The organism is Qipengyuania thermophila (assembly GCF_004153605.1).
Taxonomy (GTDB): domain Bacteria; phylum Pseudomonadota; class Alphaproteobacteria; order Sphingomonadales; family Sphingomonadaceae; genus Qipengyuania_B; species Qipengyuania_B thermophila.
The window spans coordinates 392493-449543 of record NZ_SDSI01000001.1; the positions used below are offsets into that span (position 1 = coordinate 392493).

Annotated in this window: 49 protein-coding genes (2 of these 49 running past the window's edge); 25 read left to right on the forward strand and 24 right to left on the reverse strand. The window is 70.0% G+C overall.

Going from position 1 to position 57051, the window contains the following annotated elements:
- On the reverse strand, window positions 1-277 hold the beginning of the coding sequence (gene guaA, locus ETO60_RS01910) for a glutamine-hydrolyzing GMP synthase (protein ID WP_130002229.1). The gene continues 1286 nt to the left of window position 1, outside the view; the window shows 277 of its 1563 coding nt (coding positions 1-277); the start codon lies at window positions 275-277; its stop codon lies beyond the left edge, outside the window.
- Between the two features lie 133 nt (window positions 278-410).
- On the opposite strand from guaA, the gene gyrB reads away from it, so the two are divergent.
- Together gyrB and ETO60_RS01920 are read left to right on the forward strand one after the other, a co-directional pair.
- Window positions 411-2939, forward strand: coding sequence for a DNA topoisomerase (ATP-hydrolyzing) subunit B (gene gyrB, locus ETO60_RS01915; RefSeq protein ID WP_130002230.1), 2529 nt, complete (start codon window positions 411-413; stop codon window positions 2937-2939).
- Between the two features lie 85 nt (window positions 2940-3024).
- Window positions 3025-4170, forward strand: coding sequence for an AI-2E family transporter (locus ETO60_RS01920; RefSeq protein ID WP_130002231.1), 1146 nt, complete (start codon window positions 3025-3027; stop codon window positions 4168-4170).
- Between the two features lie 4 nt (window positions 4171-4174).
- Here the strand turns inward: ETO60_RS01920 and ETO60_RS01925 are convergent, their stop codons facing one another.
- The gene (locus ETO60_RS01925; protein ID WP_130002232.1) at window positions 4175-4816 is read right to left on the reverse strand and encodes an LPXTG cell wall anchor domain-containing protein; all 642 of its coding nucleotides are present in this window, start codon (window positions 4814-4816) and stop codon (window positions 4175-4177) included.
- A gap of 91 nt (window positions 4817-4907) precedes the next feature.
- Here ETO60_RS01925 and ETO60_RS01930 point away from each other — a divergent pair, with 91 nt between their 5' ends.
- Window positions 4908-5687: a 3-hydroxybutyrate dehydrogenase gene (locus ETO60_RS01930; RefSeq protein WP_130002233.1), complete on the forward strand. Its 780-nt coding sequence runs from the start codon at window positions 4908-4910 to the stop codon at window positions 5685-5687.
- Window positions 5688-5700: 13 nt separating this feature from the next.
- On the opposite strand, the gene ETO60_RS01935 is transcribed toward ETO60_RS01930, so the two are convergent.
- From ETO60_RS01935 to lgt, 8 genes are all read right to left on the reverse strand, one after another.
- Window positions 5701-6852 (reverse strand): glycosyltransferase, encoded by a 1152-nt coding sequence (locus tag ETO60_RS01935; protein ID WP_130002234.1) that lies wholly within the window; start codon window positions 6850-6852, stop codon window positions 5701-5703.
- 229 nt (window positions 6853-7081) lie between these two features.
- Window positions 7082-7609 carry an HXXEE domain-containing protein gene (locus ETO60_RS01940; RefSeq protein WP_130002235.1) on the reverse strand — a complete coding sequence of 176 codons (528 nt, stop codon included), beginning with the start codon at window positions 7607-7609 and terminating at the stop codon, window positions 7082-7084.
- On the reverse strand, window positions 7606-9213 hold the full coding sequence (locus ETO60_RS01945) for a carboxyl transferase domain-containing protein (protein ID WP_130002236.1): 1608 nt from the start codon (window positions 9211-9213) through the stop codon (window positions 7606-7608). Before ETO60_RS01945 ends, ETO60_RS01940 begins: the two co-directional genes overlap by 4 nt.
- Before the next feature lie 581 nt (window positions 9214-9794).
- On the reverse strand, window positions 9795-10142 hold the full coding sequence (locus ETO60_RS01950) for a hypothetical protein (RefSeq protein ID WP_130002237.1): 348 nt from the start codon (window positions 10140-10142) through the stop codon (window positions 9795-9797).
- Complete coding sequence (locus ETO60_RS01955) at window positions 10142-11311, reverse strand: isovaleryl-CoA dehydrogenase (RefSeq protein WP_130002239.1); 1170 nt, start codon at window positions 11309-11311, stop codon at window positions 10142-10144. Before ETO60_RS01955 ends, ETO60_RS01950 begins: the two co-directional genes overlap by 1 nt.
- A gap of 101 nt (window positions 11312-11412) precedes the next feature.
- Window positions 11413-11835, reverse strand: a complete 423-nt coding sequence (locus ETO60_RS01960; RefSeq protein WP_130002241.1) for a DUF2147 domain-containing protein — start codon at window positions 11833-11835, stop codon at window positions 11413-11415.
- Window positions 11832-12902 (reverse strand): SAM-dependent methyltransferase, encoded by a 1071-nt coding sequence (locus tag ETO60_RS01965; RefSeq protein ID WP_315850260.1) that lies wholly within the window; start codon window positions 12900-12902, stop codon window positions 11832-11834. The genes ETO60_RS01960 and ETO60_RS01965 overlap by 4 nt, the downstream gene beginning before the upstream one ends.
- A complete protein-coding gene (gene lgt, locus ETO60_RS01970) occupies window positions 12899-13807 on the reverse strand; it encodes a prolipoprotein diacylglyceryl transferase (RefSeq protein WP_199798811.1) in 909 nt (302 codons plus the stop codon). The genes ETO60_RS01965 and lgt overlap by 4 nt, the downstream gene beginning before the upstream one ends.
- 151 nt (window positions 13808-13958) lie before the next feature.
- Between lgt and ETO60_RS01975 the strand changes: the two genes are divergently transcribed.
- From ETO60_RS01975 to ETO60_RS01985, 3 genes are all read left to right on the forward strand, one after another.
- Window positions 13959-15656: a class I adenylate-forming enzyme family protein gene (locus ETO60_RS01975; protein ID WP_130002243.1), complete on the forward strand. Its 1698-nt coding sequence runs from the start codon at window positions 13959-13961 to the stop codon at window positions 15654-15656.
- Complete coding sequence (locus ETO60_RS01980) at window positions 15653-18406, forward strand: [protein-PII] uridylyltransferase (protein WP_130002245.1); 2754 nt, start codon at window positions 15653-15655, stop codon at window positions 18404-18406. Before ETO60_RS01975 ends, ETO60_RS01980 begins: the two co-directional genes overlap by 4 nt.
- A gap of 100 nt (window positions 18407-18506) precedes the next feature.
- Window positions 18507-21278: a TonB-dependent receptor gene (locus ETO60_RS01985; protein ID WP_130002247.1), complete on the forward strand. Its 2772-nt coding sequence runs from the start codon at window positions 18507-18509 to the stop codon at window positions 21276-21278.
- Window positions 21279-21327: 49 nt separating this feature from the next.
- Here ETO60_RS01985 and ETO60_RS01990 read toward each other — a convergent pair whose 3' ends face one another.
- On the reverse strand, window positions 21328-22008 hold the full coding sequence (locus ETO60_RS01990) for an HAD family hydrolase (RefSeq protein ID WP_130002249.1): 681 nt from the start codon (window positions 22006-22008) through the stop codon (window positions 21328-21330).
- Window positions 22001-22666: a YggS family pyridoxal phosphate-dependent enzyme gene (locus tag ETO60_RS01995; protein ID WP_130002251.1), complete on the reverse strand. Its 666-nt coding sequence runs from the start codon at window positions 22664-22666 to the stop codon at window positions 22001-22003. The genes ETO60_RS01990 and ETO60_RS01995 overlap by 8 nt, the downstream gene beginning before the upstream one ends.
- A 22-nt stretch (window positions 22667-22688) precedes the next feature.
- On the opposite strand from ETO60_RS01995, the gene ETO60_RS02000 reads away from it, so the two are divergent.
- The 5 genes from ETO60_RS02000 to ETO60_RS02020 all read left to right on the forward strand — a co-directional run bounded on the left by ETO60_RS02000 (window position 22689) and on the right by ETO60_RS02020 (window position 30265).
- Entirely contained in the window at window positions 22689-23246 is a 558-nt protein-coding gene (locus tag ETO60_RS02000; RefSeq protein WP_234026265.1) for a thiamine phosphate synthase, read from the forward strand.
- Window positions 23247-23311: 65 nt separating this feature from the next.
- Window positions 23312-25666, forward strand: coding sequence for an FtsK/SpoIIIE family DNA translocase (locus ETO60_RS02005; RefSeq protein WP_130002253.1), 2355 nt, complete (start codon window positions 23312-23314; stop codon window positions 25664-25666).
- 21 nt (window positions 25667-25687) lie between these two features.
- Window positions 25688-27250, forward strand: coding sequence for a DUF389 domain-containing protein (locus ETO60_RS02010; protein ID WP_130002255.1), 1563 nt, complete (start codon window positions 25688-25690; stop codon window positions 27248-27250).
- A gap of 80 nt (window positions 27251-27330) precedes the next feature.
- Complete coding sequence (gene ald / locus ETO60_RS02015) at window positions 27331-28446, forward strand: alanine dehydrogenase (protein WP_130002257.1); 1116 nt, start codon at window positions 27331-27333, stop codon at window positions 28444-28446.
- 145 nt (window positions 28447-28591) lie between these two features.
- On the forward strand, window positions 28592-30265 hold the full coding sequence (locus tag ETO60_RS02020) for a GGDEF domain-containing protein (RefSeq protein WP_165362085.1): 1674 nt from the start codon (window positions 28592-28594) through the stop codon (window positions 30263-30265).
- 3 nt (window positions 30266-30268) lie between these two features.
- Here the strand turns inward: ETO60_RS02020 and ETO60_RS02025 are convergent, their stop codons facing one another.
- Window positions 30269-30685: an acyl-CoA thioesterase gene (locus ETO60_RS02025; RefSeq protein WP_130002261.1), complete on the reverse strand. Its 417-nt coding sequence runs from the start codon at window positions 30683-30685 to the stop codon at window positions 30269-30271.
- A gap of 27 nt (window positions 30686-30712) precedes the next feature.
- The gene (locus ETO60_RS02030; RefSeq protein ID WP_390612452.1) at window positions 30713-32884 is read right to left on the reverse strand and encodes a S9 family peptidase; all 2172 of its coding nucleotides are present in this window, start codon (window positions 32882-32884) and stop codon (window positions 30713-30715) included.
- Window positions 32885-33093: 209 nt separating this feature from the next.
- Here ETO60_RS02030 and ETO60_RS02035 point away from each other — a divergent pair, with 209 nt between their 5' ends.
- The 9 genes from ETO60_RS02035 to ribA all read left to right on the forward strand — a co-directional run bounded on the left by ETO60_RS02035 (window position 33094) and on the right by ribA (window position 41859).
- Complete coding sequence (locus ETO60_RS02035; protein ID WP_130002263.1) at window positions 33094-34923, forward strand: aminopeptidase P family protein; 1830 nt, start codon at window positions 33094-33096, stop codon at window positions 34921-34923.
- 190 nt (window positions 34924-35113) lie between these two features.
- Window positions 35114-35599, forward strand: a complete 486-nt coding sequence (locus tag ETO60_RS02040; RefSeq protein ID WP_130002265.1) for an EF-hand domain-containing protein — start codon at window positions 35114-35116, stop codon at window positions 35597-35599.
- A 144-nt stretch (window positions 35600-35743) separates the two neighbouring features.
- Window positions 35744-37579 (forward strand): aminodeoxychorismate synthase component I, encoded by a 1836-nt coding sequence (pabB, locus tag ETO60_RS02045; RefSeq protein WP_130002266.1) that lies wholly within the window; start codon window positions 35744-35746, stop codon window positions 37577-37579.
- Window positions 37576-38241 (forward strand): RluA family pseudouridine synthase, encoded by a 666-nt coding sequence (locus tag ETO60_RS02050; protein ID WP_130002267.1) that lies wholly within the window; start codon window positions 37576-37578, stop codon window positions 38239-38241. The genes pabB and ETO60_RS02050 overlap by 4 nt, the downstream gene beginning before the upstream one ends.
- Window positions 38238-38648 carry an alternative ribosome rescue aminoacyl-tRNA hydrolase ArfB gene (gene arfB / locus ETO60_RS02055; protein WP_130002269.1) on the forward strand — a complete coding sequence of 137 codons (411 nt, stop codon included), beginning with the start codon at window positions 38238-38240 and terminating at the stop codon, window positions 38646-38648. Before ETO60_RS02050 ends, arfB begins: the two co-directional genes overlap by 4 nt.
- 168 nt (window positions 38649-38816) lie before the next feature.
- Entirely contained in the window at window positions 38817-38984 is a 168-nt protein-coding gene (rpmG, locus tag ETO60_RS02060) for a 50S ribosomal protein L33 (RefSeq protein WP_034961594.1), read from the forward strand.
- 83 nt (window positions 38985-39067) lie between these two features.
- Window positions 39068-39727 (forward strand): LolA family protein, encoded by a 660-nt coding sequence (locus ETO60_RS02065; protein ID WP_130003002.1) that lies wholly within the window; start codon window positions 39068-39070, stop codon window positions 39725-39727.
- Window positions 39728-40003: 276 nt separating this feature from the next.
- Complete coding sequence (locus ETO60_RS02070) at window positions 40004-40792, forward strand: exodeoxyribonuclease III (RefSeq protein ID WP_130002270.1); 789 nt, start codon at window positions 40004-40006, stop codon at window positions 40790-40792.
- Window positions 40789-41859: a GTP cyclohydrolase II gene (ribA, locus tag ETO60_RS02075; RefSeq protein ID WP_234026267.1), complete on the forward strand. Its 1071-nt coding sequence runs from the start codon at window positions 40789-40791 to the stop codon at window positions 41857-41859. Before ETO60_RS02070 ends, ribA begins: the two co-directional genes overlap by 4 nt.
- Here ribA and asd read toward each other — a convergent pair.
- Window positions 41819-42715 carry an archaetidylserine decarboxylase gene (gene asd, locus ETO60_RS02080; RefSeq protein ID WP_130002271.1) on the reverse strand — a complete coding sequence of 299 codons (897 nt, stop codon included), beginning with the start codon at window positions 42713-42715 and terminating at the stop codon, window positions 41819-41821. The genes ribA and asd overlap by 41 nt on opposite strands.
- Before the next feature lie 304 nt (window positions 42716-43019).
- Here asd and ETO60_RS02085 point away from each other — a divergent pair, with 304 nt between their 5' ends.
- Together ETO60_RS02085 and ETO60_RS02090 are read left to right on the forward strand one after the other, a co-directional pair.
- On the forward strand, window positions 43020-43361 hold the full coding sequence (locus ETO60_RS02085; RefSeq protein ID WP_130002272.1) for a hypothetical protein: 342 nt from the start codon (window positions 43020-43022) through the stop codon (window positions 43359-43361).
- 6 nt (window positions 43362-43367) lie between these two features.
- Window positions 43368-44243: an FAS1-like dehydratase domain-containing protein gene (locus ETO60_RS02090; RefSeq protein WP_130002273.1), complete on the forward strand. Its 876-nt coding sequence runs from the start codon at window positions 43368-43370 to the stop codon at window positions 44241-44243.
- Here the strand turns inward: ETO60_RS02090 and ppk2 are convergent.
- Window positions 44228-45013: a polyphosphate kinase 2 gene (gene ppk2, locus ETO60_RS02095; RefSeq protein WP_199798812.1), complete on the reverse strand. Its 786-nt coding sequence runs from the start codon at window positions 45011-45013 to the stop codon at window positions 44228-44230. The genes ETO60_RS02090 and ppk2 overlap by 16 nt on opposite strands.
- A 133-nt stretch (window positions 45014-45146) precedes the next feature.
- Here ppk2 and phhA point away from each other — a divergent pair, with 133 nt between their 5' ends.
- A complete protein-coding gene (phhA, locus tag ETO60_RS02100) occupies window positions 45147-46037 on the forward strand; it encodes a phenylalanine 4-monooxygenase (RefSeq protein ID WP_130003008.1) in 891 nt (296 codons plus the stop codon).
- A gap of 103 nt (window positions 46038-46140) precedes the next feature.
- Here phhA and ETO60_RS02105 read toward each other — a convergent pair whose 3' ends face one another.
- The 3 genes from ETO60_RS02105 to ETO60_RS02115 form a co-directional block, all read right to left on the reverse strand.
- Complete coding sequence (locus ETO60_RS02105) at window positions 46141-46419, reverse strand: hypothetical protein (RefSeq protein ID WP_130002274.1); 279 nt, start codon at window positions 46417-46419, stop codon at window positions 46141-46143.
- A 121-nt stretch (window positions 46420-46540) separates the two neighbouring features.
- Window positions 46541-47353: an undecaprenyl-diphosphate phosphatase gene (locus ETO60_RS02110; protein ID WP_130002275.1), complete on the reverse strand. Its 813-nt coding sequence runs from the start codon at window positions 47351-47353 to the stop codon at window positions 46541-46543.
- A 44-nt stretch (window positions 47354-47397) separates the two neighbouring features.
- Window positions 47398-49260, reverse strand: coding sequence for an ABC transporter transmembrane domain-containing protein (locus ETO60_RS02115; RefSeq protein WP_130002276.1), 1863 nt, complete (start codon window positions 49258-49260; stop codon window positions 47398-47400).
- 189 nt (window positions 49261-49449) lie between these two features.
- Here ETO60_RS02115 and ETO60_RS02120 point away from each other — a divergent pair, with 189 nt between their 5' ends.
- Together ETO60_RS02120 and ETO60_RS02125 are read left to right on the forward strand one after the other, a co-directional pair.
- The gene (locus ETO60_RS02120) at window positions 49450-50670 is read left to right on the forward strand and encodes a polyhydroxyalkanoate depolymerase (RefSeq protein WP_130002277.1); all 1221 of its coding nucleotides are present in this window, start codon (window positions 49450-49452) and stop codon (window positions 50668-50670) included.
- A gap of 109 nt (window positions 50671-50779) precedes the next feature.
- Window positions 50780-52147 carry an NAD-dependent succinate-semialdehyde dehydrogenase gene (locus ETO60_RS02125; RefSeq protein WP_130002278.1) on the forward strand — a complete coding sequence of 456 codons (1368 nt, stop codon included), beginning with the start codon at window positions 50780-50782 and terminating at the stop codon, window positions 52145-52147.
- A gap of 135 nt (window positions 52148-52282) precedes the next feature.
- Here the strand turns inward: ETO60_RS02125 and ETO60_RS02130 are convergent, their stop codons facing one another.
- The 5 genes from ETO60_RS02130 to ETO60_RS02150 all read right to left on the reverse strand — a co-directional run.
- Complete coding sequence (locus ETO60_RS02130; RefSeq protein ID WP_130002279.1) at window positions 52283-53464, reverse strand: acetyl-CoA C-acyltransferase; 1182 nt, start codon at window positions 53462-53464, stop codon at window positions 52283-52285.
- A 45-nt stretch (window positions 53465-53509) separates the two neighbouring features.
- Entirely contained in the window at window positions 53510-53944 is a 435-nt protein-coding gene (locus ETO60_RS02135) for a MaoC family dehydratase (RefSeq protein ID WP_390612455.1), read from the reverse strand.
- A 100-nt stretch (window positions 53945-54044) separates the two neighbouring features.
- Entirely contained in the window at window positions 54045-55397 is a 1353-nt protein-coding gene (locus ETO60_RS02140; protein ID WP_130003010.1) for an HD-GYP domain-containing protein, read from the reverse strand.
- 175 nt (window positions 55398-55572) lie between these two features.
- Entirely contained in the window at window positions 55573-56232 is a 660-nt protein-coding gene (locus tag ETO60_RS02145; RefSeq protein ID WP_130002281.1) for an Npun_F0296 family exosortase-dependent surface protein, read from the reverse strand.
- 361 nt (window positions 56233-56593) lie between these two features.
- Window positions 56594-57051, reverse strand: partial view of a uracil-DNA glycosylase gene (locus ETO60_RS02150; protein ID WP_130002282.1) — the 3' portion only. The gene runs 220 nt beyond the window's last position; only the last 458 of its 678 coding nucleotides appear in the window; its start codon lies beyond the right edge, outside the window — the gene reads right to left on this strand; it ends in the stop codon at window positions 56594-56596.

Genomic DNA, 57051 nt, shown 5'->3' on the forward strand with positions numbered 1-57051 from the left:
CCATGGCCTGCTGCCCGTAGCAGATGCCAAGGACCGGCACCCCCGCCTCGAAGAATGCCGCCGGGGCGGACGGCGCATCGTCTTCTGTCACCGATCTGGGGCCGCCGCTGAGGATGATGCCCTTGGGGCCGAGCCGCTCGAACGCCTCGGCCGCCCGCGTGTACGGCGCGATCTCCGAATACACCCCCGCCTCGCGCACGCGGCGGGCGATGAGCTGGGTCACCTGGCTGCCGAAATCGACGATGAGGATGGAGTCGGGGGTGTGTTCGGGCGTCATGGCACGGCGCTTTGACGGGTGCGCGCGCGGCTGTCCAGCGCGGCGCGGCGCGGCGGCCACGGGCCGGGGAAAACCGCCCGCCCGCCGGTCCGAATGAGTTGGGAAGCGGCGCGGTTGCGCCTATATGCCCCCAATGGCAAGCACCCCCGAGAACGCGCCGCGCAACGGCGCCTACGACGCCGACAGCATCAAGGTTCTGAAGGGTCTCGACGCCGTCCGCAAACGGCCGGGCATGTATATTGGCGACACGGACGACGGGTCGGGCCTGCACCACATGGTGTTCGAAGTGTCGGACAACGCCATCGACGAGGCGCTGGCGGGGCACTGCGATCTCGTGCTCGTCGAGCTGAACCCGGACGGCTCCGTCTCGGTCGAGGACAACGGCCGGGGCATTCCCGTCGACATGCACCAGGGCGAAGGCGTGTCGGCGGCCGAGGTCATCATGACCCAGCTTCACGCCGGCGGCAAGTTCGAGAACACCAGCGACGACAACGCCTACAAGGTGTCGGGCGGTCTCCACGGCGTCGGCGTGTCGGTGGTGAACGCCCTGTCCGAATGGCTGGAGCTGACCATCTGGCGCGACGGCAGGGAACACTGGATGCGCTTCGAGCACGGCGATGCCGTGGCGCCGCTCAAGGTGGTGGGCGACGCGCCGCCGGTGGCCTCCAACGGCGACGAGCGCGGCCTCAAGAAAGGCACGCGCGTCACCTTCAAGGCGTCCGAACAGACGTTCAAGAACGTCACCGAGTTCGACTTCGACAAGCTCGAGCACCGGTATCGGGAGCTGGCGTTCCTCAATTCGGGCGTGCGCATCGTCCTGCGGGACCGGCGCCACGAGGAGGTGCTGGAGCATGATTTGTTCTATGAAGGAGGCATCGCCGCCTTCGTCCGCTATCTCGACCGCAACAAGCAGCCGCTGATCCCCGAGCCGATCTCCGTCTCGGCGCAGCGGGACGGGATCGGGATCGACGTGGCGCTGGAATGGAACGACAGCTACTACGAGAACGTTCTCGCCTTCACCAACAACATCCCCCAGCGCGACGGCGGCACGCATCTGGCCGCCTTCCGCGCCGCGCTGACGCGCACGCTGAACGGCTATGCCGCCTCCTCGGGTCTCCTGAAGAAGGAAAAGGTCGCTCTATCGGGCGAGGATATGCGCGAGGGGCTGACGGCGATTGTCAGCGTCAAGCTCCCCGATCCCAAGTTCTCGAGCCAGACCAAGGACAAGCTCGTCTCCTCCGAGGTACGGCAGCCGCTCGAGGCGCTGATGAGCGAGAAGATGAGCGAGTGGCTGGAAGAGAACCCCGCCCATGCAAAGGCCATTGTCCAGAAGGTGATCGACGCCGCCGCCGCCCGCGAAGCCGCGCGCCGCGCGCGCGAGATGAGCCGCAAGGGCGCGATGAGCATTGCCTCCCTGCCCGGCAAGCTGGCCGACTGCCAGGAGCGCGACCCCGCGAAGTCCGAGCTGTTCCTGGTCGAAGGCGACAGCGCGGGCGGCTCGGCCAAGCAGGGCCGTGACCGCAAGACGCAGGCCATCCTGCCGCTGAAGGGCAAGATCCTGAACGTCGAGCGCGCCCGCTTCGACCGGATCATCTCCTCCAAGGAGGTCGGCACGCTCATCCAGGCGATGGGCACGGGCCTGCGCGACGAATTCAACCTCGACAAACTGCGCTATCACAAGATCGTCATCATGACCGACGCCGATGTCGACGGGGCGCACATCCGCACGCTGCTGCTCACCTTCTTCCACCGGCAGATGCCCGAAATCGTCGAGGCCGGGCACCTGTTCATCGCCCAGCCGCCGCTGTTCAAGGTGAGCAAGGGGCGCAGCGAAGTCTATCTCAAGGATCAGGCGGCGCTCGACCGCTATCTCGTCGACGCGGGGCTGGAGGACCGGATGCTCGAGGGCCCGGCGGGCCAGCGCGCCGCCGGCGAGCTGCGCGCGATGGTCGAGCAGGCGCTCCTGATCCGCAACATGCTGGGCTTCGTGCCGCGCCGGTATGACCCGGCCGTGGTCGAGGCGCTGGCGCTCGAAGGGGCGCTGGATCCGGACGCGGCCGACGACCGTCAGGCGGCCGTGTCGCGCGCCGCGCAGCGGTTGCAGATGGGCGATCCCGAGGCCCAGTGGACGGGCACCGTCGGCGAAAGCGAGCTGCGGTTCGACCGGCTGTGGCGCGGCGTCACCGACGTGCACACGGTCGACCTGCGGTTCTTCGACAGCGCCGAGGCACGCAAGCTGCACAGGCTCGCGCAGGACCAGGCGTCCCTGTATGCCGCGCCAGCCCGGCTGAGCCGCGGGGCCGCGGCTGCGGCACAGAGCGCCTCGGAGGCTCCGGCCGAGGACGTGGCGGAGGCGGACGGCGCTGCGGAAAACGCCGCACCCGAGGCGACGATCACCCGTCCCACGCAGCTCCTCGACGCCGTCATGGCGGCGGGGCGCAAGGGGCTTGCGGTGCAGCGCTACAAGGGTCTGGGCGAGATGAACGCCGAGCAGCTGTGGGAGACGACGCTCGATCCCGACAACCGCGCCCTGCTTCAGGTCAAGGTCGAGGATGCGGACGTCACCGACGAGATCTTCACCCGCCTGATGGGCGATGTCGTCGAGCCGCGGCGCGAGTTCATCCAGGACAATGCGCTGAATGTCGTCAATCTCGACACCTGAGCAGACCACAATGCGGGAACAATGCTGCTGCTCGCCGGTCATCGTGCGGGCGGGGCCGGTGGCGGCCTGAGCGGAGAAGGACGGCATGCTGCACACCCGAGATCGCGACGCCACGGAGCGCGGGGCGTTTCTCGTGCTGCTGGCGATTGTCACGCTGGCGCTGATCACGGTGGTGCGGCCGTTCGCGTCGGCCCTGCTGTTCGCGGCGCTGGCGGCGGTGATGTTCCAGCCGCTCTACAACCGCATCCTGCTGCGCCGTCCCGACCAGCGCAACGGCGCCGCCGTGGCGACCCTGCTCATCATCACCTTCGCCGTGGTCATCCCGCTGATGATCATCGGCAGCATCGTGCTGCGCCAGGCGACGCAGATCGTGCTGGCCTTCCGCGACGGTCGCATCGATCCGGCCGCCTGGCTGGTGCAGCTGCGCGAAAGCCTGCCGGCCGGCATCCGCACCCAGATGGCGCAGGCCGGATGGGACAATGTGGAAAATCTCCAGACGCAGGCGCAGGAGTTCCTCAGCGAGAGCGCCGGGGTTCTCGCCACCTATGCCCTGTCGATCGGCGGAAGCGCGCTCGGCTTCGTGCTGTCCTTCGCCGTCGGGCTCTACGTGCTCTACTTCCTGCTGCGCGACGGACGCCGCATCGGGCGGGCGGTCATCGCGGCCCTGCCGCTGGAACGGGACATCGCCGACCTGCTGGCCGAACGGTTCCTCTCGATCGTGCGGGCGACGATCAAGGGCACGGTGATCGTCGGGATGGTCCAGGGCGCGCTGGGTGCCATCACTTTCTGGCTCGTCGGCCTGCCGTCGGCGGTGCTGTTTGGTGTGCTGATGGCGATCATGTCGCTGGTGCCGGCGGTCGGACCGGCGATCGTGTGGCTTCCCGCAGCGATCTGGCTGCTCGCGAGCGGCGACTGGTGGCAGGGGCTGGTGGTCATCGGCTCGGGCGTGGGGGTCATCGGTCTGGCCGACAATCTCCTGCGCCCGGTCCTCGTCGGTCGCGACACGGGCATTCCCGACTGGATCGTGCTGGTCACGACGCTCGGCGGCATCGCCACCATGGGACTGTCGGGCATCGTCGTCGGGCCGCTGATCGCCGGGCTGTTCCTCGCCTGCTGGTCGATCCTGCAGGAGCAGCGGGAGAACGCCCTTGCGGACGATCTCCCCGCCCCTTCACCGGAAGTCCGCGACGTGGCGGTCGGCCCTCAGCCTGCCGTCGGCCCGCGCGGCTGAACGGTCACGGTTCGACTCGGCGGCTGACCGGCATGGTCGGTCCGTCGGCGGGTCGTTCGGCCGGCGGAAGGTCGCGCAGATCGATGTCCCGCGCTCCGTCGCGCGTGTCCTGCGACGCGGGCGCCGCATCGCGCAGCATCTCGTCGACAAGCCCCTCGTAATGGTTCAGCGCCCGGCGCATCTCCTCGGTCGTCGGGTCGCCGCTGAGGGCAATGGTGTGCGCCTCGCGGAACTGGCGGGCAACATCGGCATGGTCCACGGTGAGATCCTCATACAGGCGGTCGAAATCGGCCATCGGGTAGCCGCGGGTGCGCAGCATGTCGGTGACGAGAAGATCGCCCCGCACGACCGCCTCGCGCGGGCTGTCGACGAACATGGTCTTGATCTCCCGCCACTGCTCGCCGAACCGCTGCTGTTCGTCGCGGTGCAGCGGGCGGATGTCGAAGCTGCGCACCCGCTCCTCCCGTTCGCGCAGGGCAGCCTCGGCGCCGCGGCCGCCCTGCTCCTTGGCGATCCGGTCATACTCGTCGCCATAGTGGCTGCGCAGATCGTCGGTGCGCTTCTTGCGGGTCAAGGCCCAGACCACGAGTGCGAGCAGCAGCACGCCCGCGATGATCAGCACGATGGTCAACTGGTCATTTTGCATTGACTTGTTCCCCTGCGGACGCTTCGCCCTGCGGCAACAACGTGAACGCGCCGGTGCGAGTTCCGGCCGGCGCCCGGCAGGAGACGACCGCATGCAGCTGAAAGGCAAGGTGGCGCTGGTGACAGGCGCGGGATCGGGCATCGGTCAGGCCATCGCCCACGCGTTCGCCCGCCAAGGCGCCCGCGTCGGCGTCGCGGACATCGACGCCGACGCCGCCGCGCGCACTGCCGCCGCCATCACATCCGGCGGCGGCGAGGCGATCGCGCTGACGATGGACGTCACCGACGAGAAGGCGGTGGACGAGGGCACAAACAGGCTCGCAGCCCGGTTCGGCGGTCTCGACATCGCCGTCGCCAATGCCGGCATCCAGATCGTGCACCCGGTGGAAGAGTTTCCGCTCGACGAGTTCCGCCGGGTCGTCGACATCCATCTGACTGGCGCCTTTCTCACTACACGGGCGGCCGTCCGGCACATGTACCCGGCCGGGTCTGGCTCGCTCATCTACATGGGATCGGTGCACAGCCACGATGCCTCGCCGCTGAAGTCGGCCTATGTCGCGGCAAAGCACGGCATTCTCGGGCTGGCGCGGGTGATGGCGAAGGAAGGCGCGCCCCACGGGGTGCGCTCGAACGTCATCTGTCCGGGGTTCGTCCGCACCCCCCTCGTCGACAAGCAGATCCCCGAGCAGGCGCGCGATCTCGGCATCTCGGAGGAGCGCGTCGTGAAGGAGGTGATGCTCGGCCGCACGGTGACGGGCGAGTTCACCACCCTTGAGGACGTGGCGGACACGGCCGTGTTTCTCGCCGGCTTCGGCAGCCGGGCACTTACCGGCCAATCCTTGCTGGTCAGTAACGGCTGGGTGATGAAGTAGCGCGCGGCTGCTCTCACCCGTGCCGGGCGCTTCCGGCAAGCACCGCCTCGATGCGGTCGGCCGCGCCCTGGGCGGAGAAGCGGATCGCCGCCCGCCGCGCCCCTTCAGCACCCAGCGCGCCGGCGAGTTCCGCATCGCTCAAGAGTTCGTCGAGGGCGGCGGCCAGGGTTTCCGCATCGGCGCGGACAGGGATCGTGCCGGCGCCAATGATTTCGCGCACCAGTTCCCAGCCTGTCTCGCCGGCGGCTACCACCGGCCTTCCGCTGCCCAGCAGCGTGCCCAGAGGCGCCGATCGCCCGCCCTCTCCCTCGTCACCGGTGCGCAGCAGCAGGTGGACAGCGGCATGGCGGGTCAGCGCCGCGTGCACCGCGGGCGCCACCGCCACCACGCCGTCCTCGGCCGGCTGGCCGCGGCCTTCGTCCTCGCCCGCAACCACCAGCACCACGTCGTCATGGCTGCGGCGAAGCCGGGCGGCCACGCGCACCAGCAGCGTGGCCGCGGCAGCGCCATGGCAGGCGCCGTGGCACAGCACCACCCGTCGACCCGACAGCGCGCTGCCGACGGGCGCGCTCGTCATGGCCGGTTCGGAAGCCGGAGGGCGCAGCACGGTGACCTCCCTCGGGCAGGCCGCGAAGCTGCGCAACGCCGCCGCCGCCGTCGCGGAGCCAGCCGATACGACTGCCGCCGCGGAGAGGATCCGCCTTCCCAGCCGCGCCTCGCCGCGCGCGGCGAGCGCCATTGCGCGCGGCGCGGCGCCGCGGCTTTCCCGGCGCCGCCACGGCCAATGCTGCGGCGCAGGCAGATGGAGCCAGACCGGCGTGCCGGTGAGGCGGGCCAGAAGAACCGGTACGAGCACCTGCACCGGCCCTGCACCGCTCACGATCAGCGCGTCCGGGCGCCGATGCCGCAGCAGCCGCCCCAGCGCGAGGAGGGCCGACACGAGCGCCAGCACCCCGACGAGCCGGCCCTGCAGGGTCGGTTTGCGTGCGCCTTCCTCCCCGTCAGCGGCGGCCAGCCGGGCGGTGCGGTGTCCGCGCCGCTCCAGCTCGGCGAGGATCGCGGCGCTCTGCGGCAGGCCCCCGAAGAGCACCACGTCCCGCGGCTTCAGCGCTGACGATGCCAAGGGCGCCTCGCCGACGCCAAGGGGCGGATTGTTCAGCAGCACACCGTCGTCTCCGTCTGCGCCTGCCGTCCGGCGGGCCTTCGCGACCGCGGCGCACCGGCGCGAACGCCGCGGACGCGATGGTGTCCGCAGCAGGCCGCAGCGACGGGTCGGATGAGCAGGCGCGATGCCCGCGGCAAGAGCCGGTGGTTAACGGGCTTTGGCGCACCGGTTCAACGATTCGTGTGCCGGCCCGAACCGATTTGCGACGAGCCGAAGCGCGCGCAACACCTCATCCCGCAGCGAGGGCAGCAAGCAGTTCGCCAAGCGCCCAGAAACCGAACAGCACCGCCGGCAGCAGCAGCACGCCGGTCACCGCTCCGCCCACAAGGACCGGCCTGCCGACCCAGCGTCGCGAGCCGGCCTGCGCAAGGACGGTTGCGCCCGCAGGCAGGGTCAGCGTGACCGCACTGATCAGGCCGGGCACATAGGCGCCTTGGATCGCCGCCAGAGCGATGTGCGGAACCAGCGCGTTGCTGGCCGTCATCGCGGCGATCATGCAGACCAGAAACGAGAGGCGGACCGTTGGCGCGGCCGCCCATCGCCACAGCACGACGGCAGGAAAGGCGGCGAACCCGACCAGCCCGGCCCGGACCGCAGCGATGCTCGGCAACGGCAGCGGCAGCGGAGAGGCATCCTGCAGCTGGGCCAGGGTGAACGGCATCCGGCCGAGCATCAGCCATTCCTCCGCCGTGTGGACGAGGATGGCGATGCCGAGGATCAGCGCCAGGCGGCGTCGCTCCGCAGTGGCGAGGCTCACATCCTGAAGACGCCGAAGCGCGGCCGGTCGGGGATCGGCGCCTCGAGACAGGCCGACAGGGCCAGCCCCAGCACGTCGCGCGTCTGCGCCGGGTCGATGACCCCGTCGTCCCACAGGCGCGCGGTGGCGTAGTAGGGGTTGCCTTCGTCCTCGTACTTCTGCCGGATGGGGGCCTTGAACGCCTCTGCCTCCTCCGGGGTCCAGCGGTCGGCGTCGCGGTGGACGGTGGCGAGCACGGAGGCCGCTTGTTCCCCGCCCATCACCGAGATGCGGGCATTGGGCCAGGTGAACAGGAAACGCGGGGAATAGGCGCGCCCGCACATGCCGTAGTTGCCGGCACCGAAGCTGCCGCCGATGACCACGGTGATCTTGGGCACCTGCGCCGTCGCCACCGCCGTCACCAGCTTGGCGCCATGCTTGGCAATGCCTTCGGCCTCGTAGCGGCCGCCGACCATGAAGCCGGAGATGTTCTGGAGGAACAGCAGCGGCACGCGTCGCTGGCAGGCCAGCTCGATGAAATGCGCGCCCTTCTGCGCGGATTCGGAGAACAGCACGCCGTTGTTGGCAAGGATCGCCACCGGCATCCCCCAGACGTGAGCGAACCCGCACACCAGCGTGGTCCCGTAATGCTGCTTGAACTCGTGGAACTCGGACGCGTCGACCAGCCGCGCGATCACCTCGCGCACCTCGTAGGGCGCCCGCACGTCCTCGGGGACGAGGGCATAGAGGTCATCGGGGTCGAAGCGGGGCGGGCGCGGGTTTCTCAGCGTGATGTCGGCAGCCGCGCCAGTGTTCGCCCCGAGATGCGAGACGATGTCGCGCACGATCGTCAGCGCGTGCTCGTCGTCTTCCGCCAGATGGTCGACCACGCCCGACTTCCTCGCATGCAGGTCGCCGCCGCCAAGGTCTTCCGCGCTGATCTCCTCTCCGGTGGCGGCCTTTACCAGCGGCGGTCCGGCAAGGAAGATGGTGCCTTGCTCGCGCACGATCACCGTCTCGTCCGACATCGCCGGGACATAGGCGCCGCCCGCGGTGCACGATCCCATGACGCAGGCGATCTGCGGAATGCCGAGCGAGGACATCTGCGCCTGGTTGAAGAAGATGCGCCCGAAATGGTCGCGGTCGGGAAACACCTCGGCCTGGTAGGGAAGGTTCGCACCCCCGCTGTCGACCAGATAGATGCACGGCAGGCGGTTTTCCTGGGCGATCTCCTGCGCCCGCAGGTGCTTCTTGACGGTCATCGGATAGTAGGCGCCGCCCTTCACCGTCGGATCGTTGGCGGCGATCATCACCTGGCGGCCCGACACCCGGCCGATGCCGGCGATCATGGAGGCGCCGCTGACGTCCCCTTCATACATCCCGTAGGCGGCGAGCTGTCCGATCTCGAGGAATGGCGAGCCGGGGTCGAGCAGCCGTTCCACCCGGTCGCGCGGCAGCAGCTTGCCCCGCGCGACATGCCGTTCGCGGTGCTTTTCCGGCCCGCCCAGCGCCGCCTGCGCGACGCGCGCGCGCAGTTCCTCGGCCAGCGCCCGGTTGTGGGCGGAACGCGCCTTCGCTTCGGGGCTGTCGCGGTCGAGTGTCGACGTGAGGGTCGGAGCGGTCATGCTAGAGAAAACCTCTGGTAGATAGCTCCTTGCGGCATGTCATGTTGGCGATTTGTGGACCAATGACAGAGAGCTTTTCGTCACTGTATGCGGAACAGGGTTTAGCAGGCGGCAAAACATCTGCTGCACAGAACGCGCACGTGCTCTCATTTTCATCGATACTACGAGGCGATGCACCGACATTTGCCATCTTTGTGTCACGTCCTGGCAAAAACCAAATCGCTCTTAAAACGTAGCCGAGCGAAAGGAGCAAAACTCCAAGCCCCAAACCTAAATGAGTTATCGCGAGGCTCAGAAGTATACTTTTCGACGTTTCAGCCACGCTTACGAACACAGCCGCTAACGCGCCCCCACCTATCAATATCCAGCCCAGAGATGTGGCTGTCGAACCATCAGGTCTTTCCATAAAAGATCTCCAATCGTGCCTAGTTGTCTTCTTAAAAGTTCCATTCCGGTTATCCGACTTCCCTGTATTCCGAATAAAATCCTCGGAGGCAAGGACAGGACGAAAAGGAAGAATACTTTGGACCGCTAAATACCCAAAACGCTGCCTCAACGTCTCCATGGAACTCCCGCGAATGCTACGCCCCGAGAGTATTATCCCGCGGTCCCTCCGCCCGCTCGAGCAGCTCGTCCACCTGTTCCTCGATCCGTGGCGCGGCGCGCTCCATGCGGTTGATGATCGCGACGTTGCGGCGCGACAGGAGGAAACGGTAGACGCCGAACAGGTTGACCAGCAGGAGGATGCCGTTCTGCACCGCCAGCGGCAGGCCGTCGGGCGCGGTGAGGCCGGCATACACCCACAGCACGGCCACGATCGAGAACAGCACGAAGCCCGCGCCCGTCACCTTGCGCCCGAGATCGGACGCCACCATCGCGGCGGCGATGATTGTGCCGATCGCCGCCGTCCATTCGAGCGGCCCGTCCATCAACCCGCCGCGCCGATGAGTTCGCGGCCGATCAGCATTCGGCGGATCTCGTTGGTGCCGGCGCCGATGTCGAGCAGCTTGGCATCGCGCAGATAGCGTTCAACCGGCCAGTCGGTCGTGTACCCGGCCCCGCCCAATGCCTGCACCGCCTCGCCCGAGACGCGGAAGGCATTCTCGCTGGCGAGCAGGATGGCCCCTGCCGCATCGAAGCGGGTCGTCTGGTCGGCATCGCACGCCCGCGCGACGGCGTAGGTGTAGGACCGCGCCGACTGGAGCGCGACATACATGTCGGCGACCTTGGCCTGCATGAGCTGGAACGAGCCGATCGGCTTGCCGAACTGCTGCCGCTCGCGCAGATAGGGGATCACCGTGTCGAGACACGCCTGCATGATGCCAAGCTGAAGGCCCGCAAGGACGACACGTTCATAGTCGAGCCCGCTCATCAGCACGCCGACGCCGCCGTTTTCCGGCCCCATGACGTTTGCGTCCGGCACGCGGCAGTCCTCGAACACGAGTTCGGATGTCGGGCTGCCGCGCATGCCCATCTTCTCGATGTGCTGTCCGATGGAGAAGCCCGGCATGCCGCGCTCGATGAGGAAGGTGGTGATGCCGCGGCTGTTCGCCTGCGGATCGGTCTTGGCGTAGACCACCAGCACGTCGGCGTGGGCACCGTTGGTGATCCAGAACTTGGTGCCGTTCAGCACCCAGCCGCCATCGGTCCGCTCGGCCCGCAGCTTCATCGACACGACGTCGGACCCGGCGCCCGCCTCCGACATCGCCAGCGCGCCGACATGCTCGCCGCTGATGAGCCGGGGGAGGTATTTCGCCTTCTGTTCGGCGCTGCCCCAGCGGGCGATCTGGTTGACGCACAGGTTGGAGTGAGCGCCGTAGCTCAGCCCCACCGAGGCGGAGGCGCGGCTGATCTCCTCCACCGCGATCACATGTTCCAGATAGCCGAGACCAAGACCGCCGTCCGCCTCGGGCACGGTGATCCCGTGCAGGCCCAGCGCACCCATCTGCGTCCACAGCTCCGCACGGGGAAAGCGATCATCGCGGTCCACCGCCGCGGCCAGCGGCGCTACCTGCTCGTCGGCGAAGCGGGCGGCGCTGTCGCGGATCATCTCCGCCGTCTCGCCAAGCTGGAAATCGAACCGGGGGGTCGCGCGCATCGCTCACTCCTGCGGACCCGCGGTTCGTGCGGGTCATCCGAGCGGCGGCGATAGCGAAGCCCCGGTGCCGAAGCAATCGTGCCCCGCCGGCTGCGGCCGCCTCAGCGTGCCTGCCGCCACAGCTGTGTCTGGCAGATCGGCCCGATGCAGCCTTTCACCTCCAGCGTGCGGGCATCCCGCCGGCGCAGCACCGAGCGATAGCTGCGGCCCGTCTTGGGATCGTAGATGCGCCCCCGCCAGACGTTCGCGTCCGCCACGAAGCCGGTGAGGACCGGCATGCCGAGCAGGCGCCGCCCGCGCAGCCTGGGATCGGGGTTGTTGACGTCGCGCTGGTCCGTCCCGCCGGGCGGAGCGACGAGGAAGCGCACGATCGTCCCGCACAGGGCCGGCCCGCACGGCGCGACCTCGACGATCCCGTCGCCGTCCTGCGTCACCCAGCGGCCGGTGATCGGCTCGGCGGCGGATGCGGGTGAGGCCGCGAGCAGGGCGGCGGCTGCAGCGGCACGGGCGACGAGACGGTTCATGCGGCAAGCTCCTCCTGAAAACCGGCCGGCACCGGCCAACCGGGCGCGACCAGCGCCATCACCTTGAACAGCGTTCCCATGGCCTCGGGATGGGCGAGGCGCCGGCGGTCGGCGGCGATCGCCTCGGCGCGCGCGGGCGCCGCCGCCGACAACGCGCGCGCGCGTGCCCCGATGCCGAGACTTTCAAGGAACACTCCCTGTGTCGTTGCATGGACGGCGCCGATCCCGAGCCGGCGGGCAAGCTGCGCCAGGGCCGCGAAGTCGACATGGGCGGTGAGGTCGGCCGCGCCGGGATGGGCGAGCGGGTCGACGCGCCGGTGCGCCCGGACGGCCTGAAGCGTCGATCCGGTTCGCGCATCAAGGTGGCCGTAGTCGACAAGCAGCGCCGCGCCCCCGCTCCGGCACAGGCCCTGCGCCACCTCGGCGATGAGCGCCGCGGCCGCCGGACAGGTCTCGATCACCGTGCCGACCGGCGCATCCGCGCGCTCGGCCGGCAGGGCCGCGTCCATCGGCTGCGCCCCGGCCGCGAAGGTGAAATCCTGCCTGTCGTCCAGCGTCACGACGACCTCGCGCCACCCCTCGGCCGTGCGGACCAGCTGCCGCACCGGCAGGGCGTCGAGGAACTCGTTGGCGACCAGCAGCATCGGGGCCGACCCGTCGAGATCGGCAAGGTGGCCATGCACGCGCGCCTGCGGCACGGCCTGCCGCTGAAGGGCAGCCAGGGCGGGCGAGCCTTCGACGAAGTGCACCTCCGGCACGAGGCCGTGGCGCGCCATCGCCCTCAGCGCATCCGCGGCCAGCGTGCCGCGCCCCGGCCCCAGCTCCACATAGCGGATCGGCACCGGAGAGCCGGCCCGCCTCCACAGGTCCGTGCACCACAAGCCGACCAGCTCGCCGAACATCTGGCTGATCTCGGGCGCCGTGACGAAGTCGCCCGGCGCGCCCAGCGGATCGCGGCTCGCATAGTACAGCGCGTTGCTCTCGCCCATCCAGCGCGCGACCGGAACGGGGCCGGTGTCCCGGATGAGGCGGCGGAACCGCTCCGCGGGATCCGTTTGCGGCGTCACGGCCGGAGGGGCGCATTCTCCCGCGGGAGCACGCCGGGCGACTGGCCGCTGGCCTCGGGGGGGCGCCGCAGGGCGCGCGCGATCAGCACCGCGCCGCCGAGGATCAGCGGCACTGACAGCCACTGCCCCATCGACAGGCCGGTCAGGCGGGTGAACTCGGCCAGCTGCGAGTCCGGCTCGCGGAAGAACTCGTTGACGAACCGCGCCGCCGCGATCCCCACGGTGAACACCCCGACCAGAAGGCCGGGACGGTAGCGGGCGCGGGTGCGCCAGAACAGCCACAGCATGACCACGATCATCAGCGCGCCTTCCAAGCCCGCCTGGTAAAGCTGGGACGGATGGCGGCCGACCTGCAGCGGATCGGTCGGAAACACCATCGCCCACGGCACGTCGGTCTGGCGGCCGTACAGCTCGCCATTGATGAAGTTCGCCAGCCGGCCGAGCAGCATGCCGAAGGGCACGTTGACTGCGATGTAGTCGCACACCCGCCAGAAGGACAGCCCGCCGCGATGACAGACCCAGGCAATCGCCGCCAGCACGCCGATCACGCCGCCATGGAAGCTCATGCCGCCCTCCCACAGCTTCAGCAGCTCGAGCGGCTGGCTCCACAGGCTGGGGATGCCGGTCGCACCGCCGGTGTAGAACGTCGCGTAGCCAAGCCGTCCGCCGGCGATGATGCCCACCGTGCACCAGAAGAACAGGTCGTCGGCGTGCGCCTGCGCCATGGGCGCGCCCGGCGCCTTGATCATGCGGCTCAGGTGCCAGTAGCCCAGCAGAATGCCGACGAGGTAGGCCAGCGAGTAGTACCGCAGGGTGAAGATCCCGAGGTCGATGCCGGGCCGCAGGCCGAGGTCGGACCACTGGATCGGTGCGGCGGCCGCGGCGTCGGCCAGTAGTGACAGCAAGGGGCTTTTTCCTTAGGCTTGGCGACAAACAACGCCCCCAAGGGGCATTTTCCGGCCAGTCTTGGCATAGCCGCGGCTGCGAAGGAAGCCCGCTCGACCGGGTGCGGGGACGTCATGGCCCGCGCCGCACAGCAATTGGAGAGAGACGCCGATGCCCACCGAACTCGACCAGCAGCTCAAGCAGATCATGGCGGGACTGACCGCGCCCGGCGGCATGTTCGAGACAGTCCCGTTCGAGGCGTTCGGCACCACGGTCCCCGCGCTCAAGAACGCTCCGCCGAGCCTTGCGCACTATCTCGGCCACTTCTGCCAGCAGCACAAGGATGTGCCGTTCATGGTCGACGGGGAAGTGCGCCTGACCTTCGGCGAAGCTTACGCTGCTGCCCGCGCGGTCGCGACCGGCCTCGTTGCGAGGCACGGGGTGGCCAAGGGTGACAGGGTCGGGATCGCCGCGCGCAATTCGGCCAACTGGGCCGTGGCCTATATGGGCGTGCTGCTCGCCGGGGGCTGCGCCACCCTGCTCAACGGGTTCTGGAGCGGCGAGGAGCTGGCCGAGGGGATCGATCTTGCCGAATGCGCGCTCGTCCTCGTCGACGAGGCGCGCGAGAAGCGGCTGGAGGGCCGCGCCCATCGGGCCAGGCTGCTCCGGTTCGAACACGGGGTTCCGCCGCAAGAGGGATTTGCATCGCTGTGGCCCGATGCCGGCGAAGCGGAGCTGCCGCAGCTTGGACCGGACGATCTTGCCACCATCCTCTTCACTTCCGGCTCCACCGGTCAGTCGAAGGGCGCCTACTCCAACCATCGCGGCGTCGTGCACGGCACCATGAGCTACGTCGCCCAGACGGTGATGAGCCTTCACGCGCTGACCATGCGCGGCATGGCGCCGCCGGCCGGACAGCAGCCCTGCGCGCTGGTGGCGGTGCCGCTGTTCCACGTCACGGGCGAAGTGCCGCTGTTCCTCCAGTCCTTCGCCATCGGCCGCAAGCTGGTGTTCATGCCGCGCTGGGACGCGCGCGAGGCGATGCGGCTGATGGAGGCCGAAAAGGTGACTTACTTCGTCGGAGTGCCGCTGATGAGCTACGAGATCGCCACCCATCCCGAGCGTGACCGCTTCGACCTGTCGGCGTGCAAGAGCTTTGCCGCCGGCGGCGCGCCGCGGCCGGTCGATCATGTCACCAAGATCAAGGACGCCTTTCCGGAAGGCTTCCCCCTGCTGGGCTACGGTCTGACCGAGACGAACGCCGTGGGCTGCGGCAACTTCAACGAGAACTACATGGCCAAGCCCGGCAGCACCGGCCGCGCCTCGGAGCCGCTCGTCGATCTGGCCATCCTCGACGACGAGGGCAGGCCGGTGCCGCAGGGGGAACGCGGCGAGGTCTGCATCCGCTCGGTCGCGAACTTCCTCGGCTACTGGAAGAACGAGGAGGCGACCCGCGCGGCCTTCACCGCCGACGGCTACTTCCGCACCGGCGATCTCGGCTATCTCGACGAGGACGAGTATCTGTTCATCGTCGACCGCAAGAAGGACATCATCATCCGCGGCGGCGAGAACATCGCCTGTCCCGAGGTCGAGCAGGCGATCTACGCCCATCCCGACGTCGCCGAATGCTCCGTCTTCGGCCTGGCCGACGACCGGTATGGCGAGATCTGCGCCGCGGTGTACTACCCGCGCGACGGCGCGACGCTGACCCCCGACGAGCTCAAGGCCTTTCTCGGAGAGCACATCGCCGCTTTCAAGATTCCCGAACGGCTGTGGCGGGCGGACGCGCCGCTGCCGCGCCTCGGCACGGAGAAGATCGACAAGGTGACGCTGCGCCGCACCTACGCGCAGGAGGTCGAAGCCGCTTGAACCGGGGCCACGTTCTCCGGCCACGCGACATCATCGATCACGACCAGCTGGCCGCGTCCCTTGCTGAAGCGGCCGCCGGACCCTCGCCACGGGCGGGGGTCACGACGCTGCTGCGCGCGGCGCTGCGACACGGGCGGGCCGAACTGGCCAGCCGCCTGCTGGCGCAGCCGCTGTCGGGCCACGAGATCACCCGGAGTTACACTCACCTGATCGACCGGCTGGTGCAGGCGATCGTCACCCACACGGTCGCCCGCACCTTCCCTCTCCACAACCCGACCTCGGCCGAGCGGCTGGCGGTTGTGGCCGTGGGCGGATACGGGCGGGCGGAGATGGCGCCGCATTCGGACGTGGATGTCGCCTTCATCACCCCGACGCGCCGCACGCCGTGGTGCGAGCAGGTGATCGAGACGGTGCTCCACCACCTGTGGGACCTGGGACTGAAGGTCGGCCATGCAAGCCGCTCGGTCAGCGAGACCGTGCACATCGCGCGCCAGGATCTCACCGTGCGGACGGCGCTGCTCGAAAGCCGGCTGGTGTGCGGCGACGACGATGTGTTCGCCCAGGTGGAGGAAAGGCTGCGCCGCGAGGTCATGGACGGCACCGCGGCTGAATTTGTCGCCGCCAAACTTGCGGAACGCGAGGCGCGTCATCAACGGCTCGGCAACAGCCGCTACGTCGTGGAGCCCAACGTCAAGGACGGCAAGGGCGGGCTGCGCGACCTCCAGGCGCTGTACTGGATCGGCAAGTACTGCCACCGCGTCAACTCGGCGTTCGAACTGGTGGCGGCGGGGCTGTTCACGCCGGGCGAATACCGGAGCTTCCGGCGCGCGGAGTCGTTCCTGCTGGCGGTCCGCTGCCACCTGCACGATCTCGCCGGACGCGCTGAGGAGCGAGTCGGCTTCGCCGCGCAGCGCCAGATCGCCGCCAGGATGGGCTTCGCCGACCGGCCGGGGCGCAGCGCGACCGAACTGTTCATGCAGACCTATTTCCGCCACGCGCGGCGGGTCGGCAGCCTGACGGGGGTGTTTCTGGCTCATCTCGACGAGGAGATGAACCGCTCGCGCCGCCGGACCGGACTTCTGGCGGCGTTCCGGGCCCGGCCACGCCCGCTCGGCGGCTACCGCGTCTTTGGCGGGCGCATCGCCGCTCCGGCCGACGACTGGTTCCGCAAGGATCCGCGACGGTTGGTGGAGATCTTCCACCTGGCGGAACGCAATCGGCTGGAGATCCACCCGCACACGCTTCGTCTGCTGACCCGCGACGCGGTGCTGATCCGCAGCGCGCTGCGGCATGACCCGCGTGCCAACGCCCTGTTCCTGGAGTTGCTGACGGGACGGAACGATCCCGAGACCACGCTGCGCTGGATGAACGACACCGGCGTGCTGGGGCGGTTCCTGCCGGATTTCGGCCGCATCACCGCGCAGATGCAGTTCGACATGTATCATCACTACACCGTGGACGAGCACACCATCCGCGCCATCGGCCTGCTGTCCCGGCTGGAGAAGGGCGAGCTTGCCGCCGACCACCCGCACGAGACACGGCTGTTCGGGGAGGTGACGCAGCGCCGCGTCACCTATGTCGCGGTGTTGCTGCACGACATCGCCAAGGGCCGCGGCGGCGATCATTCGATCCTGGGCGCCGAGGTGGCGGAACGGCTGTGTCCGCGCCTCGGCCTGTCGACGGGCGAAACCGCGCAGGTCGCCTGGCTCGTGCGCCACCATCTCCTGCTCAGCCACACCGCGTTCCGGCGGGACACGAGCGACCCCCAGACGGTGGAGGACTTCGCCGGCCGGGTCGCCAGCCTCGAACGTCTGCGGCATCTTGCCGTCCTCACCGCGGTGGACATCCACGCCGTCGGCCCCGCACGGTGGAACAGCTGGAAGGCGCAGCTCCTCGCCAGCCTCTACGAGGCGACGGAGGAACGCCTGCGGCTTGGCCATCTGCGCCATTCCCGGGCGGAGCGGATCGCCGCGCGCCGGCGCGCCACCCGCGAGTGTCTCGGCGATGACGCGGTTCTCGTCGACCGCTTCGGCGAAGAGCTTGGCGACGCCTTCTGGATCGCGGAGGCGCCGGAGGTCATCGCCGCCAATCTGCGGCTGCTCGACCGGGCGCAGCGTAGCCCGGACCCGGCCGCCATCGCCTGCCGGGTCGATGCCGAACGCGGCGCCACGCTGGTGACGGTGGTGGCGCGCGACGCGCCGGGCCTGTTCTACCGCATCGCCGGCGCCATCCACCTCGCCGGCGGCAACGTCATCGATGCGCGCATCCACACCACGGCCGCCGGCTGGGCCATCGACAACTTCCTCGTCCAGTCGCCGCACGGCGCGCTTCTCGACGAGCCGCGGCAGCTCGAGCGCCTGTCCCGCACCATCACCCATGCGCTGTCCGACCGGCTGCCCCTTGCCGAACTGCTCGCCGCCCGGCCGCTGCCCGACCGGCGGATGAGCGCCTTCCCCGTCGCCCCCAACGTCCTGTTCGACAACGCCGCCTCGCGCCGCTTCACGGTGGTGGAGGTGATCGCGCGTGACAGCCCTGCCCTGCTCTACCGGCTGGCGCGCGGGCTGTTCGATGCGGACCTGCGGGTGCATTCGGCGCACATCACCGCCTATGGCGAACGGGTGGCCGACACCTTCTACGTCACCGATGCCCAAGGCGCGAAGGTCACGTCCGCGTCCCGTCTGCGCGGGATCGAGGCGCGGCTGCTGGCGGCGGCGGGTGATGCAAGCACAACACGGCTGAGCGCCGCATGAGGTTCACGCGCACAAGCGGCATTGCGTCTGCCGCCGTTAACGATATCAACTGGTCCATCACCAGCGGGCGAAAAGCCTGCGGCACATCGGGGGAAGAAGCATGAAGCTGGCTGCGGTATCCTTTCGCGCATTCGCTCTGGCGGGAGCGGGCATCGGCCTGATCGCGGCGCCTGCCGCGGCGCAGGACACCCGGACCGACACCGCGCAGCGGCAGCAGACCACGCCGGGCAGCACGACGCCCTCCCCTCTGGAGAGCGGCTCGGTGGATCAGGACAACACCAACGTCATCATCGTCACGGCGCAGGGTCGCGCCCAGGCGCTGGCTGACGTGCCGGTCGCCGTCTCGGCCATCACCGCCTCGACGCTGCAGAACTCGGGCACGACCGACATCCGCGAGCTGAACCAGGTCGCGCCATCGCTGCTGGTCTCCTCCACCAGCAACGAGGCGAACGGGTCGGCCCGCATCCGCGGGATCGGCACGGTGGGTGACAATCCGGGTCTGGAAAGCTCGGTTGCGGTCTTCATCGACGGTGTCTACCGGTCCCGTTCGGGCAGCGCGCTGTCGGAACTCGGCCCGCTCGACCGGATCGAGATCCTGCGCGGGCCGCAGGGCACGCTGGGCGGACGCAACTCCTCGGCGGGTCTGATCAGCATCTACACCGCGCCGCCGACCTTCGACTTCAACGGCTACGGCGCCTTCACCTACGGCAATTTTGACGCCATCCGCGTCGAGGCGGGCGTGAACGCCCCGTTCGGGGAAACGGTTGCCGCGCGCGTCGACGGCGTCTACTTCAAGCGCGACGGGTTCTACACCGACCTCGTCAACAACACCGACATCAACAACCGTGACCGCATCTTCGTGCGGGGCCAGCTGCTGTTCGAACCGACGGACGACGTCCGGTTCCGGCTGATTGGCGACTATGCCAAGCGGAACGAGGCCTGCTGCGCGGCGACCTTCGTGCAGCCGGAATTCGCGCCGCTCGCGCGGGTGGCGCCGGGGCTGAACAGCTTCGTGCGGCCGGAAGGCGGCGCGCCGCTGACGAGCACGTCGAACCCGATCATCCCGGTGCTGCTGGCGCTGGGGCAGGACCGCCGGGCGCTGACGCAGTCGACCTTCAACCGCAACCTGTACCTCACGCCGGGCCGCTCCTACGAGGGGGAGACCAAGGATTATGGCGTCTCGGGTGAACTGACCTGGAGCTTCGGCGGCGCCACGCTGACCTCCATCACCGGCTATCGCGAGTACGACAACTTCCAGGGATCGGACACCGACTACACGACGGTGGATCTGCTCTACCGCGCCCCCAACCGCTTCGGCGGCGCGCGGCAGTTCAAGACCTTCACACAGGAGCTGCGGCTGTCGGGTTCGCTGTTTGACGACCGGCTCGACTGGCTCGTGGGCGGCTATTACGCCAACGAACGCCTCCAGGTGCGCGACAACCTGCGCTTCGGGCGGCAGTACGGCACCTTCGCCTCTTGCCGGATCGCGCTCGCCATCAACCCCGCGCTCGTGAACCCGGCGGCGCCCAACTGCCTCGGCGCCAACGTCGCCGCGCTCACCGCCGCGAACGGGGGTGCCGGCGCCTTCGGACCGGCCACGCCGCTGATCATCGCCGGGATCAACAATCTGGCTCAGGTCAACGACCGCGGGTCCAATGGCGACATCTACAACCAGCGCTCGGAAAACTTCGCGCTGTTCACCCACAACATCTTCTCGATCACCGACACGGTCGATCTGACGCTCGGCCTGCGCTACACCAACGAGACGAAGACGCTCGACGCGCTGATCACCAACGACAACACCTTCTGCCCCGCCAACCGGGCGCTGCTGGGATCGCTGCTGACCAACCCGGCGCTCGGCGCGCTGACGCAGGGGATCGTCGGCCTGACCTGTCAGGGCAATTCCACCTCCGAGCTGAACAACCGGACGCTGGCCGACCGGCGGAGCGAGGACGAGTTCACCGGCACCGCCATCCTGTCGTGGAAACCGACGCCGGACCTGCTGACCTACGCATCCTATTCGCGCGGCTACAAGGCGGGCGGGTTCAACCTCGACCGCTCGGCGCTGGCCAACCCGCCCTTCTTCAATCCGGCGGCGATCAATGTCGCGGCGCTCCAGTTCGACCAGGAAACGGTCAACGCCTACGAGATCGGCCTCAAATACGCGACGCGGCCGCTCAGCATCAGCCTGGCGGCGTTCCGGCAGGAATTCTCCAACTTCCAGCTGAACACCTTCAACGGCTCGGTGTTCGTGGTGCAGAACGTCAACGCCTGCGGCACCGCGCTGGGCGGCGCCGACCGGGACGCCAGCGCGACGACCGGCGCCTGTTCGCCGGACGACGTGCGCGCAGGGGTCATCGCCCAGGGCGTCGAGGCGGAGATCGCTCTCAACCCCGTGCGCGATCTGGCGGTGTCGCTGGGCTTCACCTATTCGGACACGAAGTACCGCAACGACCTGATCGGCAACGCCACCGGCGCGCCGCTCGATCCGGCGCTCCGGCTGCTGCCGGGCGACAACCTGTCCAATGCGCCGGAGATCACCGCCACCTCGTCGATCACCTTCACGCCGGAAATCGTGCCCGGCGGCGCACGCGGGCTGTTCTTCCTCAACGCGCGCATGACCAGCGACTACAACACCGGTTCCGACCTGCTGTTCGGCAAGGAGCAGGACGGCTTCGTCGTGGTGAACGGCCGCGTCGGCATCACCAACATCGCCGGCCGCTTCGCGATCGAGGGCTGGGTGCAGAATCTGTTCAACACGGACTACACTCAGGTCGCGTTCAACACGCCGTTCGTGGCGCCGCAGCAGACGTTCTCCGCCTTCCTCGCCGAACCGCGGACTTACGGCATCACCGTGCGCGCCGAGTTCTGAGACGCCGAGCAGTCAGGCTGCGGTCCGGACGTTGCGCCCGGACCGCGGCTCAGCTCTGTGCCGGGCGCAGCTGCGCCGCCACCGCGTGAAGGTCGGGCGCAATGAGGGTGCACAGGGCGCGGATGTCGGCCGCGGGTTCCAGCAGGTCCGGGACCATCACGGTCACCGCTCCCGCCGCAGCGGCCGATCGGACCCCGTTGTGCGAATCTTCCAGGGCCAGGCACTGCTGCGGCTGTGCCCCCAGACGGGCGGCGGCCTCGAGGTAGGGTGCCGGATGCGGCTTGCCTGAGGCGGTGTCGCCATGCGCCACGACCGCCGCGAACCGGCCGGCGAGGCCGAACGCGGCGAGGTTGCGCTCCACACAGCGGTGGGCGGACGAGGTGACGAGGCCGCACGCCAGCCCCAGGCGCGCGGCGGAATCGAGCAGCTCGGTGGCGCCGGCCTTCAGCCGCAGGCCTGTCTCGACAAGGCCATCCATGTGCACATGGCACCGGTCGTGGAAGGCTTCCGGATCGACCGCGGAGCCGAACTCGTCGCGAATGAGCTGCCAGTTCGTCTCGCGCGGGTTGCCGAGCAGGCGGACATAGAAGTCGCGGGTGACGCGCAGCCCCCGTTCCTTGCCCGCGGCCTCCATGGCGCGGAAGAACAGGCGTTCGGTGTCGAACAGCAGCCCGTCCATGTCGAACAGCACCGCCGCGACGGTGCGGCCGGCAAACCGCGCCTCAGCCATCCCGCTCGCCGAACAGCGCGGTGCCCACACGGACATGCGTCGCCCCGAGCAGGATCGCGGTGTCGAAGTCGCCACTCATCCCCATCGACCGCCCCGGCAGGCCGATGTCGGCAGCCAGCTTGTCCAGCAGGGCGAAAAAGGGCGCCGGCTCGACGCCGAGGGGCGGCAGGCACATCAACCCGGCGAGCGGAAGGTCAGCGCGGCGGGACTCCTCCACAAGAGCAGGCAGCGCCGCCAGCGGGCAGCCGCCCTTCTGCGCCTCCCCGGCGATGTTCACCTGCACGAAGCACGGCACCCGGCGGCCCGTGCGGTCGGAGGCGCGTGCGAGGGCGGCAACGAGGCTCGGCCGGTCGAGCGAATGGATGGTGTCGAACAGACGCACGGCGTCCTCGGCCTTGTTCGACTGAAGCTGGCCGACGAGGTGGAGCCGCACATCGGGACACTCGTCCCGCAGAGCCGGCCACTTGGCGGCTGCCTCGCTCACCCGGTTCTCGCCGAAATCGCGCTGCCCCGCCCGCAGCAGCGGCCGGATGGCGTCGGCAGGCCGGGTCTTGCTGACCGCGATCAGCGTCACCTCCGCCGGGTCGCGCGAGGCGATGCGGCAGGCGCGGGCGATCCGGTCCTGTATGGTGGCGAGCGCCTGGCTTGGGTCGGGCATCACGCGCCGCTATAGCGTTGCCGTGCCTGACGACCAGCCCCTTCCCCGTGTCTGGCTGCTGACCGATGCGCGGAACGACGCGGTGCTGGACCAGGCGATCAGCGCCCTGCCGCCCGGCAGCGGAGTGGTTTTCCGCCATTACCACCTCTCCGGCCACGAACGGCAGGACCGCTTCGCCGGGATCGCCGCAGCCGCACGCGCGGCGGGTCATCGCGTGGTCCTGTCCGCCTCCGCCGACGAGGCAGCGGCATGGGGTGCGGATGGCGCCTACGGCCCGCTGGAGAGACTGGCGCCGTCCGCCGGCCTGCTTCGGCTTGCCGCCGCCCACGACAGGCGCGAGTTGCTCGCGGCGGCCGCGGCCCGTGTCGACGGGATCTTCCTTTCGCCCGTGTTCCCCACCCGGTCGCACCCCGGTGCTCCTGCGCTCGGGCCGGACGGCTTCAAGGAGCTGGCGTCGCTCACCCGGGTGCCGGTGATCGCGCTTGGCGGCATGACGGCCGCGAGGGCGCGGGCGATGGGCTGGCCGCGCTGGGGCGCCATTGACGGGCTTGCCGCGAAGGTGCGGTCGCGAAGCGGTTGACGCGGCGGCGCGGCCCGCCGCATGATGCGGGCCGGATCCCACAGAGCGGGCAGGGGCAGCATCACATGGCATCGCGGGCGCAGACACGGGTCGCACCTGGCTGGCGCGTCGCGGTCCGCAGCTCGGCCGCCCGCGCGGGGCGGATCCTGGGCGCGGCGGTCCTGCTGCTGCTCGGCGCATCCCTGCTGCTGGCGCTGCTCACCTACACGCAGACCGATCCCAGCCCCTCCACCGCCGCCAGCGGCACGGACATCGGCAACTGGCTGGGCCGGCCCGGGGCGTGGTGGGCGGACCGGTTGTATCTCATTCTGGGCTGGACGGCGCTCGTCGTGCCGCTGATCCTGTTTCAGGGCGCGGCGGCGCTCTGGCACGAGCGGGACCGCGAGCGCGGCTCGTGGCGGCAGCAGATCGCCCGCGCGGCGCTGCTGCTGCTCGCGGGCGCCGTGTGCCTTGGCACGGCGCTGACGCTGCTGCTGGGCAGCGGCGTGCAGGGACTGCCGGCAGGAGCGGGAGGTCTTGGCGGACTGCTCGGTGCGCAGGTGGTGCAGGCTCTCGCCGCCACAGCCGGCCCGGCGTCGGGAGGCTGGCTGACGGTGCTGATCGCGCTGGCGGCGCTGGCGGGGGGTGGCGCCGTGCTGGCGCGGCTGATGGGGGTTGGCAGGGAGCATGCGGTGCGTCTCGCGCGGGCCTTGCCGCTGCCGCCGGGCCGTGCCGCGCCGGGCGAGGCGGCGGCCGCCGCGGACAGCGCCGCCGTCCCCGCAGCGGATCCGGCGCCGCCCGTTCCGGAAGGCGACACGCCTGCACCGGCGCCGGCCGAAGCGGCGCCGCGCCGCACGCCGACGATTGCCGACCCGCATGCCGCCGTGCGTCCAGCCCCGCCCCGGCCCCAGCAGGGCGACATGTTCACCGACTTCGCCCTGCCGCCGCTCGACCTGCTCGCCGCGCCCACGGACGAGAAGGTGCAGCCGCTCGACAAGCTGGCGCTCGAACGCAACGCCCGTCTGCTCGAGACGGTGCTGGACGACTTCAACGTCAAGGGCGAAATCACCGCGGTCCGCACGGGGCCGGTGGTGACCATGTACGAGCTGGAACCGGCGCCCGGCATCAAGGCGAGCCGGGTTGTCGGCCTGGCCGAGGACATCGCCCGCAACATGAGCGCCATTTCCGCGCGCGTGTCGACCATTCCGGGCAAGACGGTGATGGGCATCGAACTGCCCAATGCGCAGCGGCAGACGATCTCCTACCGCGAGCTGGTCGCTTCCGCGAGCTTTGCCGAGGCCAAGGGTGCCCTGCCGATCATCCTCGGCAAGGACATCGCCGGCGAGCCGATCGTCGCAGATCTCGCCGCCATGCCGCACCTGCTGGTGGCCGGCACGACCGGATCGGGCAAGTCGGTGGGGCTGAACGCGATCCTGCTGTCGCTCCTTTACCGCTTCTCCCCCGCCGAATGCCGGCTGATCCTCGTCGATCCCAAAGTGCTCGAGCTCAAGGTGTATGACGACATCCCGCACCTCCTGTCGCCGGTGGTGACAGAGCCGGCAAAATCCGTTCGGGCGCTCAAATGGGCGGTCGAGGAGATGGAGCGGCGCTACCGCATGATGTCCTCCGTCAACTCGCGCAACATCGGCGGCTTCAACGAAAAGGTGCGGGCTGCCGCGGCGCGGGGCAAGCCGCTGGGGCGGCGGGTGCAGACCGGCTTCGACCCGGAAACGGGCGAGGAGCTGTTCGAGGAAGAGCAGCTCGACTACCAGCCGCTGCCCCTCATCGTCCTGATCGTCGACGAGCTTGCCGATCTCATGGTGACGGTCGGCAAGGAGATCGAGGTGCTGATCCAGCGCCTGTCGCAGAAGTCGCGCGCGGCTGGCATCCACCTCATCATGGCGACGCAGCGCCCCTCCGTCGACGTCATCACCGGCGTCATCAAGGCCAACCTCCCGACCCGCATCTCCTTCAAGGTGACCAGCCGCATCGACAGCCGCACGATCCTGGGCGAGCAGGGCGCGGAACAGCTGCTGGGCAAGGGCGACATGCTCTACAAGCCCAACACCGGGGCGACGCTGCGCGTCCACGGCCCGTTCGTCAGCGACGAGGAGGTGGAGCGGGTCGCCGACCACTGGCGCGCGCAGGGCAAGCCGGCCTATGTCGACGCCGTCACCGAGGAGCCCGAGGACGGCGGCTTCGCCTTCGGCGACGATGTCACCGCGTCGGACGATCCCGAGGAGCGCAAGTACCGGCAGGCCTGCCAGATCGTGTTCGAGGCGCAGAAAGCTTCCGGCTCCTGGCTGCAGCGCCAGATGGGCGTCGGATACAACACGGCGGCCAAGTGGATCGAGCGGATGGAGAGCGAAGGGCTGGTGAGCGCGGCCGACCATGTCGGGCGGCGCGAGGTGTTCCGCGACCGCGACGGCAATGCTCTGTGACGCGGTGAGGCACGCAGGATCATGAACATCGCCGGCGCGGCGAGCGCCTCCGCCACCCCGGAGCGGGCGGAGCAGCGGCGCGCGCGCCACCCGCGCCGGTGGCAGTTCGGCCCGGTCGGACGCGCGCTGGCCAGACTTCGGCGGCACTGGCGCGACCACGGGCTCAAGGATCTCGATCATTCGGGCGTGGTTCTGAAGATCAAGGGCGAGGCGGCGCTGACGTGGCGGTATGCTTTCATGACCGCCATGTCGGCCGGCATCGCCATTCTCGGAATGCTGCTGTCCTCGCCCGCCGTGGTGATCGGCGCCATGCTGCTGTCCCCGCTGATGGGACCGATGCTCGGCGCGGGCTTTGCCCTTGCCATCGGCAACCAGCCGTGGCTGCGGCGCAGTGTCACGGCCCTCGTGGCGGGGATGCTGGTCGCCATCGCCTTTTCCGCCCTGCTCGTGTTCGCCTCGCCGCTGCAGACGGTGACGAGCGAGATCGCCGCCCGCACCCGGCCGAACCTGTTCGACCTGCTCGTCGCCCTGTTTTCCGCCCTCGCCGGCAGCTACGCGATGATCCGCGGGCGCGAGGGCGCCATCGTCGGCGTGGCGATTGCCGTGGCGGTGATGCCTCCGCTCGGCGCGGTCGGCTTCGGGCTCGCAACGATGAACTGGACGGTGTTCAGCGGCGCGCTGCTGCTGTTCTTCACCAACGCGATGACCATCACCCTGACGGCCGCGATCATGGCCCGCATCTACGGCTTCGGCTCGCACCTGTCGGGACGGTCGAGCACCCTTCAGAACATTTTCATCGCCCTCGCCTTTCTCGCGCTCGCTGTGCCGCTGGGGCTGACCCTCAGACAGATCGCCTTCGAGGCCAACAGCCAGCGGATCATCCAGAACGCCATCGCCGACCAGTTCGACAGCCCCGCCCGGATCAACGCGCTGGAGGTGGAGTGGGACAGCCAGCCGCTGACCGTGCGGGCGGTCGTGCTGACACCTGAATACCGCGCCCGTGTGGAGCAGGCGGTGCGGGCGCGGCTCGAACAGCTGTTCGACCGCCCCGTTCGCGTCTCGATCGAGCAGCTGCGCGTCGGCACCGGCAGCACAGCCGTCGAACCCGCCGCGCCCGGGGCCGCGAACCGCGCTGCCGCGGCCGAGCGCGAGGTGGCCCGGCTGACGGAGCAGATCGCCCTCATCGCCGGCGCGCCGCGCGCGGAGGTCATGCTCGATCGCGTCGGCCAGCGTGCCTTCGTTCCCGGACGGGCGCTGGCCGGTGTCGACCTCAGGGGGTGGCGGCAGCTCGAGCGCCGGGCGCAGGACGCCTGGCCCGACTGGGAGATCACCGTCCGCCCGCCGCCCGCCCAGCTGCCGGCGCTGTCCGGCGCCGACGGAGGAGACGCCGACACGAATGCCGAGGCGCTGGCGGTGATCGCGTGGGGCGCCCGGCGCACCGGGCTGGCGGTGGTGCTCACCGGGCGGGGAGCGGCCCTCGCCGCGGCGGCGGAGCGCCTGCGGGACGAGGGCGTGGCGGTCTCCGAACGGACCGGCAGCGAGGCGGACCGGATCGTGGCCGAGTGGGAGGTGCCCGAAGGCTGAGCCGGAGCACGAGGCCGCTTGCTCCACGACTGGGCGCGCTGTAGGGCGCCTGCCAGTCGTCAAAGGATTGCTCCTTCGCCATGCGCATCGGTTGCCCCAGGGAAATCAAGAACCACGAGTACCGGGTCGGCCTGACCCCGGAGAGCGTGCACGAACTGGCCGATCGCGGGCACGAAGTGTGGGTGGAGACCGGCGCGGGGCTGGGCATCGGGGCCAGCGACGCCGCCTACCGTGACGCCGGCGCGCGCGTGGTGGACGGGCCGGAGCCGATCTTCGCCGAGTGCGAGATGGTGGTGAAGGTCAAGGAGCCGCAGCCCGAGGAGCGGGCGCGCCTGCGTCGCGGGCAGGTGCTCTACACCTACCTCCATCTTGCTCCCGACCCGGAGCAGACGGACGATCTCATCCGCTCGGGCGTCACCGCCATCGCCTACGAAACCGTGACCGGACCGAACCGGACCCTGCCGCTGCTCAAGCCGATGAGCCAGGTGGCCGGCCGGATGAGCGTTCAGGCGGGTGCCACCGCACTGGAAAAGGCGCAGGGCGGGCGCGGCGTGCTGCTGGGCGGGGTGCCCGGTGTTCTTCCCGGCAAGGTGTGCGTCATCGGCGGCGGGGTGGTGGGCTTCAACGCGGCGCAGATGGCCGTGGGCCTCGGCGCGGATGTCACCATTCTCGACCGCGATCCCGAAGTGCTGGAGCGGCTTGGCATCCATTTCGAGAGCCGGGCCAAGACACGCTTCTCGTCCAAGGCGAATCTCGAGGACGAGGTGGTGCAGGCCGATCTCGTGATCGGCGCGGTGCTGATCCCCGGCGCCGCGGCGCCCAAGCTCATCACCCGCGACATGCTGGGCCGGATGAAGCAGGGCGCGGTGCTGGTCGATGTGGCCATCGATCAGGGTGGCTGCTTCGAGACAAGCCGCCCCACGACTCACGCCGAGCCGACCTATGTCGTGGACGGGGTGGTGCATTACTGCGTCGCCAACATGCCGGGCGCCGTGGCGCGCACGAGCACCTACGCCCTCAACAACGTCACCTTGCCCCATGCGCTGCGGATCGCGGAGCTTGGATGGAAGCGGGCGCTTGCCGAGAACCCGCATCTCGCCGCGGGCCTCAACGTGCATGACGGGCACGTGACCTACGAGGCGGTGGCGCAGGAACTCGGCCACGCCTACCGCCCCGTGGACGAGGTGCTTGGCTGAGGAACCGGACGCAGGCGGCACCGTCGCCGCCTGGCATGCCGGTTGTTTTACCTTCTCCTAACCGGCGCCTGTCTATGGCTCCCCGATGGTCCGGTTGTTCCTGTGCATCGCGGCGGCGCTTGCCGTTCTGACGGGCTCTGCGGCCATGGCTGCACCCCAGGGCAAGAACAGCGTGGCGGCGTGCTGGACCAGCCTGCCACCCGCGCCCGCTCTGGCGGAGGCGCTCGCGTCGGCCAAATGGTCGTGCCGGAGGCGGATCTCGCATCTGACCGGGGAGCGGATCGCGGTGCGCTTCCCCCCCGCCACCGAGACAGGCGCACCGATCCGCCACTTCCGCGCCGGTCTGGGAAGTTTCGACCGCATCACCCTTGTCGGCGAGGACGCCGACGGCACCCTGCTCACGAGCGCGCACAGCTTCGATTCGGTTCAGCCGCTGTCGGGGCAGCCGCTCTTTGCCCTTCCCTTCCCGCAGCCCGCCGAAGCGGCCGCGTTCTACGCGGTGATCGAACGGCCGCGCACCGGGCACATCCTCCACGCCATCGGCGCCACCGCCAACCCGCCCGGCAGCGAACGGGGTGAGCGCCTTGCGGTCACCGCGCTGGCGCTGCTGCTGGGCATGCTGCTGGTGCCGCCGCTCCTCGACGTGGCGGTGTTCCGGGTGCTGCGCCGCGGCGTGTTCCTGCAGCACGCTCTCGTCACGCTGTGCGTGGCCGGTCTGCTGTTCGTCTGGTCCGGACTGGTGTTCGAGATCGTCGATCTCAGCATGGCCGGCTGGTACCGGCTGCTGATGGTGATGCTCGGCCTGTGCGGGGTCAGCGCATGCCTGTTCAAGCGCTCCTTTGCCCTTGCCTCGCGCACGAACCGCCGGGTGCCCGTCGCCTTGGCCGCCGGCGCCATCTACGCGGCGGTGATGACGGCGCTGTTCGCGGCGGGCGCGCTCGACACCCTCCTGCCCACCGGCACCTTCGGCTACACGCTGCTGCCCGTCCTGCTGCTGCTCGGCACCGTCATGGGCATCGAGTTCCGCAAGGGCACCGGCACGGCGCGGATGCAGGTCGCCGGCTGGGCCCCGCTGCTGCTCTTCTTCGCCGTCCAGATGATCGCCGACCTGTTCTCGTACCGTCTTCCGGCCGACGGCCTCGTGTTCCTCGGCATGGGCGTCTTCATCGAGACGGTCATGTCGACCATCGCCATCAGCCTCCTGTTCCTTGCCATCCGGCGCGAGCGCGACGTGGCGCAGGCCCGCGCGCAGGTCATGGGCAATCTGGCCGAGCGGGACCATCTCACCGGCCTGCTCAACCGCCGCGCCATCGACACCCGCTTCACCGGCCTGCGCAGCTGCGGCTACGACACGCTGGCGCTCATCGACATCGACCATTTCAAGGCCATCAACGATGTCAGCGGCCATTCGGTCGGCGATCAGGTGCTGGAGATCACCGCCCGCGTGCTGGCCAGCGACCCTGACAACATCGCCGTGCGCATGGGCGGGGAGGAGTTCCTGCTGCTGCTGCGCGGAGAGGATGCCGCCGCCCGGGCGGAGAAGCTCAGGCGGATGCTCTCGGTCCGGGTTGCGCGCGAGGTGGACGGGCTGGAACAGATCGTCACCGCGAGCATGGGGCTTCTGGTCCTGCCGTCCGACGCGCACGAACCCCTGTCGTTCTCGTCGGCCTATTCCCGCGCCGACCTGCTGCTCTATCAAGCCAAGCGCGAAGGCCGGAACCGCACCGTGACGGCGGTGTGGCGCCTGCTCGACCAGCGGCAGGACGGCTACGGCGAGCTTCCGGAACAGGACGGAACCGCTCCGGCCGCGGCCGCCTGAGGATCAGCTCCCGCCGCCGCCGTTGCCGGAACCCGGACCGGTTGCGGCGCGAAACGGCGCGGCAACGTCGTCACGCACACGCATCGGCCGGCCGCTGCTGCGCTCGATCAGGGCCCAGGTGCTGCGCGCTGCGACAAGCACCGGTCCGCCCGGCCGCCGGAACTCGACGCAGCGGTCGAACCGCGCCCCCCGCGGCGGGTCGGGGATGAAGGTGCGCGCCTCCACCGTCTCCCCTGTGCCGATGTTGCCGCGATAGTCGATCTCGTGCCGCGTCACGACCCACAGGAGGTCGCGCACATGCTCGGGCGCGGCGACCGCCTGCCAGTGGGCGGTGGCGATCTCCTGCACCCAGAGCAGCCAGACGGTGTTGTTGACATGCCCGAGCTCGTCGATGTCCGCGGCGGCGGCGGTGAACGTCATCGCGAAGGCGGGCCGATCCCGGTCCACCTACGGTGCCAGACCCAGCTGCCAGAGGATGAACGCGTATTCCTCCGCCGTTTCGCGCAGGGCGGTGAACCGGCCCGACTTGCCGCCGTGTCCGGCGCCCATGTTGGTCTTGAGCAGCAGGATGTTGTCGTCGGTCTTGGTCGCACGCAGCCGCGCCGCCCACTTCGCCGGCTCCCAGTAGGTCACCCGCGGGTCGTTGAGCCCCGCCGTGATGAGGAGCGGCGGGTAGTCCTGCGCCCGGACGTTGTCGTAGGGGGAATAGGCGCGGAGCGTTTCGAACGCGGCCCGGTCGGTGATCGGGTCGCCCCATTCGGGCCACTCTCCGGGAGTGAGCGGCAAGGTGCCGTCCAGCATGGTGTTCAGGACGTCGACGAACGGCACATGGGCCACCACCGCGCCCCACAGGTCGGGATCGGAATTGATCACCGCTCCCATCACCGTGCCCCCGGCCGAACCGCCCGAGGCGCTGATCCGCCCCGGCGTGGTATAGCCGGCGGCGATCAGCCCGCGCGCGGCGTCGACGAAGTCGGTGAAGGTGTTGGTGCGCTGTGCAAGCTTGCCGGCAAGGTACCAGTTGCGTCCCAGATCATCGCCGCCCCGCACATGGGCGATGGCAAAGGCCATGCCCCGGTCGAGCAGGCTGAGCCGGCTGGTGGAAAAGCCCGGCGGCACGGCGATGCCGTAGGAGCCGTACGCATACAGGTGCAGCGGCCCGCCCGGACCGCCGTTCAGCGCATCGCGGTCGCGCCGGTAGACGATCGACACCGGCACCCGTGTTCCGTCGCGGGCGGTGATGTCCACCCGCTCCGTGGCGTAAAGCGCCGGATCATACCCGCTCGGAATCTCCTGCCGCTTCAGCAGTTCCAGCCGCCCGTCCGCGACATGGTAGTCGAACACCGACCCCGGAGTGACCATCGACTGGTAGGACAGCCGCAGCCGGTCGGTGGCGTATTCGGGATTGCTGGACAGGCCGGCGACGAAGCTCGCCTCGGGGAAGGCGATGGGAGTCGCCGCGGCCGGATCGGAGTAGGACCGCACCTCGATCTGGTCGAGACCCTGCCGCCGCCCTTCCGTGACGAAGAAGTCGCGGAACAGCGACACTTCGGTGAGATAGAAGCTGTCCGAGCCGGGGATCAGCGTTTGCCACGCGCCCGGCTGCGCGAGCGGCGCCGTGGCGAGGCGGAAGTTCACATGCTCGTCATTCGTGAGGACGAAGACGGTGCCCTCGCGAACATCGACGCTGTACTCCACCCCCTTCTGCCGCGGCCGCACCAGCACCTGCGGCCCGGTCGGATCGTCGGCGCGCACAAGCCGCACCTCGCTCGTCTCGTTGTCGCCCGTGCTGATGATCAGCCAGTCTTCCTGCGCCGACAGGTCGCTGTCGACCCGGAACCCCTCGTCGGCTTCCTTGTACAGCTCGATGTCCGCGTCGACCGGCGTGCCGAGCCGGTGCAGCCGGGCATTGTCGACCCGCCATTCGGGCGTCGCCAGCCCGTATACCAGCGCCGTGTCGTTCGCCACCCACACCGGTCCGGTCAGCGTTCCGGGAATGGCATCCGGGAGGAGCTCGCCCGTTTCCAGATCCTTGATCCGGATGGTGAACCGCTCCGACCCGTCGTCGTCATAGGAGTAGGCGAGATAACGGCCGTTGCGGCTGACCGTCGCCGCGCCGAGGCGGAAATACTCCTTGCCTTCGGCGAGCTGGTTCTCGTCCAGGATGAGCGTGGCGCGCGCCTCCGCCCCGGCCGCACCAGCAGGCCGGCGGTAATGCTTGCGGTACTGCGCGCCCGTGTCGAAGGCCGACCAGTACACCCAGTCGCCGTCCTTCTGCGGCACGGTGCTGTCGTCCTCCTTGATGCGCCCGCGCATCTCGGCAAACAGCGTCTCCACCAGCGTTTCCCGCGGCGCCATGACCGCCTCGAAATAGGCGTTCTCCGCCTCGAGATAGGCGAGCACGTCGGCGTCGTCGATGGTCGGGTAGGACTGGTCGCGCAACCAGTGATACGGATCGTCCAGGGTTTCCCCATGCACGGTGACACGGTGCGGCCGCCGTTCGGCGACCGGCGGCGTGGGCCTGGCCGCCGCGGCCCATCTGGGCTGGGGGTCCGCAGCGGGGTTCGGGCTGGCGTTGGCGGCCGCAGCTTCGGCCAGAGCGTCAGGGGTGTCGGACACGCGGACTTCCTGTGATTGCGGGATATGGGCGCAGGCGCCAAGCATGGCGGCGCCACATGCGGCGAGAAGGGGGATCAGACCTCGTGACCGCACGCGGCGTTCTCCTGCTGGTGGCGCGGTGGCGCGGGTGGAAAGACGGGCAGCGTCGTCCTATGGTGCCCGCGGACCGCCGGCAAGCCCGTCCGTCCGCAGCGCAAGGAACCCGCCTCATGCTCCAGCATACCCTCGAAGCCCGCCTGAGCGCCCTGCGCGAGGAACTCGTCGCGCGCGGCCTCGACGGATTCGTGGTGCCGATCAGCGACGAACACATGAGCGAGTATGTGGGCGACTACGCGCAGAGGCTGGCCTGGCTGACGGGCTTTGGCGGCTCGGCCGGCAGCGCGGTGGTGCTCTCGCGCGGCTACGAGGGGCGCGGGGCGGCCGTGTTCGTCGACGGCCGTTACACGCTGCAGGTCCGCGATCAGGTTCCCGCCGCCCTCTACGAACATGTCGGGGTGCCTCAGTCCTCTGTGGCGCAGTGGCTGGCAGACCACGCGCCGGACGGGGCGCGGATCGGCTACGACCCGTGGCTGCACACCGCCGCGTTCGTGCGCACGCTGACGGATGCGCTGCGCGGCAGGGGCGGCGTCGCCGTCGCGGTCGACGACAATCCCGTCGATGCGATCTGGCCCGACCAGCCCCTGCGGTCCGCCGCTCCGGTCATGCTGCACGCCCATGCCGACGCGGGCGAGGACAGCGCGTCCAAGCGCGCCCGGATTGCCGACGCGCTGAGCACGGCGGGGGAAGATTCGGCGGTCATCGCGGCGCTGGACAGCGTCGCCTGGCTCTTCAACATCCGCGGCACGGACGTCGCGCACTCTCCGCTGGCCCTGGCCTTCGCGCTGGCGCACGCGGACGGCACGGCCGACCTGTTCCTTGCGGCCGAAAAGCAGACCCCCGACCTCGCGGCCCATCTCGGCAATGCCGTCCGCCTTCACGATCGCGACGCCTTCGTGCCGGCGCTGGGGGCACTCGGCGGGAAGCGTGTGCGGGTGGATCCGGAACGCTCGGTCGCCGCGATCACCCAGGCGCTGGAGAGCGCCGGAGCGACCGTTGTGGCCGCGACCGACCCGACCGTGCTGCCAAAGGCGATCAAGAACCGGGTGGAGCAGGACGGCCATCGCGCCGCACAGGTCCGCGACGGCGCGGCGGTGGCGCGCTTCCTGCACTGGCTCAGTGTCACCGCGCCCCGCGGCGAGGTCGACGAGCTGTCCGCGGCGGCACGGCTGCACGCCTTCCGCGAAGACACCGGACTGCTGGTCGACACCTCCTTCGACACGATATCGGGCGCGGGGCCGAACGGCGCGGTGGTGCATTACCGCGCGACGGAGGAGACAAACCGCCTGCTCGAGCCGGGGAGCCTCTATCTGGTCGATTCCGGCGGTCAGTATCGCGACGGCACCACCGACATCACCCGCACGGTGTGGATCGACACGCTGGAAGGGACGGCACCCACGGCCGAGATGCGCGACCGCTTCACCCGCGTGCTCAAGGGGCACATCGCCCTTGCCGCCGCCGTCTTCCCCGAAGGGACGAGCGGCGGGCAGCTCGACGTGCTCGCGCGCCAGCACCTGTGGGCCGCGGGCCTCGACTACGCGCACGGCACCGGCCACGGCGTCGGCAGCTTCCTGTGCGTGCACGAGGGTCCGGCGCGGATCGCCAAGCCGCAAGGAGGCCAGGCCGGCACGGCGCATCCGCTGCATGCGGGCATGATCCTGTCGAACGAACCGGGCTTCTACAAGGAAGGCGCATGGGGCATCCGGATCGAGAACCTCGTGCTGGTGGAGCCGCGTGCCCTGCCGGGTGCGGAAACGGGATTCCTGGGCTTCGAGACGCTGACCTTCGCCCCCATCGACCGGCGGCTCGTCGAGCCCGGCCTGCTCAGCGAGGCCGAACGGACCTGGCTCGACGACTATCACGCACAGGTGCTCCGCCGCATTGGGCCGCAGCTCGACGGGGACGTGCTGGCCTGGCTCGAGGAGCAGTGCGCGCCGCTCTGAAAGCGACGGCGGTCGGGGGAGAACGGCCCGCCGGCACGGGCTTGCGGCCGGCTGTCGATGCGGTTCAGCGACTCGCAAGGCGCGGGCGTCCAGATTGACCTTTCGCGGGCGCAGCGGCCCACGGCCGGCCAGGCGCCCATCCGTTCTCAGTCCGCGGCGCCCGTGCGTCCGGCGAAACAGGATAACCCCTATGCACCGCTTCACCTTCTTCCTTGCCGCTGGCTCACTTGCCGCCGCCGCCAGCACCGTCGCCGCCGCACAGCCGGCCGAGCGCGCGCCGCAGACCCGGGAGGCCGCGATTGCGCAGGCCGAGCGTGCGTTCGCCGCACTGGATGCGAATGGCGATGGCGTTGTCGATGCCCGCGACATGGAGACGCGCCGGCAGCAGATGTTCGCGCGTCTCGACACCAACGGGGACGGCGTCGTCAGCCGGGCCGAATGGGATGCCGCTGCCGCGCAGCGTGCGCAGCGCGGCGGCGACCGGCGCGCCGGCGCCGGTCCGCGCGGCCGCTGGGCGCAGCGCGAGGGCGCGACGGGCCTGACCCGCGAACAGTTCGTGGCCGCGGCCACCGCCCGCTTCGACCGCGCCGACGCAAACCGCGACGGCACGGTGAGCGCGGACGAGCGCCGCGCCGTCCGCGAGGCGTTCCGCACGGAGCGGCGCAGCGGCAACTGAACGGGCCGGTAGGGCGCAGGCGCGGCGCGTGCCTTCGCCCGCGCTCCGACGGCCGCGCCCCCTGGTTCCCGTCTGCCGCGAACGCGCCCGCACGCCGGGCGCGATCCGGCTCCGCACCCTCTTCCAAATTCCCCGCCCCGCTTTATGGCGGGAGCCGTGGCCGAGACAGCTCCCTTCGTCCTGCTCGACGACGCGCGCGATGATCCGGCGGCGGAGGCACGGCTCTATGAGCATCCGGCGGAGGTCTTCGTCGCCCGGCGCCCCGCGGATGTCGGCCCCGTTCTCGCCGCGGCTCAGGACGCCCTGCAGTCGCGGGGCGGAACGCTGGCGGGCTGTCTTGCCTATGAAGCCGGGCTGGCGCTGGAGCCGCGGCTGGCCCCTCTCGTCGCCGGGCGCAGCGGGAGTGCCGGGCCGCTCGTCTGGCTGGCCCGTTTCGACCGGTGCGAAACCATCAAGGGCGCGGATGTTGCCGCGCGTCTCGCCGCCCGCAGCGACGCAGCGGTGCGGGCACCCGGCATCGGTCCGCTGGACCCGGCGGTCGGCCCCGGCACCTACGCCGCACAGGTGGCGCGCCTCCAGCGGGCGATCGCCGACGGCGACATCTACCAGGCGAACCTCACCTTCGCGCTCGAAGGCGGGTACGAGGGCGATCCGGTGGCGCTGTACGCGGCCTTGCGCCCGCTTGCCGGAGCAGGGCACGGCGCGCTGATCCACGACGGCGGCCACTGGCTGCTGTCCTTCTCGCCGGAACTGTTCGTGGCGCTCACATCCGGCACGCTGACGGCGCGGCCGATGAAGGGCACGCGGCCACGCGGCGCCGACGCGGCGCACGACCGGGCGCTGCGCGAGGCGCTCGCCGGCTCGGCCAAGGACCGGGCCGAGAACCTGATGATCGTCGATCTGATGCGCAACGATCTGGCGCGCATCGCGCAGCCGGGCAGCGTGCAGGTGGCCGAGCCGTTCCGCATCGAGAGTTTCCCCACCGTTCACCAGATGGTGACGGAGGTGACGGCGATGCTTGCCGACGGCGTCACGGGGCTGGACGTGCTGAAAGCGCTGTTCCCGTCCGGCTCGATCACCGGCGCGCCGAAGATGCGGGCCATCGAACTCCTCGCCGATGTCGAGAGCGCGCCCCGCGGTCCCTATTGCGGGGCGATCGGCCGCTGGGAGGCCGGTGGCGACATGGCGTGGAACGTGGCCATCCGGACGCTGCGCCTCACGCCGGTCGAGAACGCGCGCGGCACGGCCGTGCTCGGCGTCGGCTCCGCCATCGTCGCTGACAGCGACCCGATGACCGAATGGCGCGAATGCCTGACCAAGGGCGCCTTCGTGCGCGCCGGCGGCCCTGAAACGGGCGTGGCCCGCTTCGATCTTCTGGAGACGATGCGCGCCGACGGGACGGGCCGCATCGAGCTGCTCGCGCTGCACCTGCAGCGGCTCGAGGCGAGCGCCCGGGAACTGGGCGCCGCCATCGACCTGCACGAGATCCGCAACCTCGTGCAGGCGGCGTGCTTCCGCATCGAGCGCCCATCCGTGGTGCGCCTTCGCCTTTCGCGCAGCGGCAAGGTGGCGGTCGAGACGCGCCCCCTGCCCGCCGCATGGCCGGAGCCGGCCGGCTGCATCCTGCTGCCGCTTCCGGTCGATCCGGGCGACTGGCGCCTGCGCCACAAGACGAGCGACCGCCACTTCTACGACGAGGCAAGCGCGGCCGCAGCGTCGGCCGGGGCGCAGGAGGCTCTGCTCGTCGCACCCGGCGGCGAAGTGACGGAAGGCGCGATCACCAGCGTGTTCGTGCCCGACGGCGCGGGACGGCTCGTCACCCCGCCGCTGGCGCTCGGCCTGCTGCCGGGCGTGCTGCGCCGTTCGCTGCTCGACAGCGGCAAGGCTCGCGAAGGCGTGGTCCGGCCGGCCGATCTGGCGAACGGGTTCTTTGTCGGCAATGCGGTCCGCGGCCTTGTGCCGGCGCGGCTTCAGCCGTGACCCCGCATCCGCCGATCCTGTTCGAGGATGCCGAGGCGCTGGTCATCGACAAACCCGGCGGCTTGCCGATCGAACGGCCGCGCCGGGGCGGCGCCGCCCTTGAAGACCATTACGATGCCCTTCGGCTCGGCTTCGCGCGCGCGCCCGTCCCCGTGCACCGGCTGGACACCGACACGTCCGGATGCCTGCTGCTCGCACGTCATCCGCGGGCGCTCGCCCGGTTTGCCCGCGCCTTCGCGGAGCGACGGGTGGACAAGACCTATGTGGGCATCCTTGCAGGCACGCTTGCCGGTGAGGAGGGGACGATCGCACTCGCTCTCGCCAAGATCAGCAGCGCCGGCAAGGGCTGGCGCATGATCGCGGCCCGCAGGGGCAAGCCGGCGCTCACCCACTGGGAGCGGCTGGCGACGGCCGGCGGCCTGTCGCTGGTGCGCTTTCGGCCGGTGACCGGACGCACGCACCAGATCCGGGTCCACGCGGCGGAAGGGCTCGGCCTGCCCCTGCTGGGCGATCCGGTCTACGGCGCGCCCGATCCGCGCACCGGACGGACGATGCTTCACGCCGAACAGCTGGCGCTGCCGAGGGCGGGCAAGCCCGGGATCGAGGCGAAGGCTCCATGGCCGCCCGACTTCGCCCGGTTCGGCTTTGCCGAGTCCGGATGAGCGACGATGCCCTGATCGCCCGCGCCCTCAGGCTGGCGGAGGAGGTGTTCCTGGCCGGATCGGGGCCCGGCGGGCAGAACGCCAACAAGGTCGCGACCAGCGTGCAGTTGCGGGTCAGCGCCTACGATCTCCGGCTCGCGCCGCCCGTCTTCGCCCGGCTGCGGGCGATTGCCGGCCACCGGATGACCGGCAGCGGAGACATCCTCGTGACCGCGAGCGCCCACCGCACGCAGGAGGCGAACCGGACAGAGGCGCGCGCCAAGCTGGCGGCTCTCCTCGAGGAAGCGCAGCGCCGGCCCACCCGGCGTGCCAAATCGCGCCTCAACCGGGTGGGCAAGACGAAACGGCTGGCCGGCAAGAAGGCCCGCGGTGCGGTGAAGGCAGGGCGGGGGAAGGTCGAGTGGTGACACTTGGGCCCCGCCCCGGCTGCGCCGCTCCCGGCCCCGTGTCGCCCGTGTGGCCCGCCGCTCCCTTGACTCCCCGCCCCAAATGCACCAAAGCGCGCGCCAATCCGGCGGCGCGGTTTGCGTCGCCTGTTCGTCTGGGCCACGCGCCCCAGCCTTCAGGATAGAGCCATGGCGAAGCCCGCAACCGTCAAGATCCGTCTCGTCTCCACGGCCGACACCGGATTCTTCTACGTCACCAAGAAGAACCCGCGCAACATCACCGAGAAGATGACCTTCCGCAAATACGATCCGGTCGTGCGCAAGCACGTCGAGTTCAAGGAAGCCAAGATCAAGTGACATCGTGCGGGCGCGGGCTGAACGCGGGCGTGCGTCCGGGTTCACTCGCTGTTCAATGCCCCCGCCCTAGTCATCGGCGCATGATGACGACGCACTTCCTGAACACGTCGCGGGTTCTGCCGCTGGCCGCCGCTCTCGCGGTCGCTGTTCCGGCGGCGCATGTGCTGCTGCCCGCACCGGCCACCGCCCAGACGGCGAACCCGGTGAACGAGGCCGCGGCGGCGCTGCGGGCCATCTCGACCATGCGCGCCGACTTCACGCAGACGGACCGCAGCGGCCAGACGCTGCGCGGCGTGCTGTCGCTCAAGCGGCCGGGCAAGATCCGCTTCGAGTACGCACCCGGCACGAACATGCTCGTGGTGTCGAATGGCCAGTCGCTCTACATGGTCGACTATGATGTCGCGCAGGTGCAGCGCTGGCCGATCAGCAATTCGCCGCTGGGCGCGCTGCTCGATCCCAGCCGCGACGTGTCGCGCTATGGACGGGCGGTGGACACCGGCAACCCCAATGTCCTGTCGATCGAGGTGCGCGACCCGCGCCGGCCCGAATTCGGCGTCATCACCCTCATCTTCGTGCGCGATGCGGCAGCGCCGGGTGGACTGCGTTTGACTCACTGGGTCGCGCTCGACGCGCAGAACAACCGCACGACGGTGCGGCTGTCGAACCAGCGCTTCGGCATGGCGATTGCCGACAGCACCTTCACCTTCCGCGACCCGAGGCGAGGCGCCGCGCGCGGCTCGTAAGCTCCACGCCTCGGCCCGTCGCAAATGCGCGGAAATCTGCCGGTATTCAGTTGTCAGCAAGGGTTTCTGGAGTAGTCGGAAAGCCGGCGAGACGGTCGCAGTTGACGGGTTCCCCCCTGTTGCCCCGACTGCAGCAGCACCGTCTCGCTGCAAGCGTGACGAACGCTGAACATGGACCCCCGTCCCACCGCCCCCGGGACGGGGGTCCATAACGTGTCGGGCCGGGAAAACCGCGATCGCCTTGCCGCGCTGCGCAGCCCCGCCTAGAGCCGGGCGATGCTGTCGGTCGCCACCTGGAACATCAATTCCGTGCGTCTCCGTCTGCCGCTGGTGGAGCGTTTCCTGCGCGAACAGGCGCCCGACATCCTGTGCCTGCAGGAGATCAAGTGCCAGGCGCACCAGTTCCCGTACGAGGCGCTGGCGGCGCTCGGCTACCCCCATGCCGTCGTCCACGGCCAGAAAGGCTACCATGGCGTCGCCACGATCAGCCGCCATCCCCTGCGCGAGGTGTCGCGCCACGACTGGCAGGACAATGGCGAGGCACGCCATGTCGGCGTGGAGGTCGCGCCGTCCGGGCTGGTGGTGGAGAATGTCTACGTTCCGGCAGGCGGCGATCTGCCGGACCGCGCGCGCAATCCCAAGTTCGGCCAGAAGCTCGACTTCCTCGACCGCATGGCGCGCTGGGCCGACCGGATCGACCGGCCGACGCTGATCGTCGGCGACTTCAACGTCGCCCCGCTGGAGTGCGACGTGTGGAGCCACAAGCAGTTGCTCGGCGTCGTGAGCCACACCCCGGTCGAGGTGGAGGCGCTGACCAGATTCATGGACGCGCATGGCTGGGCCGATCTCGGCCGCCAGCACGTGCCCGCGCCTGAGCGCTACTACAGCTGGTGGAGCTACCGGGCGCTCGACTGGCGCAGGAGCGACCGGGGCCGCCGGCTCGACCACATGTGGGCCAGTCCGCAGCTCGCAGCGCAGGCGACGGGCCACCGTGTCCTCGAGGAGGCGCGGGACTGGCCGCAGCCTTCCGACCATGTGCCGTTGATCACGGCGTTCGCGCTGTGACCGGGCCGGGCGCGCCTTCCGCACGGCGCGCGGCGCAGGCGATCGACGCCGTGCGCCACGGCTGGCCGGTGCGGCTCGGGGGCGGACCGCAGCTGCTGCCGGTGGAAACAGCCTCCGCTCCCGCAGTCAAGGCGCCGACCCTGCTCCTGTCCGCCGGCCGCGCCGTGACCCTGAAGCTTGCCAACCAGAAGGAGGCGGCCGATCCGCGCCAGCCGGTGCTGATCCGGGGGGCTGAGCCGTTTGACCTCGCCAGCGCGCGCAGCGTCGCCGATCCCGCGCGCGACCTGCTCGATCCGCTGCGCGGCCCGTTCCGGGCCATGCCGCTCGACTGGCCGGACGAGGCCGTTGCCGCGCTCGAGCTTGCCCGCCGGGCCGGCGTGCTGCCCGCCTTTCTGGTCGCACCCGAACCGGGTGACGAGCCGGTGTGCGCCAGCCTTGCCGATCTGGACGCCTGGTCCGATCCGCAGCGGCTGCTGATCGCCACCCGCGCCCGCCTGCCGCTGGCCCGCGCCGCCGAGGCCGAGTTGCTCGTCTTCCGCAAGCCGGACGACCTGCGCGAGCATGCCGCGCTGATCGTGGGGCGGCAGTCGGCCGACACGGTGCCGCTCGTCCGGCTCCACTCGGAGTGCCTGACCGGCGACGTGTTCGGCTCGCTGAAATGCGACTGCGGACCCCAGCTCGATCACGCGCTCGACCGGATGGCGGCGGAGGCGGACGAAGGGCGCTGGGGCATTCTGCTCTACCTGCGGCAGGAAGGACGCGGCATCGGTCTCGTCAACAAGCTGCGCGCCTACCGCCTTCAGGATCAGGGCTTCGACACCGTGGATGCCAACGAGCGACTCGGCCTGCCGGACGAATCACGCGATTTCGCCACCGCGGCGGCCATGCTGCGCCTGATGGAGGTGCGCGCGGTCCGCCTCCTGACCAACAATCCGGCCAAGGTCGCGGCGCTGACGGAGGCCGGCATCACCGTCGAGGAACGCGTTCCGCACCAGACGGGCAGCAACGCGCACAACCTGCGCTACCTCAGGACGAAGCGCGACCGGGCGGGTCATCTGCTGGGCTGACGGCGGCGTCGAGCCGTTCGCCGATCGCCTCGCCCATCCTGAGCACCGACAGTTCGCCAAGTTCGTCCCGCCAGCGGATCCGTCCCGGCTCGAACAGGAGCACGACGGTCGAGCCAAGGAGGAAACGTCCCATTTCCGCCCCCGCCTCCAGCCGGACGCTGTCGGGGCCCAATGCGGGATAATGCCGCGTCAGCGGCTTGCCATCGCCCCCGCGCGCCAGCCCGCCCCACACCGTCTTGATGCTGGCGACGATCATGGCGCCGACCATGACCACCGCCACGCTGCCCAGGTCGGTGTCGAACACGCAGACGAGCCGCTCGTTGCGCGCGAACAGGCCGCGCACGCCCCGCGCGGTCGCCGTGTTCACGGAAAACAGCCGCCCCGGCACGTGCCGGGTCCAGCGCAGGGTTCCGCTCACCGGCATGTGCACGCGGTGGTAGTCGCGCGGGCTGAGATAGATGGTGGCGAACTCCCCGCCGGCGAAGCGGCGCGCAGCGTCCGCATCGCCGCCGAGCAGTTCGGCGGCGGTGAACTCCCGTCCTTTCGCCTGAAGGATGCGGCCCCCGGTGATGCGGCCAAGCTGGCTCACCGCCCCGTCGGCCGGGCTGAGCACGAACCGCGCCGGGTCCGCCAGCGGGCGGGCGCCCGGCTTCAGCGCGCGCGTGAAGAAGTCGTTGAAGGACCGGTAATCCTCCATGCCCCGCTCCGCCTCCTCCATGTCGACGTCGTAGGCGCGGATGAAGCGGCGGATGAGCTGATGGCGCACACGCGCGTTGCTGCTGGCGGCGAAGCGGCCGGCGATGCGGGTGAGTGCGCGCTGCGGCGCGACGTGCTGGAGCCAGACGAACAGCGACATCAGCCCCTCGTCCCGCCCGGCGGCGGCGGGTCGCAGGCGCAGGAGCCGCGGCCGCTCGCCGCCTGCAGCCCGACACCGGAGCGCAGCGCGCCGCATTGCGGGCAGAAGCGCCGTGCCCGTCCCGGCGCCGCCCTGCCCGCGACCTGCCGTCTCGTGGGGCGGCCGGGACCGGACACGGATTGGTCTGCCCTCATGGGGATGTTCAAGACAGCAAGGCGCCGCCGGGTCAAGCGCCAAGGAGACCACCCGATTGCGCGGCCGGCGGCCAGCGTCTATCTGCGCAGCGTTCAACGGAGATCACGCGATGCAGCCTCGCCATGCCCTGCTTGCCCTCGCGCCGCTGGCGCTGACCCTTGCTGCCTGCGGCGAGTTCGAGAACGCGTCCGCCGAAGCGCAGGCGGACACGGTGGAGATCCCGGCCGACGAGCCGCTCGCCAACGTGGCGGAGGAACCGGTGGCCGATCCGGCCGCCGGCACCGATGTTCCGGCCGCCGACGTCATCGCCAGCGATGCCGAAGGAGGCGCGGGCACGCTCGGCCCGGACATCGCCGACCAGGCGCCGCCCGCCACCCCCGGCGCGTCGCCAGCGGCCCCGGCCGGCGCCGCCGCGACGCCCTCGCCCGCCGCACCCGCCACGCCGCGCTGATCCTGCGTGACGGCGTCACGCTGGCGCAACTGGATCGGGCCGGTTCAGCGATCCTCGGACCAGGCCACGGAATCGCTGCTGGCGCGGTGGCTCGCCACGTTCGACCGTCCGCCCGTTGCCGGTTCATGGCTGCCGCAGGGGCTGCATTTCTGCCTGTGCCCTCCGGATGCACCCACACGCGAGCTGGGCGAGGACGGGCATCCGGACCGCAGCCGCGAGGGCGGCAGTTTCCTGCCGCCGGTGCCGCTGGAGCGGCGCATGTGGGCGGGCAGTCGGATCACCTTTCACGCGCCGCTGGAACGCGAAGCGGCCGTCACCCGCACCAGCCGCATCCTCAACATCACCGAAAAGAGCGGGCGCAGCGGCCTGCTCGTCTTCGCCGAGATCGAGCATGTGACCGAGTCCGGCGCAGCCGTGCGCGTGCACGAAGTGCAGACGCTGGTCTTTCGCCCGGCCGCGCCAAGGGACGCGCCGCTCGCTCCGCCGCCGCCCCCGACGGCGGAGCCGTTCGCGCCGGAAGGCTGGACGCGCCACCGCACGCTGGTCCCCGACGAGCGGCTGCTGTTCCGCTACTCGGCCCTCACCTTCAACACCCACCGCATCCACTATGACGCGCCCTACGCGCGCGAGGTGGAGCGCTATCGCGGGCTGGTCGTGCACGGGCCGCTGCTCGCCTCGCTGCTGCTCCAGCTGGCGGCGGACCATTGCGGCGACAACGCGCTGAGCGAGTTCACCTTCCAGGCGCGCAGTCCCGCCATCTGCGGCGATGCGCTCCACCTCGCGCTTGCGGACGAAGGCGCGATCCTGACGCTGAGGGCGGTGGCGCAGGACGGGCGCGTCGTGGTGGACGCCTCCGCCCGCCGGGCTCAGGGCAAAGGGTAGCCGGGCAGCGGCTTCACCACGCCGAACGTTTCGCGCTGCGGCGGCTCCTCAAGGGGCGGCAGGACGATGTCCTCCTCGGCGACCCGGGTGTCCGGAAGCCGGTCGAGCAGATCGCGGATCAGCGTGAGCCGCCCGCGTCGCTGGTCGTTGAAATCGACCAGCGTCCACGGCGCGTGCGGAGTGTGCGTGGCGCGCAGCATCGCCTCGCGGGCCTCGGTGTAGGCATGGTACAGGCGCCGCGCGGCGAGATCGACCGGCGACAGCTTCCAGCGCTTGAGCGGGTCGGCCAGCCGTTCCGCCAGCCGCTGCTCCTGTTGCCGCTGATCGGTGGTGAGCCAGTACTTGAACAGCAGCATTCCGTCATCGACCAGCATCTTCTCGAACACGGGTGCCGCGGCAAGGAACTCCTCGACCTCCTGCGGCGCGGCATACCCCATCACCCGCTCCACCCCGGCCCGGTTGTACCACGACCGGTCGAACAGGACGATTTCGCCCCGGGCGGGAAGATGCGGCACGTAACGCTGGAAGGACCATTGGCCCCGCTCGCGCTCGGTCGGCGCCGGCAGGGCGACCACGTGGCACTGGCGCGGATTGAGGCGGCGGCTGATCGCGCCGATGGCACCTCCCTTGCCGGCCGCGTCGCGCCCTTCGAACAGGATGCAGACGCGCTGCCCGGTCGCCTTGACCCAGCGCGCCATGGCGACAAGCTCCTGCTCCAGCGGAGCAAGATGCGTCTCGTAGTCGCGGCGTTTCAGTTGCGGTTCTTCCACTTGCCCCCCGCGCGGTGCTACACTCCGGGCGACCCGCAGAACAGCACGCGGCCCCGCCGCCGCGCAAGAGAGGACAGCGCCGATGGCCACGCTTCAGCAGGAACGACCGCAGGATTTCTCGCGCCTGCCCGACATGGACGGGACGGTGTTCACCGCGCCGCTGCAACGGCCCGCGCATGTCGGCGAGGACTGGCTGGAGCCTGAGCAGACCCGCTATTCCGCCGAGGATCACGCCATCTGGGACGACCTTTTCGCCCGGCAGATGGACGTGCTGCCCGGGCGGGCGGCGTCGGCCTTCCTGCGCGGGCTGGAGAAGCTGGACCTTGGCCGCGGCGGCGTGCCGGACTTCCGCCAGCTGAGCGAGGAACTGGGGGCGCTCACCGGCTGGTCGGTGGTGCCGGTGCCGATGCTGATCCCCGACCACGTGTTCTTCTGGCACCTCGCGAACCGGCGCTTCCCAGCCGGAAACTTCATCCGCACCCGCGAGACGTTCGACTACATCCAGGAGCCGGACGTCTTCCACGACGTGTTCGGCCATGTGCCGCTGCTCACCGACCCGGTGTTTGCGGACTACATGCAGGAATACGGGCGCGCCGGGTGGAAGGCGATGCGGCACAACCGGCTCAAGGCTTTGGGCGCGCTCTACTGGTACACGGTCGAGTTCGGCCTCATCCAGGAGCCGGACGGGATCAAGGCCTACGGGGCCGGCATCCTGTCGGGACCGACGGAGGTGGTGTTCGCGGTGGAAGGGCAGAGCCCGAACCGGATCATGCTGAATGTCGACCGGGTGATGCGGACCGATTACGTCATCAGCGACCTTCAGCCGACCTACTTCGTCATCGAAAGCTTCGAGGATCTGTTCCGGCAGACGGTCGAGCGCGACTTCGAACGGCTGTACCAGTCGCTGCCTCCCGCCTTCACCTACGCCAATTCGGCCGTGCTCGACCTCGACAACGTGGTGCATCGCGGCACGCAGGAGTATCTGCTGCGCGGCGGCCGCGGCAGCGGCGCCCAGCCGGTCTGAGACCCGCGCGCGTCCGTCGCGCCCGCAGCCACACCGGGAAGCCGATGGGCAGAAAAATGGCGGCGCCCGCTCAGGAGCGCCGCCATCATACGCGTCTCCGCGCTCAGCGGACCGTGGTCGTGGTGGTCGTCCCGGCGGCCTGATCCATGGCTTCGCCCTGCGCTTCCATGGCGTCGGCGCGGTCTTCCGCACGATCCGTGATCGCGTCTTCCTGCGCGTCGGTGATCGCGCCCTGCGCCTCGAGCTGTTCGGCGCGTTCGTTCACGATCTCGGCCTGCTGCTCGCCCTGCGCTTCCATGGCGTTCTCGTTCGGCCCTTCGCAGGCCGCCAGCGCCACGGACGCCGTCGCGGCCAGCACGGCCGACTTGATCATGGTCTTCATGTCGTTTTTCCCCTCTGGTGGAGAGACGGGCCTAGCAACAAAGCTGCTGCTCAGGAACAGAATTGTTGCTCGCCCGGCCGCGCGCCGACCGGCGGGTGGGCTGCGCGCCGGGTCCGCTTGCTCAGCGGGCGAGCAGCCAGAGGAGCGCGACGCTTCCGAGCACGATGCGGTAATAGGCGAACGGGCTGAACCCGTGCCGGGTGATGTAGGCCACGAAGGCGCGGATCACGATCAGCGCCACGACGAAGCTGGTCACGAAGCCGATCGCGATCTCTTCCCAGCCGATCAGCGTATTGCCGCTGAGCAGTCCCTCGGGCTCCGACACGATCTTCACCACGGCCGCGCCGAGCATCGTCGGAACGGCGAGGAAGAAGGAGAATTCGGCCGCGGTCTTGCGCCCCACCCCGAGCGTCAGGGCACCGAGGATGCTGGCCGCCGACCGGCTGGTGCCGGGGATCATCGCCAGGCACTGCATGAAGCCGATGCCGATCGCGACCGTCCACGGGAGATCGGCGACGCCGGTCTCGTAGCTCGGCTTGATCAGACGCTCGACCAGCAGGATCGCCACTCCGCCGACGATCAGCGCGACCGCCACGACGAGGGGCGTCTCCAGCATGTAGTCGATGGCGTCCTTGACGACGAGCCCGATCACCGCCGCTGGCAGGAAGCCCAGCACGATGTTGCGGGCAAAGCGCCACGCCGTCGCGTCGCGGCGGAGGAGGCCGGCGCCCATCGACCAGAAGGTGCTGCGGTAGGCGACCACGACCGCCAGGATGGCGCCAAGCTGGATGACGATGTTGAACTGTGCCCACTGCGCCGGGTCGTAGCCGAAGAATTCGGTCGCCAGGATGAGGTGCCCTGTCGAGGAGACCGGCAGAAACTCGGTCAGCCCTTCGAGAATGCCGAGGAGGAAGGCGGTGAGGGTGGTATCCATGTCCCGCGTGGCCAAGCCAGCCGCGCCTCGCGAAGTCAAACGGTTTAGGCGGCCTGCTGTCCGAACTGCAGCGCGGCGAGGTGGGCGTAGAGGCCGCCCTGGCGGCTCAGTTCGTCGTGCGTGCCGCGTTCGACGATGCGGCCGTTCTCCATCACCACGATCCGGTCGGCCGCCCTCACGGTGGACAGCCGGTGCGCAATGACCAGTGTCGTGCGCCCCTTCATCAGCCGGTCGAGCGCCTGCTGCACCAGCCGCTCCGATTCGGCGTCGAGCGCGCTGGTCGCCTCGTCCAGCAGCAGGATGGGCGCATCGCGCAGGATGGCCCGTGCGATGGCGATGCGCTGCTGCTGGCCGCCGGACAGGCGGGTGCCGTCCTCACCGAGATAGGTGTCGAGCCCTTCGGGCAGATCCCGCAGGAACCCCTCGGCGTTGGCCGCCTGCGCCGCCGCCCAGATCTCCTCGTCGCTGGCGCTCCAGCGGCCATAGCGCAGGTTGTCGCGGGCGTTGGCCGAGAACAGCACGCCCTCCTGCGGGACCAGAGCCATGCGCTGGCGGATCGCCGCAGGGTCGGCCTGCGTCAGCGGAACGCCGTCGAGCCGGATGGTCCCGCTCTGCGGATCGTAGAACCGCTCGGCCAGCTGGAAGATGGTGGACTTGCCCGCGCCCGACGGGCCGACGATGGCGACCGTCTCGCCCGGTTCGATCTCGAGGCTGAAGTCGCTGATCGCCGGCAGGTCCGGCCGGGTCGGGTAGCGGAACGTGACCTGCCGGAACGACAGGCTGCCCCGCGGCGGTTCGGGCAGGCGCTGCGGACGGGTGGGCGGGGCGATGGCGGGCCGCTCCGCCAGCAGCTCGCTCAGCCGGGCGGCGGCGCCCGCTCCGCGCAGCAGGTCGCCGAACACCTCCGTCAGCGCGCTGAAGGCGCCGGCCACCAGCCCTCCGGTGATGACGAAGGCGGCGATGGTGCCACCGGTGACCTCGCCCCCGGCGACCGCGAGCGCACCGCGCCACATCACAAGGGTGATCGCCCCGAACACGGCCACGATGATGAGCGCGGTCATTGCCGCGCGGATGGCAATCCTGCGCCGCGCCACGGCGAAGGTGTCCTCCACCGCGTCCCGGAAACGGCGGGCCTCGCGCGCCTCCTGGTTGAAGGCCTGCACGACCTTCATCGCCGCGAGCGTCTCGGACACGAGCGCCCCGACCGTGGCCACGCGGTCTTGGCTGGAGCGCGAGACGTTGCGCAGGCGCCGCCCGGCGACAACCACCAGCGGCAGCAGCACCGCCAGCCCGAACAGCAGGGCAAGCGTGAGCCGCGGCATCAGGTAGAACAGGTACACCGTGCCGCCCACGCCCATCAGCGCGTTGCGCAGCGCGACCGAGATGGTGGTGCCGACCACCTGTTCGATGATGGCCGTGTCGGCGGTCATCCGGCTGGCGATCTCGCGCGGGCTGTTCTCCTCGTAGAAGGACGGGGCGAGGCGCAGCAGGTTGGCCTGCACCTTGAGGCGGACGTCCGCGACCACCCGCTCGCCCAGCCAGCTGACGAAGTAGAAGCGCATGGCCGTGCCGATGCCGAGCACCACGACGATGCCGAGGAGATAGCGGAACCAGCGGCCGATGTCCGCCGGATCGCCCCCGGCCGCGAAGCCGCGGTCGATGATGAGCTTGAACCCGGCCGGGATGGCGAGCGTCGCCCCGGCGGTGATCACGAGCGCGGTCAGCGCCAGCGCCACCTTGTCCGGGTAGCGCCGGGCGGCATCCCAGATCATCCGCAGCGGGCCGAGCGAGCGGACCGGCGGCGCGGCTGCAACGGGCGTGTCGGGGGCGTCGGGAGCAGACTGCGGCGCAGCGTCCTCATCCACCGGGAAGGCAGCGGCGCCGCGGGCGGGATCGTGCGCGGTCATGGTCCGCCCATAGCCGGGCCGGCGCCGCTTTGCCATCAGCAAGGCATCGTCCCGCACAGCCGCGGCGCCCCGCTGCCCGCGGGAAAAATCCCGCATTGCAACCGACCGCCCCCGCCGCCATCTTGCAGCATCTGCACTGCTGCGGCCCCGGCGGGGCGGCGCGCGAAAACGACAACACGGGGAGCGGCCATGCTTTACGACGCTTACGAACTCCAGCGGACCTGGCTCGACAGCGCGAGCGCCTGGGCAAGCATCGGCGCCGAGATGCTGTCGAACCCCGCCAACCCGCTGGGCTACACCGGCATCGGCCCTGTTGCCGCGTCCGCGCTGCAGGTGTTCGCCCACGCCGCCGCGCCGCGCGGCAAGCCCGCCTTCGGCATCCGGAGCGTCGAGGTCGCGGGACAGGCGCACGACGTGCACGAGGCGGTCGTGACGGAGCGCCCGTTTGGCTCGCTGCGCGCCTTTCGCCGCGACGGTCTGCCCGAGGATGCGCCGCGCCTGCTGATCGTCGCGCCGATGAGCGGGCATTTCGCCACCCTGCTGCGCGGAACGGTCGAGCGCATGGTGCACAGCACCCATGTGTTCATCACCGACTGGGCGGACGCGCGCACGGTGCCGCTTGGCGCCGGGCGGTTCGACCTCGACGACTACATCGACTATCTGATCGACTTTCTCGGCGTGGTGGGACCGGGCGCGCACATGATGGCGGTGTGCCAGCCGTCCGTGCCGGCGCTCGCGGCGACCGCCATCATGAACCGGGCGCAGCATCCCGCGACGCCGCGGACGCTCACCATGATGGGCGGGCCGATCGACACCCGCCGCTCGCCGACATCGGTCAACACCCTTGCGATGGAGCGCCCGATCAGCTGGTTCCGGCAGAACGTCATCGCCACGGTTCCGGCGCGCTATCCCGGTGCGGGCCGGCGCGTCTATCCCGGCTTCCTGCAACTCGCCGGGTTCATGAGCATGAATCTGGGCAACCACCTGATGAGCCACTACGAGATGTTCAAGCATCTCACCGTCGGCGACCACGCCAGCGCCCAGGCGACCAAGGACTTCTACGAAGAATACCGCAGCGTCTGCGACATGACGGCCGAGTTCTACCTCCAGACCGTCGAGGAGGTGTTCCAGAAGCACTCTCTGCCGCGCGGCGTCTTCACCCATCGCGGCGAGGTCGTCGACCCGGCCGCGATCACGCAGACGGCGCTGCTCGCGATCGAGGGGGAGCGCGACGACATTTCCGGTCTGGGCCAGACGCGCGCCGCGCTCGATCTCGCCACCTCCCTGCCCGTCGCCTCCAAGCGGTACTTCATGGCGGAAGGCGCGGGCCACTACGGCATCTTCAACGGCAGCCGCTGGCGCACCCGCATCGCGCCCGTTGTCGAGGAGTGGATCGCCGCCCACAGCTGAAGAACAGCATCCGCCGCAGCCGCCGGCGATGCCGCCCACACGCCTTCTTCATCCCGCCCGCCCCTTTCGCTAGTGTCGGGACCGGACACCGCCACGGGAGCCTGCGCCGATGATCGTCACCGTCAACCCCGCCACGGGCGAGGAACTCCATCGCTACGACGAGCTTGACGAGGCGGGGATCGACCGCGCGCTGGACCGGGCGGCGGACGCCTTCGGACGCTGGCGCCGCAGCCCGCTGGAGGAGCGCACGGCCCTGCTGGCCCGTCTCGCGGGCGTGTACGAGGGGAACATCGACCGGCTCGCGCGGCAGGCCTCGCTGGAAATGGGCAAGACCTTCGCCTCCGCAAAGGCCGAGGTCGCGAAATGCGCCGCGCTTTTCCGCCACCTCGCCGAGAACGGCCCGGCCATGCTGGAGCCGGAGGTCTGGTCGTTGCCAGATGGCGCGCGGGCGGAGGGGCACTGGCTGCCGCTCGGCCCGGTGCTGGCGGTGATGCCGTGGAACTTCCCCTACTGGCAGGTGGTCCGCTTCCTTGCTCCCACGATCCTCGCCGGCAATGTCGGCCTGCTGAAGCACGCCAGCAGCGTGCAGGGCGTCGCCGCGTTGCTGGAGGAGATGATGGGCGAGGCGGGCGCGCCCGAGGGGCTGTTCCAGAACCTGCCGATCCGCGCCCGCGCGGTCGAGGGCATCATTGCCGACGACCGCGTCGTGGCGGCGACCCTGACCGGGAGCGAAGGCGCAGGCGCGGCGGTGGCCGAGGCCGCCGGGCGTCACCTCAAGAAGGTGGTGCTGGAACTCGGCGGGTCCGACCCGTTCATCGTCATGCCATCCGCCGACCTCGACGACGCGGTCAGGAACGCGGTCAGGGCACGCATCCAGAACACCGGCCAGTCTTGCATCTGCGGCAAGCGGATGATCGTCCATGGCGAGATCTACGACGCCTTCCTCGAACGGTTCGTCGATGCGATGGCGCAGGTGCGGGCGGGAGATCCGTTCGACGAGGCGAGCGACATGGGGCCGCTCTCCAGCGCGGAGCAGCGCGACACGGTGCTGAAACAGGTCGCCACGGCCCGCGAGGAAGGCGCGACAGTGGTCCTCGAACCGCGCGCACCGGATGGTCCGGGCGCCTACCTCACCGCCGGCGTGCTAACGGACGTGCCACCGGACAGCGCGACGGCGCGCGACGAGATCTTCGGTCCCGTGGCGCAGGTCTGCCGCGCCGCCGACATCGACGAGGCCATCGCCCGCGCCAATGACATTCCGTTCGGTCTCGGCTCCTCCGTCTGGACGCAGGACAGTGGCGAGCAGGATCGCTTCATCCGCGAGATCGAGGCCGGGATGACGGCGGTGAACCAGGTGCTCGCCAGCGACGTGCGCGCGCCGTTCGGGGGAACCAAGAAATCAGGGCACGGGCGCGAGCTGTCGGAGCACGGGCTGCGCGAATTCATGAACCTGAAAACGGTGATGCTGCCGCGCTGACGGGCGCGCCGGCCCACGGACAGTCCCGGCGCGCTGCGGCAGCCAGCAGCCGGTCCCGACGCCCAGCCCGGCGAAGGAAGGCCCGCGCGGCCGGCAGCGGCATGCTTGCCGCCCCGGCGCAGCGCGGCGCCCGCGTCAGAACACCTCGAACAGCCCCGCCGCGCCCATGCCGCCGCCCACGCACATGGTCACGACGACGTGGCGGGCGCCGCGCCGCTTGCCTTCGATCAAGGCGTGGCCGGTGCAGCGCGCGCCGGTCATGCCGTAGGGGTGACCGATGGAGATCGATCCGCCGGAGACGTTCAGCAGCTCATCGGGGATGCCAAGCTTGTCACGGCAGTACAGGACCTGCACCGCGAACGCCTCGTTCAGCTCCCACAGACCGATGTCGTCCATCTTGAGCCCGAAGCGGTCCAGCAGCGCCGGGATCGCATAGACCGGCCCGATGCCCATCTCGTCCGGCTCGGTGCCGGCGACGGCCATCCCGACATAGCGGCCCAGCGGCTGCAACCCGCGCTGCTCGGCCACTTTGGCCTCCATCAGCACGCAGGCCGAGGCGCCGTCGGACAGTTGCGAGGCGTTGCCGGCGGTGATCGTCGTGCCCTCGCCCATGACAGGCTTGAGGCTCTGCAGGCCTTCGAGCGTGGTGTCGGGACGGTTCCCCTCGTCCTTGGCGAGGGTTACCTCGCGGTCGGACACCTCGCCCGTCGCCTTGTCCTGCACCTTCATGGTGGTGGTGACGGGCACGATCTCGTCGTCGAAGCGCCCCTGCGCCTGCGCCTCGGCGGTGCGCCGCTGCGACTGAAGCGCGTATTCGTCCTGCGCCTCGCGCGAGATGCCGTAACGCTGCGCGACCGTCTCGGCGGTCTGCAGCATGGGCATGTAGATCGCCTTGTGCATGGCGATGAGCGACGGGTCGGGCTGGACCCGCATCTCGGCCGTCTGCACCAGGCTGATCGATTCCTGCCCGCCGGCCGCGACCACGTCCATGCGGTCAACCACGATCTGCTTGGCGGCGGTGGCGATCGCCATCAGCCCGCTGGCGCATTGCCGGTCGAGGCTCATGCCCGACACCGACACCGGCGCCCCCGCGCGCAGCGCCACCTGCCGGGCGATGTTGCCGGCCTGCGTCCCCTGCTGGAGCGCGCTGCCCCAGACCACGTCCTGCAGCTCGCCCGCCTCGATACCTGCCCGCTCGATGGCCGGCGCAAGGGCGTAGCTCCCGAGGGTCGGTCCCAGGGTGGCGTTGAACCCGCCCCGATAGGCGCGTCCGATGGCGGTGCGGGCGGTGGAGACGATGACGGCGTCACGGGACATGGGATCAGTTCCTCTGGCTGGTGGAAGGTAAGGCGACGGGAGTTGTCAGACGAACAGCTGCGTGATCCACTCGCAGACCAGCGCGGGCTTGTCCTCGCCTTCGATCTCGATGGTGATCTCCACCGTCTGCTGCCACTGGCCGGGCCGCTTCTCGGTCATTTCGAGGAGTTTCCAGTGGCCGCGGATGCGCTTGCCCGCGCGGACGGGGTTGATGAAGCGGGTCTTGTTGCCGCCGTAGTTCAGCCCCATCCGGACACCCTCGGGCCGGGGAAGATCGGAATTCTGCGACAGGTAGGGAATCATCGACAGGGTGAGGAAGCCGTGCGCGATGGTGCCGCCGAACGGCGTCATCTTCGCCATTTCCTCGTTGACGTGGATGAACTGGTGATCGCCCGTCGCGTCGGCGAACTGGTTGATCCGCTCCTGCGTGATCTCCACCCACTCGCTCGAGCCGAGCGACTGCCCGACCTTGGTGCTCATCTCCTGCGGCGTCATAGGGTCGCTCTCCGATCGGCTGAAACCTCGCCGATGCCATGCCGCGCGCGGCGGGGCAACGCAAGCACGGCGCGCCGGGCGACCGTCAGCCGCTTTCCAGCACCTCCGTCAGAGCGGCAAAGCAGGCGGGATCGACCGCGCGCCCAACCTCCGCAGCCATGACCTCCAGCGCCCGCTGGCGCGGCATGGCGGCGCGGTAGGGCCGGTCCGCGGTCAGCGCGTCATAGAAATCGCAGGTGGTGATGATGCGCGTCTCGACGCGGATCTGTTCGCCGCGCAGGCCAAGCGGATAGCCGGTGCCGTCAAGCCGCTCGTGATGGGCGGCGGCAAGATCGGCCATGTCCGACAGGACGCCGATGCGCCCGAGGATCCGGTTCGTGTGCGCGGCATGCTCGCGCATCTCCACCCACTCCGCTTCGGTGAGCGTGCCCGGCTTGTCCAGAACGGCGCTCGACACCCCGAGCTTGCCGATGTCGTGCAACGCCGCGGCCCGGCGCAGAGGCCGGATGCGATCTGCGGGCACGCCCATCTGCCGGGCGAGATCTTCGGCGTAGCGGGCCACGCGGCCCGAATGGCCCGCGGTGTAGGGGCTCTTGGCGTCGATGACCTGACCGAAGGCAAGGGTGATCGCGTCGAGCCAGTCGTCGTCCACGGGCGCATCCTCGACCGGAGCGCGGGCCGCGACAAGCGCATCGATCAGCGGCGACTCGAGATCGCGCCAGAACGCCTCATCCTCCGCCAGCGACGCAAAGGCGCGCGCGGCTTCGGGATCGAGCCATGTGCCCGCTCGGCGCGCAACCTCGTCCTGCGCCGCGACGCGGCCACCGGTCTGATGAAACACGTCCGCCACTTGCGCCAGCAGCGCGAGACGAGCGCCGAGCGGGATCGCCTGTCCGGTCAGCCCGTCCGGGCGGCCCGTGCCGTTCCAGTGCTCGTCCAGATGGTAGATGCCCTGCGCCACGGCCTCGTCGCGTCGCAGACTGCGGGCAATCTCTGCCCCGCGGGTGCAGCGCGCGAGGATCATGTCCTGCGCGATCTCGTCGCCGTGGCGCAGGATGTTCGCCACCGCGCCGATCCGCCGCGTCCAGGACGCGGACGCTCCGGTTTCGCGGAACACGAACCGCAAGGTCGATGGCAGCCCCGGCGGCACCGTCTTCCACCTGCGCTTGAAGGTGCGGTCGTCGGCGAGATAGAGTTCGGCAATCCGCGCGGCGTTGCTGGAGCAGCCCAGATCCTTCAGCAGCGCCGTATAATGGACGTGGGCCGTCTGCGCCGGGTCCGCGCCCAGCCGTTCCGCCACCCGCCCGGCAATGTAGCAGCACCGGACCGCGTGCCCGGCCGGCTGCCCCTCCGTCAGATCGAGAGCATAGCTGAACGCGCCGGCAACATCGCCGAAGCTGATCGTGCCCGATGCGGCACAAAGAGCGGCATGCTGCATCCTCGGCATTCTGCGCCGCCATCATGAGGAAACGGTGAGCAATGCTCCTTAACAGGGGTTTGGATCAGGGCTCCGCATGCCTGCGGGAGGGGACGTCATGCGGCCTCGCAGGGACAAAAAAGGGCCGGTCGCATGCACGACCGGCCCCGCTTTGCGTGAGGAAGGGACCCGCGCGTCAGAGCGCGTAGCGCACCCGCACTTCGCGGGTCTTGCGAGCCCGCATCGACGCACCGATGAAGCCGAAGCCCAGCAGCATCAACGCCCAAGTACCCGGCTCCGGCACGGCCGCCTGGATGGCGATGTTGTCCACCTCGAAGGCGTTCCGGCTCGACGACAGGCGCAGGGCCCCGATGTTGAACTGGTCCGCGCCGGTGATGGTCAGGTACGCCAGCGGGTTGGTGATGGGCGAGGACTGGTTGCCGTTGGGGTTCACCGCCGCGTCGAACCCGGTGAAGCTCGCCAGGACGGTGGTCAGGTCACGGCCCAGCACTTCCAGCGTGTTGAAGTCGTCCACCGATCCCCAGATGAAGGAGATCTGGCCGATCGACGCGAAGGCGGACAGGTTGAGAATGCCCGGCGAGCCATCGGACGGGCCGACGGTCCAGTATCCGCCGGTGCTGCCGAACGGCTGGGCCGCGACACCGCTCACACTGCCGAAGCGGACCTGCCCGCCGGTGGCTTCGGCCGGTGCGCCCGAATCGAAGGTGAAGGTCGGCGTCGGCCCGCTGTAGGGGTTGGTGCCGGGAACTGACGTCAGGACAATGGCAGCGCTCGCGCCGCTGGCCATGCCAAGGGTCGCAAGTGCCGCAGTAGCAGCGAGAAGCTTCATGCGCATGTCGTAGGTCCTTCATGCATCGCGGTTCAAAGACAGTGCCGCTCCGATTGCAGCGACACTCGAGAATGCGACCCTCGGGCAATGCTCATGAGGTGCTGCACACCTTCACCAACACATCTGCCTCGCTGCGCAATCTACCCCTAAACAGATCGTTAACCAAGTATAAAGAATTCGCGAGAGTCAGGCGCTTAGACAGCATGTGCCGTTCCGGAACACAGGCTTGTGCTTATTCGCGTCCATAGATGGCTGCGCCGCTTCTTCCGCAGGACTCTCCGTGATTCAGCAACTTGAGGGCGTGCGACGGCTTGGTCGGGCCGGCGCGGGACGGCGCGGCGCTTTCGACTTGCGCCGCATTTCCGACTCACCAGTCTATCGGCGCTTCACCGTGCGATGTGAGAAACGCGTTGGCGCGGCTGAACGGGCGCGAGCCGAAGAAGCCGCGGTGGGCCGACAGGGGGGAAGGATGGGGGCTGAACAGCCACAGGTGGCGTTCGCCGGCGCGCGCCCGCAGCGGTGCGAGCGCCGCCTGCGCCTGCGCGCCCCAGCCCATGAACACCAGCGGCCGTCCCTGGCAGGCGAGCGCCTCCAGGCACCTGTCCGTCAGCGCCTCCCAGCCAAGGCCCGCGTGGCTGGCAGGCTGTCCCGCGCGGACCGTCAGGACGCGGTTGAGGAGCAGCACGCCTCCCCGCGCCCAGGCAGCGAGATCGGCCGGGGCGGACGCCGCGCCGCCCAGATCCTCCGCGCGCTCGCGCAGGATGTTCTGCAACGACGGGGGCGGACGCACGCCCGGCGGCACGGCGAAGGCCAAGCCGTTCGCCT

What these genes read in the sequence shown, in the direction of transcription:
- gyrB (WP_130002230.1), top strand. Translation starts at nt 411, where the DNA reads ATGGCAAGCACCCCCGAGAACGCGCCGCGCAACGGCGCCTACGACGCC.
- ETO60_RS01920 (WP_130002231.1), top strand. Translation starts at nt 3,025, where the DNA reads ATGCTGCACACCCGAGATCGCGACGCCACGGAGCGCGGGGCGTTTCTC.
- ETO60_RS01925 (WP_130002232.1), bottom strand. Translation starts at nt 4,816, where the DNA reads ATGCAAAATGACCAGTTGACCATCGTGCTGATCATCGCGGGCGTGCTG.
- ETO60_RS01930 (WP_130002233.1), top strand. Translation starts at nt 4,908, where the DNA reads ATGCAGCTGAAAGGCAAGGTGGCGCTGGTGACAGGCGCGGGATCGGGC.
- ETO60_RS01945 (WP_130002236.1), bottom strand. Translation starts at nt 9,213, where the DNA reads ATGACCGCTCCGACCCTCACGTCGACACTCGACCGCGACAGCCCCGAA.
- ETO60_RS01950 (WP_130002237.1), bottom strand. Translation starts at nt 10,142, where the DNA reads ATGGACGGGCCGCTCGAATGGACGGCGGCGATCGGCACAATCATCGCC.
- ETO60_RS01955 (WP_130002239.1), bottom strand. Translation starts at nt 11,311, where the DNA reads ATGCGCGCGACCCCCCGGTTCGATTTCCAGCTTGGCGAGACGGCGGAG.
- ETO60_RS01960 (WP_130002241.1), bottom strand. Translation starts at nt 11,835, where the DNA reads ATGAACCGTCTCGTCGCCCGTGCCGCTGCAGCCGCCGCCCTGCTCGCG.
- ETO60_RS01975 (WP_130002243.1), top strand. Translation starts at nt 13,959, where the DNA reads ATGCCCACCGAACTCGACCAGCAGCTCAAGCAGATCATGGCGGGACTG.
- ETO60_RS01985 (WP_130002247.1), top strand. Translation starts at nt 18,507, where the DNA reads ATGAAGCTGGCTGCGGTATCCTTTCGCGCATTCGCTCTGGCGGGAGCG.
- ETO60_RS01990 (WP_130002249.1), bottom strand. Translation starts at nt 22,008, where the DNA reads ATGGCTGAGGCGCGGTTTGCCGGCCGCACCGTCGCGGCGGTGCTGTTC.
- ETO60_RS01995 (WP_130002251.1), bottom strand. Translation starts at nt 22,666, where the DNA reads ATGCCCGACCCAAGCCAGGCGCTCGCCACCATACAGGACCGGATCGCC.
- ETO60_RS02005 (WP_130002253.1), top strand. Translation starts at nt 23,312, where the DNA reads ATGGCATCGCGGGCGCAGACACGGGTCGCACCTGGCTGGCGCGTCGCG.
- ETO60_RS02010 (WP_130002255.1), top strand. Translation starts at nt 25,688, where the DNA reads ATGAACATCGCCGGCGCGGCGAGCGCCTCCGCCACCCCGGAGCGGGCG.
- ald (WP_130002257.1), top strand. Translation starts at nt 27,331, where the DNA reads ATGCGCATCGGTTGCCCCAGGGAAATCAAGAACCACGAGTACCGGGTC.
- ETO60_RS02020 (WP_165362085.1), top strand. Translation starts at nt 28,592, where the DNA reads ATGGCTGCACCCCAGGGCAAGAACAGCGTGGCGGCGTGCTGGACCAGC.
- ETO60_RS02025 (WP_130002261.1), bottom strand. Translation starts at nt 30,685, where the DNA reads ATGACGTTCACCGCCGCCGCCGCGGACATCGACGAGCTCGGGCATGTC.
- ETO60_RS02035 (WP_130002263.1), top strand. Translation starts at nt 33,094, where the DNA reads ATGCTCCAGCATACCCTCGAAGCCCGCCTGAGCGCCCTGCGCGAGGAA.
- ETO60_RS02040 (WP_130002265.1), top strand. Translation starts at nt 35,114, where the DNA reads ATGCACCGCTTCACCTTCTTCCTTGCCGCTGGCTCACTTGCCGCCGCC.
- pabB (WP_130002266.1), top strand. Translation starts at nt 35,744, where the DNA reads ATGGCGGGAGCCGTGGCCGAGACAGCTCCCTTCGTCCTGCTCGACGAC.
- arfB (WP_130002269.1), top strand. Translation starts at nt 38,238, where the DNA reads ATGAGCGACGATGCCCTGATCGCCCGCGCCCTCAGGCTGGCGGAGGAG.
- rpmG (WP_034961594.1), top strand. Translation starts at nt 38,817, where the DNA reads ATGGCGAAGCCCGCAACCGTCAAGATCCGTCTCGTCTCCACGGCCGAC.
- ETO60_RS02065 (WP_130003002.1), top strand. Translation starts at nt 39,068, where the DNA reads ATGACGACGCACTTCCTGAACACGTCGCGGGTTCTGCCGCTGGCCGCC.
- ETO60_RS02070 (WP_130002270.1), top strand. Translation starts at nt 40,004, where the DNA reads ATGCTGTCGGTCGCCACCTGGAACATCAATTCCGTGCGTCTCCGTCTG.
- asd (WP_130002271.1), bottom strand. Translation starts at nt 42,715, where the DNA reads ATGTCGCTGTTCGTCTGGCTCCAGCACGTCGCGCCGCAGCGCGCACTC.
- ETO60_RS02085 (WP_130002272.1), top strand. Translation starts at nt 43,020, where the DNA reads ATGCAGCCTCGCCATGCCCTGCTTGCCCTCGCGCCGCTGGCGCTGACC.
- phhA (WP_130003008.1), top strand. Translation starts at nt 45,147, where the DNA reads ATGGACGGGACGGTGTTCACCGCGCCGCTGCAACGGCCCGCGCATGTC.
- ETO60_RS02105 (WP_130002274.1), bottom strand. Translation starts at nt 46,419, where the DNA reads ATGAAGACCATGATCAAGTCGGCCGTGCTGGCCGCGACGGCGTCCGTG.
- ETO60_RS02110 (WP_130002275.1), bottom strand. Translation starts at nt 47,353, where the DNA reads ATGGATACCACCCTCACCGCCTTCCTCCTCGGCATTCTCGAAGGGCTG.
- ETO60_RS02115 (WP_130002276.1), bottom strand. Translation starts at nt 49,260, where the DNA reads ATGACCGCGCACGATCCCGCCCGCGGCGCCGCTGCCTTCCCGGTGGAT.
- ETO60_RS02120 (WP_130002277.1), top strand. Translation starts at nt 49,450, where the DNA reads ATGCTTTACGACGCTTACGAACTCCAGCGGACCTGGCTCGACAGCGCG.
- ETO60_RS02125 (WP_130002278.1), top strand. Translation starts at nt 50,780, where the DNA reads ATGATCGTCACCGTCAACCCCGCCACGGGCGAGGAACTCCATCGCTAC.
- ETO60_RS02130 (WP_130002279.1), bottom strand. Translation starts at nt 53,464, where the DNA reads ATGTCCCGTGACGCCGTCATCGTCTCCACCGCCCGCACCGCCATCGGA.
- ETO60_RS02135 (WP_390612455.1), bottom strand. Translation starts at nt 53,944, where the DNA reads ATGAGCACCAAGGTCGGGCAGTCGCTCGGCTCGAGCGAGTGGGTGGAG.
- ETO60_RS02140 (WP_130003010.1), bottom strand. Translation starts at nt 55,397, where the DNA reads ATGCAGCATGCCGCTCTTTGTGCCGCATCGGGCACGATCAGCTTCGGC.
- ETO60_RS02145 (WP_130002281.1), bottom strand. Translation starts at nt 56,232, where the DNA reads ATGCGCATGAAGCTTCTCGCTGCTACTGCGGCACTTGCGACCCTTGGC.